The following is a 53308-nucleotide window of genomic DNA, read 5'->3' as shown; positions in this document are numbered from 1 at the left end:
ACCCACTCCGTTTTCAAAAGAGCCACTAAAGAGTCATGGGCGGGGTTTGTCGCTTGAAGTGACGGAATCCTTTACATATGGGCAAGCTTAACGAGGATGCAGAGTATCAAACGTAGCCGCGCCCTCTCTTAACGCGGCTACTCTTCGTTTACTGTCCTCCGCCTTGGCAGCACGAGAAAGCAAGCCTGTTGATCTCGGGTGCGCTGGATTGATGGGACTTGTCCGCCGATAAATTCCTATCGAACGTTGCGGATAATCCAGTTGCTCACCACATCCGCAATTTTCAGATTGTTTCGGTCCTGCATCAGCAGGTGAGAATTTTCACGCATCCCCAGCACCGGTCCGAAACGGTATTTCTCCCCAGGTCTCAATCGATGTCATCGATAGCCGACCCGATGCAGCACGGGAAATCCCATGAGTCGCGCGGCGCATCCAGAGAGGCGGAATAGTCGACGGGTTCTTCGACGGAGTCAGCTAGCGCGACAAGCCCGCAGAAGGCCAAGGGGATTGCGAGGGGTTGATGCGGTCCGCATCACGTTCCGTTCGCTGTGTCGCGCTACGCGGAGAACGCGCGTATCAGAAAGGGAACGACGTCAGCCAGGACCTCATGAGGCGATTCCTCGGGCTGTAGATGACCGCCGCGAATCGCCCGTCCGGTGACATCGGTGGCCCATCGCGACCAGATCTCGATCGGCGTGATGCGTTGCGCCTTGCGCTCTTCTTCGCTCCATAGCACCATCACAGGGCAGTCGAGCCTCCTGCCAGCCGCACGATCCGAGGCATCGTGCCCGGAGTCTTCATTAACAGCGGCGCGATAGTCCTCGCACATCGCGTGACGCACCGCCGGGTCCCTGAAAGCGAGCCGATACGCCTCCAGCGCCCGTGCATCAATGCGTTCCAGTCCGCCTGCCATTTTCGCAAGCGCGGCTTCGATGAAGGCGTCCGGGTCTGCCGCAAGCAGGCGTTCCGGAAGATCCGCAGGCTGGGCCAGAAAGAACCAGTGCCACGCCTTCAGGGCGAAGTCCTTGTCGACGGCCGCCAAAGCATCGATCGTGGGCACCACTGTCAACGATGCGTACGCCGCAACCCGCTCCGGATCGTCCAATGCAAGGCGATATCCGGCGCGCGCGCCCCGGTCATGACCGACCACCGCGAACCGCTCGTGCCCGAGGGAGGTCATCAGATCGACCAGCGCCTTTGCGACGCGCCGCTTCGTCCAGCGAGGATGCGTCTCCTGCATCTTGCTGCTGCCGTAGCCAGGCAAGTCGGGGACGACGACTGTGAACGATTGCGTGAGCACGGGCGCGATATGGCGCCACGTGACGTGCGTCTGAGGATAGCCGTGCAGCAAGAGAACGGGCGGCCCGGAACCTCCTGTTACGCCGCTGAATTGCACGCCGCCCGCACAGGCATCCAGGCTGGAAAAGCCTTTGAACCATTGATCGGCTTCTGTCGTGACAGACATTCAAATACTCCGTGCAGAACATTGCCCCTTCGGCAAACTATACCCGGCCCCCCGCAGACGGATCGAGTCGACGGACCAGTTTATATCACGATCGCTTGCTCTAACGCACAGCGTCGATATGACATGAGTCGCCCGTCCCTGCCATCGATTGCGGCATGGACAAGCAAGCGTCTACGACGTTCGCATGATCGATGTTCAGATACCGGACAGCCGAATCACCGGCCCTATTCGCATCGTCGTTCACGCGGATCACGGATGAACAGCGCGCTCAAGAACCGGCTCCGCACAGTCGAGGATGACGACTCTCAGAGTCAACTTTCTTCCGAGCCAATCGACCAGAGACCTGCGCGCGAAGGCACCTCATATCAGCCTCAAGATTCGCTTTCCGAGTTTCTCTGCGGTCCCCTGAGAGTCGACATTCGTGAAACCGAGAAGCAGGGCCGACGCTCCATCAGTACCCGTCGTCCAGTCCGTCAATGCTTCGCCGTACAGCCCGTCTTCTTGCATGCGTGCAACGAGGCGGCGATCCGAGCGTCGTCCTTGCAGCCGCAAGATCAGGTGCATGCCTCCTGGCTGTGTATCGATTCGCATGTGTTTCCCCAGCACGGTTTCCAGGCCTGCGACCGTCGCTTCCCGGCGCTCGCCATAAAGCTTGCGCATCCGCTGGATGTGGCGCGCGAAGTGCCCTTCCGTTATGAACGCCGTGACGATAGCCTGCGTAAGCTCGGGACTGCCTCCCGCAAAGGCTTGACTGATCTCCTCGAATCGCTCGACCTGTGTTTCCGGCACGACAAGGTACGCAAGCCGGATGCTCGGAAAAAGCACCTTGCTGAACGTGCCGGCATAGAGCACTCGTCCATCACGATCCAGACTCTTCAACGCAGGCAGAGGGCGGCTGACATACCGGTACTCGCCGTCGTAATCATCCTCGATGATCCACGCGCCGTTTCGCGCCGCCCAGTCGAGCAGCGCCACACGCCGGGGCAAGGATAAAGACACGCACAGCGGACTCTGGTGTGCAGGCGTGACCACAGCGGCGCGCGCTCGTGGCGCCAACCTGATTCCTTCGGAAACAACCACGCCCTCCCGATCTACCGGCACCGGGACGGCTGCGATGTGCATGAGTCTCAGCAGTTCTCGCGTGGGCGGGTATCCGGGGTCTTCGAGCCAGACGCGATCCCCCGCCTTCAACAATGCGTGACCGATCAACTCCATGGTGTGTCGATATCCCGACGTCACGAATATCTGCGATGCGGAGCAGTTGATCCCTCGCGACACCTGGAGGTAGGCGGCTATTTCGGCACGCAGAACCTGCAAGCCGTAGACAGAGGGATGAACCATGTCGGACGGTTGCATCGCACGTACGCAGCGCGCTCCGAGGCGCGCCCAGATCTTTCGGGGAAACGCATCGAGGGCAGGCAAACCCATCTGAAACGGCAGAATCGAATCCGGACGAAAACTGGTCGCGGCAATGCCACGATTGGATTGAGGCACCGTGATTGCGACAGGCGTTCGCGGCTTGAGGCCCGGCGTCACAATAGTTCCTGCCTGACCACGAGCCTGAATATATCCCTCGGCGGCCAACAGGGAATAAGCTGCGTCGATCGTGCCTCTCGCCAGCCCCAGTTCTTTGGTCAGCGCGCGTGCAGAGGGTATTCGGTCACCCGGTTTCAACACTCCGCTGGCAATGGCGCCGCGAAACCGGTCGTAAATCTGCCGGTAAAGAGGGTCGGTTGCCGTTGGGTTCAACGGCGAGATACTGCTGACCTTTGCGACTGTCATGGTCTGATCAACCTTGCAAGTACGTTGAGACAGTCACGCCATGGTGACTCACGGTGGCGGCGCGAGGCGAATCGATCTGCATACGCAGTGTAGCGAGCAAGCCCGCCGATAACAATCATGGTCCAGTTGCAATGTTCATTCATGGACCTTGGGTATAGGTCACGAGATTTGTAGACTGGCCTCTCTCGCGCTTCAATCTGCACCACGTGCGGACCGCCAATCGAATTCTCTCGTATGGGGATGCGATGACCCGGGCAGCATTGCCTGATTCGCACGTGAGGGACTACGAGCCCTGCGATGCCAGCGTTTTGGGCGTGAGCGACGAAACCCGGAAAGAACCTCCAAGTAGGTAGATGATGAAAATCCTGCGTGTCAGTTGCAGCCCTCGCGGGCAAGCCTCCGAAAGCTATAGACTCTCTCAACGGATTGTCGGCTTCCTGCTAAAGAGTGAGCCGACGGCAACCCTGATAGACAGGGTTGTCGGTGATGGCGCCATAGCGCATATTGACGCGCCTTACGCTGTATCCCAACATTCGTCCGTGGACATGTCTCAGGAGGGCTCCGCCTCCTGCTCCAACGAATTGATTCGGGAACTGGAGAGTTCGGACGTTGTGGTCATTGCAACTCCCATGCACAACTTCACCGTCCCCTCCACCCTGAAGGCGTGGATCGATCACGTCGTTCGCGTTCGCCGGACATTCAATGTGAGCCCGGAAGGAAAAATAGGCATGCTGCGCGACCGTCCGGTCTTTGTCGCCGTGTCCTCGGGAGGGAGATATTCCGGGGAACGTGCACGTCAGCCGGATTTTCTTACTCCGTATCTAAAAGCCGTGCTCGGCATCATCGGACTACATGATCTGACTTTCTTCTCGGTGCAGGGAGCCGCCTTTGGTCCGGATGCCGTAGCCGAGGCCAGGACCAGGACAGATCAGGCGCTGCAAAACTACTTCTCTTCGTTTCGCCTTTGATCTCATGCTGCCGGTCAGTCCGCCGCACGAGTGGCCGACGCCGACTTGCCGACGCAGCGCAATGACCCCGCACCGAGAAGCGTAACGCCGAAGGATTCACGATGATCAAGTCAGTCTGTGTGTATTGCGGCTCCACGACCGGAGCCCGAGCCGTCTATACCGAGGCCGCGAAGGCGTTGGGCCGTGCGATCGTCGCGGCGGACATGTCACTTGTCTATGGCGGCGGGCGTGCCGGTCTGATGGGACTTATCGCCGACGAGGTGCTCGCAAACGGCGGCCGCGCTGTCGGCGTGATTCCCGAACTGCTGCTCGGCAAGGAAGTCGGTCATACGAATCTCACCGAGTTGCACGTCGTTCCGGACATGCATGAGCGCAAGAGGAAGATGGCGGATATGTCGGATGCGTTCGTCGCGATGCCGGGCGGCATCGGCACGTTCGAGGAACTGTTCGAGACCTATACGTGGGCGAAGCTGGGCTATCACAGGAAGCCGGTCGCGCTGCTCAATGTCGACGGATACTATGAACCGCTGCTCGCGATGCTGCGGCATACCGTCGATGAAGGCTTCATGCGGCGCGTGTTTTTGGACATGCTGCAGGTGGCAGCCGAGCCCGTCATGATGATCGAGACGCTGAAGCGCAATGCTCCAGCCCTCCACGACCAATGGGCCGAGAGGCGCAACGCCGTCTGATTGACGCAGCTATGCCAATGCCCGCCCGACGCCGAGTGTCATTTCCAGCGAAGTCGCAAGCGCCAACTCGTCAGCGACCTGATCGGCTCCGGCTGACCCAACTCGCCCGCACGAGGCCACCGCTTCCCGCCACGGCGCCGCTACTCCACCTGCCAGCCGCCACCGGCCGCCGCGAAGATCCGTACGAGATCACGGCGCAGGTCGGCATCCGATGCCGACTGGCGTGATTCGGCGTCGAGGAGATCACGCTCGGCGACCAGCACGTCCAGCAGGCCAACATAGCCCTGGGTGAACTGCATCCGCGCGAGTTGTGCCGCCCGCCGGTTCTGGGCGACCCCTGCCGCAAGCGACGCGTTCCTCGCGTTTTCGTTGAGATAGCCCGACAGCGCGTTTTCCATATCCTCCAGCGCCTCCAGCACGGTTTGCTGATAGGCGAGGAACGCCTGCTGCTGCCGCGCGTCGGCAGCGTCGATCTGCGACCGGATGCGGCCAAAGTTCAGCAGCGGCTGCACCAGCCCCGCGCCGATGCCCCAGGGCGTCGACGAGAACGGCGTCGCGTCCTGCGCCCCGAACAACGCGGTGAGCGAGATATTGGGGAACAGCTCCGCCACGGCGGCCTTCCTGCCCGAGATGCTGGCGGCAAACTGGCGTTCCGCTACGCGCACATCGGGCCGCGTGGCCAGCACCTTCGCAGGAGCCGAAACCAGGATTCCATGGTCGAGCGGCGGCATGTCCTGGCGCGGGGCCAGCATCGTCCCCATCGTTCCGGGCGGCCTTCCGAGCAGGCTGGCGAGGCGATTCGTCGCCGCGTCACGGGCGGTTTGCAGGGCGGGAATCAACGCTTCGGTCGCCGATACCTGCGCGGCGGCACGTTGCACGTCGAAGTCGCTGGCGAACGCGCCCCGCACCTGCGCCTGCACCAGCTCCAGCGTCTTGCGCTGGGTTGCGAGGTTGCGCCGTGTCAGATCGAGTTGCTGCTCGTCGTTGCGCAGGTCGAAATAGGTGCGCGCCACCTCGGCCAGCAGCGCCACCCGCACCGCCTGCTGGCTGGCCTGCGCGGACTGCAGGATGGCACCGGCCTGTGCGGTGCGCGCCTGGTTGCGGCCGAAGAGGTCGAGCTCCCACGTCGCCGAGACCGCAACCTGATTGATCGTGACGGCCTGGTCGTTCGTCAAGAAGCCACGGTTGCCGCGCTCGCTGCTCGCGGTCGCGTTGACCTGCGGCGCGAGGCTCGAACGGGCCAGCAGCCGGTCCGCTCGCGCCTCCTCCACGCGCGCCCGGGCAATGGCCAGCATCTTGTTGCTGGCCAGCGCCTCGCTCACGAGCGCATCGAGCACGGGATCGCGAAAGCGCGCCCACCAGTGCTGGTCGACTTCGGCATCGGTGCTCGGCACGAGATAGTCGCCGGACTGGCCCGAACCCGACTGACCCGACTGCACGGACAACTGGTTCCATTGCGGCGCGCTGTCGATGCCGGACGACTGCTGGCCGACCGGAGTCGTGCAGGCGGCGAGCATTGCGGCGGCCGCCAGCCCCGTCATGAGGTTACGCTTCGACATGGTGATGCACCTTCTCCGTTCTGGTGATGCGCTTTTCCAGGGCGCGCGCCATCACATAGAAAATGGGCGTGAGGAAGAGCCCGAAGAACGTGACTCCGATCATGCCGAAGAACACCGCCACCCCCATCGCGTGACGCATCTCGGCGCCGGCGCCATGCGACAACACCAGCGGCAGCACCCCAGCGATAAAGGCAATCGAGGTCATCAGGATCGGACGCAGGCGCAGGTGCGCGGCTTCCACTGCGGCGGCGTAGGTGGACTTGCCCTGTATCTCCAGCTCCCGCGCAAACTCGCCGATCAGGATCGCGTTCTTGCATGCAAGCCCGATCAGCACGAAGAAGCCGATCTGCGTGAAGAGGTTGTTGTCGCCGCCGGTCAGCCAGACCCCCGCGATCGCCGAGAACAGGCACATCGGCACGATCAGGATGATGGCGAGCGGCAGGAACACGCTCTCGTACTGCGCGGTCAGCACCAGGAACACCAGCAGAATGCAGATCGGGAACACGATCAGCGCGGTGTTGCCGGCGAGTATCTGCTGGTACGTCAGTTCGGTCCATTCGAACGTCATGTCTCCTGTCAGCGACTCGTTGAGGATTTTCGTGATCGCCGCCTGCGCCTGGCCCGTGGAATAGCCGGGCGCGGGACCGCCATTGATGTCGGCCGACCGGTAACCGTTATAGCGCGCCGCGCTGTCCGGCCCGCTCGCATCGCGCAGGCTGACCACGGCGCCGAGCGGCACCATCTTGCCCTCGACATTGCGGATCTTGAGACCCAGGATGTCCTCGCGCTTCGATCTGAAGTCCTTGTCGCCCTGCGCGATCACCTGATACGTACGGCCGAACTTGTTGAAGTCGTTCACGTACAAAGACCCCAGGTAGATCTGCATGGTCTTGAAGATATCGTCCACGTCCACACCGAGTTGCGCGGCCTTGGTGCGGTCAACGTCGGCGAAGAGCTGCGGCGTCGTGACGTTGTAGGTGGAATAGACGCCGGCCAGCTCGGGCGCCTTGCGCGCCTTGTCGACCACCGTCTTGACGGTCTCGCTCAACGCCTCGTATCCGGCGTCGCCGCGGTCTTCGATCTGCAGCTTGAACCCGCCCGACTTGCCCAGCCCCTGCACCGGTGGCGGAGGGAACACGGCAATGAAGGCGTCCTTGATGGCAGCGTATTTCTGCTGAAGCGTCTTCGCCAGCTGCGGTCCCGATGTCCCGCTTTCACGCATCTCTTCGAACGTTTTCTCGCCGAGGAAGACGGTGGCGGACGCCGGGCTGTTGATAAAGCCGTTCAGCGACAGGCCGGGTTCCTGCACCGCGTTACGGAAGCCGGGCTCTCCGAGCGCGAGGTCGCGCATCTTTCGCACCACGGCTTCGGTCCGGTCGAGCGTGGCGCCCACGGGAAGCTGCACGAGACTCACCAGATAGCCCTTGTCCTGGATCGGCACGAATCCCGAAGGCACCTTGCTGAAGCCGAGCACGGTCGCACCGAGCAGCGCGACGTAGATCACCATCGACGCACGCTTGCGTCCGAGCGTCCGGGTCACGGCGCCGCTGTAGCGTTCCGAACCCCTCAGGAAGAAGCGGTTGAAGCGGCTGAAGAAGCCGCCAAGGAACCGGTCCAGAAAACGGGTGAGCCGGTCCTTGGGCGCGTCATGCGCGCGCAGCAGCAACGCTGAGAGTGCCGGCGACAGCGTCAGCGAATTGAACGCCGAAATCACGGTAGAGAATGCGATGGTCAGCGCGAACTGGCGGTAGAACTGCCCCGTCAGCCCGCTGATGAACGCGATCGGCACGAACACCGCGCACAGCACCAGCGCGATGGCGATGATCGGCCCCGTCACCTCCTTCATGGCCTTGATGGTCGCGTCGCGCGGGTTCAGGCCGCTCGCGATATTGCGCTCCACGTTCTCGACGACCACGATCGCATCGTCGACCACGATGCCGATCGCGAGCACGAGCCCGAACAGCGACAGCGCGTTGATCGAGAATCCGAACGCGTGCATCACGGCAAACGTGCCCACCACGGACACCGGCACGGCCAGCAGCGGGATGATGGCCGCGCGCCACGTCTGGAGGAACAGGATGACGACCAGCACCACCAGCACGATCGCTTCCAGCAGCGTATGCGTCACCGCCTTGATGGAGTCCCGCACGAAGGTCGTCGGGTCGTAGGCGATGCGGTATTCGAGCCCCTTCGGGAAGCGCTTGCTCAGTTCCTCCATCTTCGCCCGGACGTTGTTCGAGATCTCGATTGCATTGGCCCCGGGCGACTGGAAGATGATCAGCGCCAGCGCCTGCTTGTTGTCGAGCAGCGAGCGCAGTGCATAATCGCTCGCGCCGATTTCCACGCGGGCCACGTCCCTGAGGTACGTGACGACACCGCCCTCCCGCTTGATGATGATGTTCTCGAACTGATCCACGTCGGTGAGCCGCCCCTGCACGTTCACGGGCAACTGAATCTCGACGTTCTCCTTGTATGGCGCGCCGCCGATCACACCGGCCGCGACCTGGATGTTCTGCTTGCGGATGGCGACGACCACCTCCTCCGGATTCATGTTCCGTTCCGCGAGCTTCTGCGGATTGAGCCACACGCGCATCGCATAGTTGCCCGAGCCGAACATGTTGATCTGCCCGATGCCGCTGATCTTGGACAGCTCGTCCTTGACGTTCAGCAGCGCGTAGTTGCGCAGGTACAGCATGTCGTACTGGTCGTTGGATGAGACGAGGTGGACCACCATGGTCAGGTCCGGCGAGCTCTTTACCGTGCTGACGCCCAGCTGGCGCGTGACCTCGGGCAGCCGCGGCAGCGCCTCGTTGACGCGGTTCTGCACCAGCTGCGTCGCGAGATCCGGGTCGGTGCCGAGCTTGAACGTCACGGTGAGTGTCATTACGCCGTCGCTGGCCGCCTGCGAGGACATGTACAGCATGTTCTCGACGCCGTTGATCTGCTCTTCCAGCGGCGTAGCGACGGTCTCCGCGATGACCTTGGGATTGGCGCCGGGGAACTGCGCCCGCACCACCACTGAAGGCGGCACCACTTCCGGATACTCGGAAATCGGCAGCCGCGGAATCGAGATCACCCCGGCGAGGAAGATGATGATGGAGATGACGGCCGCGAAATTCGGCCGATCCACGAAGAACTTTGACAGGTTCATGAGCTCACTCCGCGCGCACGTGCGACGGCGTCGCTGACGCACCGATCGCGGAAGCCGTCTTCAGGTCCGCCTCCGTTGCGTCTTTCGGCGCCACGACAATGTCCGGCCGGACGAACTGCAGTCCCTTCGTGACAACGCGATCACCCGCGTTGAGCCCCGCCAGCACGATATGGCGGCCATCGATTCCCGCGCCGAGACTCACCTCGCGGTAGGCCACCTTGTTGTCGGGTCCGACCACGTAGACGAACTTCTTCGCCTGGTCGCTGCCGATCGCGACGTCCGGCACCAGGATCGCGCTGGTGTCGCCGCTGCTCGCGAGGCGTATCGAGACGAACATGCCGGGCAGCAGGGCGCCGTCCTTGTTGGCGAACTTCGCGCGCGCGCGGATCGTGCCCGTGGACACATCGAGGCTGTTGTCGAAGGTATAGATCGAGCCGTTGTAGACGTGGTCGGCGTCGCCCTGCACCTTCATGTCCACCGCGATCTTCTGCTCCTGCGACTGCGTGTCCGCGTGATTGCGGATCGTCTGGACGTAGCTCTGCTCGTCCACTTCGAAGTCGGCGTAGATGCCGTCGTTCGAAACGATCTTCGTGAGCACTGGCGCATTGGCGCCTGCCTGCACCAGATTGCCCAGCGTGATTTCCGCGCGGCTCACGCGGCCCGCGATCGGCGCCTTCACATAGGCGTAGTCGAGGTTGATGCTGGCCTGTCGCAGCGCCGCGTCCGCGGCCAGCACCGCCGCCTGCGCGACACGATGCGCGTTGGCGCGCTGGTCATGGAGACTCTGTGGAATGGCCTGCTCACCGATCATGTTACGGGCACGTTCATACTCGGTCGCCGCGAACTCGGCCTGCGTGCGCGCGGCGGCCACGTCCGCGCGGGCCTTGGCGAGCGCCGCGTCGTAGGGCCGCGGGTCGATCACTAACATGACATCGCCGGCCCGCACGGTTTGCCCGTCCCTGATCCGCACCTCCACGACACGGCCACTGACCTCCGGCCTGACGAGCGCCTCGTCCACGGCCTTCAGCCGCCCTGAAAAACTGGACCACACGCGAACGTGCTCGGGCGCGAGGGATTTGACCTGCACCTCGGTCGGCGGCGCTACCGGCGATGGCGTTGCGCGGGTTTCCCGCTGGACGAGAGCCGCACCGGCGGCGCCCAGCAATGCAACGACCGTGATGCCTGCCAGTAGCGGCTGGCGCCGGAATATCGATCTGGTTACGGACATTTTTTATTCCTGTACCGGGCATGTGAGCAAGGGATGGCATTGGCGTGCGCCGCCGCGCCCTCGCCCGAGCCGGGCCTCGAAGCGAATGGATCTTGCATATGCAGCATCGAGGGCGGAAAGGCGGATACCCCGCGACCCGTCGGCAACGGCCGTCACACGTTCTTCACCGAGGTGTGCCGCGGCCTGCGTTTGCGCCCCGCCGGGTGATCCATCTCCTCGACCACCTTCGGACAGGAAGGGATGGACGTTTCGCGCAAGGGTCCACTGGTCCCGGTGTTTCGGAGCGACTCGCATGGCCCATTCAGGTAATCCGCGCGAGCGGCAAAAACCGCCGGGACTTGAACCGTAAAGGATGGCGCGCCTCATCGCAGATACCGCTGACGACGCGCGCGATCCGCCGCGTGCGCGCAAGGAAGTCACCCCGAGACGCTGCACAACCGGGAGTATAGTGCATATGCACAGTAAGACCAACAGATTCTTGATCAGCCGCTTCGGAGCGCGTCCTCACTCGATGGAATATTGATCAGGTTTCGCGTTCGAACATCCGCGCCAGCCTCGCCGGATTAACCACGCGGGTCGCGTGAAGGAAGGACAGTTTGAGTCGGGCCGTGGCGGCCTGGTCCGTGAAAGCGTGGCCGCTTCTGTTCGTGGCCTGCCCACTCCCACCCGGCGAAGCGTTGGCCCGACGCCGACACTTCGCACTGCCCGCATCCCGCCCGATCCGCCGGAACGCCCGTCCGCCAAGGCTTCGAGTCACATGGCACGGCCGATGCACAGCAATCACGATCGAATGGCTTCTCACGCCGCGCAGGTTACGCCGGAAGCCCTCTTCGCGAGCCCGATGAACGATACCCGGATGCCATCACAGGCATCCTCATCCAGCGGGTTTCCCTTCACGCATCGATCAGACTGCCGGAGCCCGAAATGCTGGCTTACCTCTTGTCCCTGTTGCGCGCCCTGCTCGATCGCGCCGAACACAGCCGCCGCGATGCGTACCTCGCATCGTCGGCGGATATCTTCGAACTCGAACGCCGCATGCGCTTGCTCGAGTCGAACGACTAGCGGCCCACCCTGCATGCGTCGCGCGCCTTCTTCGCCGCCGACAGGCTCGCCGCCGCGTATTCCTCGGGAAACATGCGCTCACGGAAGCACGGCGCCAGTTCCGCGAGCATCGCGTCGATCTTCATCGCGTCCTTGTCGTGCACCCAGGGGCGGCGCGGCAGCTCGCGGTCGTTCAGCCAGTGGGGGCTCCAGTCCACGGTGGTCTCGATGATCTCGCGCGCGAATTCCGGACCGTACTCCAGACCGCCTTCGACGACGACATCGATATACGATTCGAGCAACGGGTATTTCGCGTCCGGGAGCGGCAGGCCTTCGCCCGGTGGCCGCCCCTCCGCCTTTGGCACATAGATCCAGACGGTCGCGCGCTGCGGCAGCGGATGCCACGAGACGGCCTCGATGTTCTCGCGCGGCACTTCGACGCGCACGTAGCCTTTTTCCCTGGCGTCGAAGGAGGACATGTCGTTGCCTTCGACCGGATACAGCACGCCGTTGATGGTCATCGCGCGCTCACCCCCGGCGGGACGGCGCACGCCCAGCGCGGTGAATCCCGATGGCGAGCGGTCGCTCCAGCTGCGCACGTAGCCGAACGCCGCCGATACGCGAACCGGAATCGCCGCAGTGGCCTTGCCCGCCGTCGAGTTTCTCGAGGCGGTATTGATCAGCGATCCGTAGCCGAAGATGAACTGCGTCGGCTGGTTGGGCAACTGCGTTCCCCAGTAGTCGGCGCCTTGCGCGTGCGCCGCGAACAGGACGAGCGCGAGTATCCCCATGAATCTGCGCAGGACTGACATTGCCGTTTCTCCCTAGATCAGGCCGGGCGCAAGGCATATCTGCCCGTGCGTCCGGCGTCATGTGCTCACCGGGTTCCTTCGCGCCGCCCGCCGCCAGGGACACCGGGGCCGTCGATTCCGCACGGCGCCCCGTATCGCTACCCATGATGAGATCCAGTCTTACAAGGCAACACCTGCTTTCATGGACGTAAGTCGACCGCAATTCCCCCGCGTTCGCTGCGTTATTGTGCTACGAACCGGCGACCCCTTCCCCTCCATCGCTTCATCAGCAACCAAACGTCCGCGCTGAAACGGTACGTAACATGCACCGACGTCTCATGCTCCGGCGTTCATGTCGTGGTCATACGTCGCTCCTAGTGTGCGCTAACTCTTCTTGGCGTCTCACCAATACAAAGGACGAATGTGATCTCACGCATCAAGCTAACCGCGTCTGTTGTAAGCGCAATCCTTACACTCGCCTCGTGCGGAGGCTCTGACTCGAACGGCACGCCTGCAGCCTCCGCGAGCCCGCCTGCATCGGCACCTCCCGCAGCGTCCGCTCCGGTTGCGGCATCGGGGCCCAGTGCGCAGGATACGCTTGCGACCACCACGCCCATCAAGCACGTCGTGGTCATCTTCCAGGAGAACGTTTCATTCGATCACTACTTCGGCACCTATCCGATCGCCGGAAATCCGAGTAGCCCCGCGGAGTTGCCGTTCATCCCGGCGGCGAATACGCCTGCCGTCAACAACCTGATCCTCCCGGGCACGACGGTCAAGACGAGCCCGCTGCTCACGAACAATCCCAACCTCAACGCGAACAATGGCGCGGGCGCGCACAACCCGTTCCGGCTCGACCGCACTCAGGCGCTGACCGCCGACCAGAGCCATGGCTACAAGAACGAGCAGTCCGCGTTCGATGCGGTAGCGAACCCTGCCGCGCCGTTGATGGACCTGTTCCCCGCATTCACCGGACGCGCCGTGACCTTGTCGGGCGGCTCGGGTCCGTTCTTCACGACCGGTCTCGTGCTCGGATTCTTCGACGGCAACACCGTGACCGCGCTCTGGAACTACGCGCAGAACTTTGCGATGAGCGACAGCTACTTCGCCACCACGTTCGGATCGTCGACGCAGGGCGCCATCAATCTGGTGTCGGGCCAGACCAACGGCGTCGTCACGACGGCGGCGTCCGGCAGCGCGATGGACGATGGCACGGGCACGGGGTCGAAGACGCTGATGAGCGATATCCCTCCCACCGGCGACGCATGCTCGGGCACCGGCACCACGGGCCTGATGACAAGCAAGAATATCGGCGATCTGCTGAATGCCGCGGGCGTCACGTGGGGCTCCTTCCAGGCAGGCTTCGATCTCACCAAGACCAACCCGAACGGCACGACCGGGTGCCAGCGTTCGAGCTTCTCGAACGTGGTGGGCGGCTATATCCCCGACTATGACCCGGAACATGCGTCGTTCCAGTACTACAAGTCGACGCAGAACACGGCTCATACTCGGCCCTCGTCGACCGCACTGATCGGCACCTCCGGCGACGGCGCCAATCACGACTACGATCTCGACGATTTCTTCACCGCGGTGAAGGCCGGCAACTTCCCGTCGGTCAGCTTCCTCAAGGCACCCAACGCGCGGACCGGTCATTCGGGAACCTCGGACCCGCTCAGCGAGCAGACCTTCCTGGTCAACACGGTCAACTTCCTGGAGAAGCAGCCCGACTGGGCCAACACCGCCGTCTTCATCACTTACGATGACTCCGACGGCTGGTACGACAATGTGGCCCATGTCGTGAATCCGTCGTTCTCCACGTCCGATTCGCTCAGCGGGACGAACAGTTGCCGCTCGACCGTCGCGGGCGGTCCGGCCACGCCGCTGCCCGGTGTGAACGGACTGCCGGCCAACGGCCGTTGCGGTTATGGGCCGCGCCTGCCGTTGATCGCCATCTCGCCGTTCGCTAAACGCAACTTCGTGGACAGCACGGTGACGGACCAGACATCGCTGATTCGCTTTGTCGAAGATAACTGGCTTGGCGGGCAGCGCATCGGTCAGGGCTCGTTCGATGCGATAGCCGGTCCGCTCACGAACATGTTCGACTTTTCCGCGAGCCAGCCCACGCCGCAGCTGATTCTCGATCCCAACTCCGGCGCCCTTCCCGGGGCTCAGGCAGCGCTGGCGGGTCAATAGGCATTTCACCATCATGAGTTCCGCCGCGGCGCATGAGATGGCCGCGGCAACGCGGCCGCATTCGAAAACGCACGATCAATGAAACTCATCGAATCAATCCGGACGAGCCATCGCGTGGCGCTCGCATGCGCGATCATCGCGGCAGCGGGCATCGTATTTCTGTGGCGCCCGGGCGCGCTCGATCATCGTTCGGCCGCTTCGAACGGGACAGCAATCCATAGCGCCATCGCTGCTCCGCTGCCCGCCGAGGCGGACGTGCCCAAAGAGGAGCCGCGCGTCACGCCATTGAGCGCGCGTCGCGTGAGGCTCAGTTCGATGGCGATGCTCGGCAAGCAGATGTTCTACGATCCGGCACTGTCCGGTTCCGGCCGCCTGTCCTGCGCGAGCTGCCACAGCCCCGACCATGCGTTCGGCCCGCCCGGCGGCCACGCGGTGCAACTGGGCGGCCTGCGCGGAACGGACGAAGGGATGCGTGCCGTCCCCTCGCTGCGCTATCTGGAACACAATCCGAGCTTCACCATCGGCGCGACAACCGCGATGCCCGACACGGATGCGCCTGCTGTCGCGCCGCAGGCATCGAGCGGCACCGTCGCGGGCGCTGCGAAGAGCGGCCCGCAGCAGGCGGCGGTGACCCCCGTCCCGCAAGGCGGCTTCGACTGGGACGGCCGCGCGAACACGATGCAGGAACAGGCCGGCGGCCCGCTTCTCGATCCGCACGAAATGGCCAACCCCAACGCGCGCGAGCTTGCGCGCAAACTCGCGCAGACGCCCTACGCCGAGCGTTTCAGGGAATTGTTCGGCGCCCGGATCTTTGACGATCCCGATCAGTTGCTGAGTGAAGCGCAGTTCGCCCTTGGCAGGTATCAGGCCGAAGACCCGGCCTTTCACCCTTATGACAGCAAGTACGACTGGTATCTCGCGGGTCAGGCCCGGCTGTCCGCGCAGGAGATGCGCGGACTCAAGCTGTTCGACGATCCGGCAAAGGGAAATTGCGCCGCGTGCCATATCGACAAGCCGTCGCGCGACGGCATCTTCCCGGCTGCGTTTACCGACTACCAGTTCGAGGCACTCGGCGTGCCGCGCAACCGGAAGCTGGCAATCAATCGCGATGCGCGCTATTTCGACCTCGGGCTATGTGGGCCGGCCCGTGCGGACTACCGCCGACAGGCGAACTACTGCGGGCTGTTCAAAACGCCCACGCTGCGCAACGTCGGCACACGCCATGCGTTCTTTCACAACGGCGTGTTCGGCTCGCTCGACCAGGTGCTGCACTGGTATGTCGAACGCGACACGCAGCCGGCGAAATGGTATCCCGCGGACACGAACGGAAGGATCGAAAAGTACGATGACCTGCCCGCGCGCTATCGCCGGAATGTCGATGTCGTCGATGCGCCCCTCGATCGCAGACCCGGTCAGGCGCCCGCCTTGAACGATGCCGAGATCGCGGACGTCATCGCGTTCCTGAAGACGCTTGATGATGGGTATCGTCCTTGACGAGCAGCGAAGTCTCAGCCCTTCATGATGCGCCAGAGCGTCGTGCGGCCGATGCCGAGGGCGCGGCTCGCCGCAGCGCGATTGCCTTCATGCGCCCTCAGTGCGCGCTCGACATCGGTACGCGTGACGCGCTGACCCGCTGCATTGCCCTCGCCGGCGGCCTCGTGCCGCAGATCCCGTCCCGCGAACGACGTGTGGATTTTCGCGTCGCGCAATCGTCCGAATTCGGGAAAGACGGGCAGCAATGTATCGAGCGGCTGGGCCGGAGAATCGCCGATGAAAATTGCCGCGCGGGTCAATACATTCTCAAGCTCGCGAACATTGCCGGGCCAGTCATAGCGTCTGAACAGCGGCTCGATGAATTCGAGCACCGCCTGAATCTGCGCCGTCGATAGCCGGCTGCCCGAACTGGCGCGGCGCAGAAGCACTTTCGCGAGTTCGGGCAGATCCGCCGGCCGCTCCCGCAGCGGAGGCAAGCGAATCTCGAGCAGGTTGAGCCGGAAGAACAGGTCCGCACGAAAAGCCCCCTGTTCGACGAGCGCCCGCAGATCCCGGTGTGTCGCCGCGATCACGCGAACGTCGACGGGCGTGGACGTGACCGCGCCGAGCTTCATCACCTCGCGCTCCTGCAAGACACGCAGCAGCCGGTTCTGCAGCGCCGCCGGCATTTCGCCGATCTCGTCGAGGAAGATCGTCCCCGTGTGCGCAATTTCGAACAGCCCGCGCTTGCCGCCGCGCCGCGCGCCGGTGAACGCGCCCTCCTCATGGCCGAACAGTTCGCTCTCGATCAAGCCTTCGGGCAGCGCCGCACAATTGAACGCGACGAACGGATTGCCGCTGCGCCCGCTTGCGTTGTGGATGCCCTGCGCCACCAGCTCCTTGCCGGTACCGCTCTCGCCGGTCAGAAGAATCGTGACGTCGTGCGCGGCGCCCCTGCGGGCAAGCGATCTGACGCGCTCGATCGCAGCCGAGCTGCCGATGACGTCCCGCAGACGATGCCGCGCGACGAGCTGCCGAGGCCGGTGGCGTGTGCGCAGCGACTGTTCGATCCGCTGCGCGACGAGCACGTCCTGCACGGTCACGACGGTTCCTGACGGCTGTCCGTGCTCGACGATCGGCACGCAGCTCACTATCACCGAGCGCTCGCCGATCTGCTTGATCTGCTCGAAGGGCTCGATGTCCCGATCGCCAGCTTCGCTCATCAGCGGCGCGACCGCACGCGACACCTCCGCGGCCGTGTCGTGTGCACGGTCGACACCGAGCAGGTCGAGCATGGCCGGATTGACGGCTTCGAGCTGCCCGTCGGCGTCGAACGCGGCGACGCCGTCACGCAGATGCGCGACGATCGTATTGAGCCGCACGCGCTTCGCCTCCTTCTGCCTGCTGACGAGCCCGAGTTCGACCGAGCGGTCGAACGCCTCTTCCACCGCGCCGAGCGAATAGAGCAGGACGCTTTCGAGCCCCGCACGCTGCGCGACGTCGCACGCCATGCCCGGTCCGACGATGACGTTGCAGCCGTCGGCGGCAAGGCTTTCCACCGCCGTGCGCACCTCGTCGATCGAGCGATAGGCGCGGCAGCGCACGCGCACGTTCAGCAGGTCGCTCAGCTCGGCGAGTTCGCGCGGCACCTTCTCGTGCAGCACGAGGCCGATGCCGGCCACCGGCAAGGTCGCGATGGCGTGCGTGATCGCATTGAGCACGTCGAAGCCGTTCACCTTCACCGTGACGACCGGCACGCTCAGATGATCGCGCAGGTACGCGCCGTTCGAGCCGGCCGCCAGGACGACGTCGACGCTGCCTGCGTCGATCAGCGCTTCGAGCGCATTGACCGCCGCCCCGTAACCCTGATTCACCGACAGAAAGCGCGCACGGTCGGCATAGCGGGGCGCCACGGTCTCACAGAGCGTGCGCAGCCGGCTGATGCTGACGAGCGCTATGCCGGGCCGGTGTGTCGCGGGCGCCGCGAGCGGCGCAAGCGGCGTGCTGGAAGAAGCGAGCAGGCTCATGAGTGTTTCCAGGGCGATCGATGGAACGTTTCATCGAAACGATGAAACGTTCCGATATGAAACCACACTTTCAGCCGGGCTGCTTCATCTGCCTGATTCACATCGGTTTTTCCGTTCCGGCATGGCGCGCCTTGCAACTGGCACGTTTCACGCTTACACGGAGCATCCACTTTCAAACAGGAGCACGCCATGTCTTCCGCTTCCCGCCGCGCCGCCTTCCGAGATGCAGTCGCCCAGCGCCACGCGCTGCTCATGCCCGGCGCATTCAATGCGATGAGCGCACGCGTCATCGAGGATCTTGGCTTCAAGGCCGTCTATCTCACGGGTGCCGGCGTCACCAACATGTCATTCGGGCTTCCCGATCTCGGCTTTGTCGGCCTGAGCGACATGGCCGAACATGCCGCGCGCGTGCGCGACGCCGTCGAGCTTCCGCTCGTGGTCGACTCCGACACGGGCTTTGGCAACGCGCTGAACGTGCGTCAGGCGGTGCGCGTACTCGAACGCGCGGGCGCCGACGCGATCCAGCTCGAAGATCAGGTCATGCCGAAAAAGTGCGGCCACTTCGCGGGCAAGGAAGTCATCCCGGCGAGCGAAATGGCGGGCAAGATACGCGCCGCCGCCGATGCGCGCGAGGACGCGAATTTCCAGATCATCGCGCGCACGGACGCGGCCGCCGTGCACGGAATCGAGGACGCGATCGAACGCGGCCATCGCTTCATCGAGGCGGGCGCGGACATTCTCTTCATCGAGGCGATGGAATCGCAGTCGGATATTCAGCGCCTGCCCGGCCTGTTCAGCAAGCCGCTGCTCATCAATATCGTGGTGGGCGGCAAGACGCCGGTCCAGGACCACGCCGAACTGGCGAAGCTCGACTACGGCATCGTGCTGTATGCCAACGTCGCGCTCCAGGGCGCGGTTCGCGGCATGCAGCAGGCGCTCGGCCTGCTGTCCGCACAAGGCCGGCTCGATGAGGACCCCGCGATCGTCGCGCCCTTCAACGAACGCCAGCGACTCGTCAACAAGCCTTTCTACGACCGCCTCGAACAGCAATACAAGGACGTCGAATAAGCACCTCGCCGGGGCGATCCCCGGCAGATCGAAACCATCGAACGGAGACAACACGATGACCAAAGCCTTCACGCCTGCGGAACGCCCGGCGGCCTCGCCGGCCGCCGGCGAGGCCCAACGCGCGAAGCCTGTACGAATCCAGTCGATTATCGGCGGCCTTGCCGGCAACCTGATCGAGTGGTACGACTTTCTCGCCTACAGCATCTTCTCGATCTACTTCGCCGGCGCTTTCTTCCCGAGCGACAACCCGACGGTTCAGTTGATGAATACGGCCGCCATCGCCGCGGTCGGCTACATCGCACGGCCACTCGGCAGCTGGATGGTCGGCCTTTACGCGGATCGCCGGGGACGCAAGTCGGCGCTCACCGGCTCGGTCCTCACCATGTGCATCGGCTCGCTGATCATCGCCGTCACGCCCGGCTACGGCACGATCGGCATCTTCGCGCCGATCCTGCTGATCGTCGCGCGGCTGTTGCAAGGCCTCAGCATGGGCGGCGAATACGGCACCAGCGCGACGTATCTCAGTGAAGTCGCGCCTGCGCACCGCCGCGGCTTTTATCTGGGCTTCCTGCAGGTGAGCGTCGTCGCCGGTCAGTTGCTGGCGCTCGGGCTGATGCTGCTCATGCAGCACGTGCTGCTGACGAGCGCGCAACTGCACAGCTGGGGCTGGCGCGTTCCGTTCGTGCTCGGCGGACTGCTCGCGCTGTTCGCGCTCTATATGCGCCGCAACGTGACGGAGACGGCAGCGTTCGAATCGAGCGTGAAGGAGCGCGGGCCGGGCGTCGCGCAGCAGATGCTCGATCACTGGCGGCAAATCGTGCTGGCAATCGGCATCACGGTCGGCGGCACGGTTGCGTTCTACACCTACACCATCTATATGCAGAAGTTCCTGGTCAATTCGGTCGGGCTGGACAAGGAAGCGTCGACGCTTGTCTCCGCTGCCGCGTTGCTGCTCTACATGCCCTTGCAGCCGCTGTTCGGCTTCATCTCGGATCTCGTCGGACGACGCCCCGTGCTGATCTTCTTCGGCCTGTGCTGCACGTTCTTTTCCGTCCCGCTGTTCAATGCGATGAGCCACACGAAGGACCCGCTGGTGGCCTTTGCGCTGTCGCTCGCCGGCCTCGTGATGCTGAGCGGGTTCACGTCCGTGCACATGCTCGCGAAGACGGAGCTGTTTCCCGCACGCATCCGCGCGCTGGCGGTCGGACTGCCCTACGCGCTCACGACCGCGATCCTCGGCGGCACGACCGAATTCGTCGCGTTGAACTTCAAGGCGAGCGGTCACGAACCCTGGTTCTACTGGTACGTCACGGCGTGGGCGGCGGCATCGCTGATCGTCTACATCCGCATGCCTGAGACGCGCCACCGCACGCTCAGCGGGGCGGCAGCCTAGAGCGGTCCAGCGGGTGGCGCGTCTTGCGCGCCCCGGGATCACGCGACCGGCCGGCGGGGGCGCTCGATGTCGAGCGTCCTCCGTCATAAAACGCGCGTGCCGTGAACCCGCGTGTGCCGGGTTCAAATAAAGCGGAACAGATTTCGCGAATCCTTCATAACCCCATCGTTCACAGTACAAAGAGCTGTCACATTCCTTTCGTATCCTGCGTGCCGCTGCAACATCCATCGATGTTGCCAACACGAATAGTCGAGACACGAGGAAGGCGATGACACGCGCAGTTCAGAATCAGTTCTCTGCAGCACCGTACAGGGTTCGCTTGTTGCTCGGAACGATGGCCGCGGCCGCCCTCGTCTCCGGATGCGGAAGCAGCGACGAGACGCCCGCCCCGGCGATCGCGGACGGCACGAAAGCCACGCTGGCCATGCTGGAAACCACGGACATCCACACGAACGTGCTGAGCTACGACTACTTCAAGCTCGCCGAAGACAAGTCCATCGGTCTCGAACGCACTGCCACCCTGATTGCCGCGGGCCGAAAGGAATTCCAGAATACGATGCTGCTGGATGACGGCGACACGATTCAGGGCACGGCCCTCGCCGATTATCAGGCGCAGGTCGCACCGATCGACTGCAACACCACCCTTGGCGTCTACAAGGTGATGAATTCGCTGAAGTACGACGCCGGCACCATCGGCAATCACGAATTCAACTACGGCCTGTCGTTTCTCGGTCAGGTCACCGGCTCGAAGCTCGACGTCCCGAACCTGCCGCCTGTCGCCCAGCAACAGACCTGCGCCGGTCCGGCCTTCCCGCTGGTACTCGCCAATGTGCTCGGCGCCAGGTCGACCCAGCCGATCTTCAAGCCCTACACCATCATCACGCGCAATCTGACCGCGACGACCGCCGACGGCAAGACGGTCACGGCGCCGGTTAAGGTGGGCGTCATCGGCTTCACCCCGCCGACCATCATGGCATGGGACAAGCGCAATCTCGACGGCAACGTGTTCACTCAGGGGCTCAAGGAGACCGCCGAGAAATATGTGCCGCAAATGCGCGCAGAAGGCGCCCAGATCGTCGTGGCGATGTCGCACGGCGGTCTCGATGCGTCGCCCTATTCGCCTTCGATGGAGAACGGCAGCTACTATCTCTCGACCGTGCCCGGCATCGACGTCCTGATGATCGGCCATTCCCATCAGGTCTTTCCCGACCCGGCCAGCACCGTTGCGCAGTTCAACCTGCCGGGCGTCGACAAGGTGAAGGGAACGGTCAACGGCGTGCCGACCGTGATGGCCAACTTCTGGGGCAAGCACCTCGGTGTGGTGGCGCTGTCGCTCACTTACAGCAAGGGCGCCTGGAACATCGACAAGAACGCCACGAAGGTCGAAGCCCGCCCCATCCAGAACGCGGACAAGACGTTCGTCGCAGCCGACCCGGGCATCTCCGCTGCGATCGCGTCGGAGCACCAGGCGACCATCAACTATGTGAAGACGCCCGTCGGCACAACGGACTTCCGCATGACGAGCTACTTCGCCGACGTGGGGGACGTATCCGCGATTGAGATCGTCAACCAGGCGCAGGCGCAGTACGTGACGGACTATGTCGCGGCCAACCTGCCGGAATACGCGGGCATTCCGGTGCTCTCGGTAAGCGCGCCATTCAAGAGCGGCTTCGGTGGCGCAAGCGACTTCACGGATGTCGCCGCAGGCAATGTCGCCATCAACAACGCAGCTGACCTGTATCTCTATCCGAATACGGTCTACGCGGTGAAGGTCACTGGCGCGGATCTGAAAGCGTGGCTCGAGACCGCAGCCCAGCGCTTCAACCAGGTCGACCCGGCGAAGACCAGTTCGCAGCCCCTCGTGAGCAGCTATCCGGGCTACAACTTCGACATGATCACGTCGAAGGACTTCAGCTACGAAATCGACGTCACCCAGCCTGTGGGAAGCCGGATCAGGAACCTCTCGTACAAGGGCGTGACCGTTGCCGGCGACCAGGCATTCATCGTCGCGACGAACAACTATCGCGCAAGCGGAGGCGGCAATTTCCCGGGTCTCGACGGCAGCAAGACGATCTACGCATCGCCGGATGCCAACCGTGACGTGCTGATCGCATACATCAAGCGCATCAAGTCGATGACGAGCGCAGGCAACGGGGCCGACCGGAGCTGGCATTTCACGAAGGCGGCCACTCAGGGACCGGTCACCTTCACGTCGGCACCGAACCTCGTCGCGCTCGCGCAGTCGCAAGGCATTATGAATGTCTCGCAGGTGCAGGCAGACGATGGAACCGGAAAGGGGCTCGCGCTGTACTCCATCGATCTGGGCAAATGAGCGCGCGTAACGGATGGCTCGGCGCTTCGGTCGCGGTCGCGATCGTGGCCGCGTCTGCCCTCGTGCTCTTCGGCGTGGCAATGCGCGAGGCGAGCAGTGAGCACGTCGACGAGTGGCGGATGCAGGCGATGTCGACACGGCAGGCGCAAGCCCTGTGGCGCCTGCGGATCGCGGAGACATTCGGCAACGATGCCGCCCGGCTCGCGCTCGCGCAGGTTCTCGTATCCGATGCCGATCCGCAACGCGTGCGCCGGGGCGTAGCGCTTTTGCGCCGCGTTGCTGACGGCGGCGACGCGCGTGCACAATTGCAACTCGGCAAGATATTGCTCAAGGGACTGCCCGGCGTGGGCGTGGATCATACGGAAAGCCGCGAGTGGCTCCTGAAGGCTGCGGCGGCAGCGACGCGTCATGCGGCGAACACCGGTGAAGAATCTCCGGATCCCGACAACGCGCCCGCGGGCTACGCGGCCTTTTACCTTGCGTCCATCTATCGAAACGGATATGGCGTCGCGCCGGACCCGCGCGCCGCCTTTGAATGGCTCGAACGGGCCGCGAATGCGGGCGTACCGCAAGCGCAGTTCCAGCTCGCCAACGTCTACCGGCAGGACGGCGTCGTGCGGCGCGACGACACGCGCGCGCTTCACTGGCTCGTTCTCGCCGGAAAGGCCGAACTGGCGGAAGCCAACCTGGCGCTCGCCATCGCCTATCGAAATGGAGAACTCGGCCTGAAACCGGACGAAGACGAATACTGGTCTTACGTGAAGGAAACCGCGCACGACTACAAGCATACGATCGTCCCGTAAGCGCCGCGCGCAACCTGCGAGGCAAGAACCGGAGAATATCGCCCTTGATGACCATCTCCTGCGTCGCTAAAGCGCGCAGGACTTCATCCGAAGCTCACTTGATGTTCTCGCTCCAGTAAGCCTCGATCTGCTTGACGAGAGCGGCGGGCAACGCAACGTAGTGTTCCGCTGCCGCATCCGCCTGCCCTTCGTTGAGCGCCCACTTGAAGAACGCAAGCGCGGCCTTTGCACTGGCCGCATCCCTGGCGGCACGCGGCAGGATCACGAATACGACGCCGGCGATGGGCCACGCATTTGCGCCGGGAGCGTCTGTCACGATCTGGTAGAAATCCGGACGCTGGGACCAGTCCGCCGCACTCGCCGCCGCGCTGAAGCTTTCGCGGGAGGGCTGGACATAGGTACCGCTTCTGTTCTGCACCGCCGCGTACGACAGATTGCGCTGCAACGCATAGGTCAGCTCGACATAGCCGATCGCCCCTTCGACATTCCTGATGTAGGTCGCGATACCGTCGTTGCCGGTCGCGCCGACGCCCGTCGGCCACTTGACGGTGGTCCCCGTGCCGACGCTTTCGTTCCATGCACTGCTCGTCTTCGACAGGTAGCTGACCCAGTTGAAGGTCGTACCGGAGCTGTCGCCGCGATGAACGACGACGATCTTTCGATCGGGAAAGCGGATGCCCGGATTGATGGCCGCGATTGCCGGGTCATTCCAGTTGACGACCTTGCCCAGAAAGATATCGGCGAGCAGCGGCCCGCTCAGGCGGATCTGCCCGGGTGTGATGCCCGGAAGATTGACGACGGGTACGACGCCGCCGATCACCAGCGGAAATTGCACGAGTCCCGCCGCGCGAAGCTCGTCCGGCTTGAGAGGCATGTCGGACGCGCCGAACGTGACCCTCGCGGCCTTGATCTGCCTTACTCCATTACCTGAGCCGGTGGGCTGGTAGCTCACCTGCTGCCCTGTTTTCACATAGTAGGTCGCGGCCCACTTCAACAGCAGCGGATAAACGAACGTCGAGCCGGCGCCGGAGACCTCGGCCGCATGTGCCGCCACGGCATGGAACATCACCATGCCCAAGACGGCAACACGAAGCGAGTTCCTGAACCTGATCAGCGTTCCGTTCATCGTCGCGATCTCCTGAAGGGCGCGGCAGGCACGCGTTCGCGAACCGACCCGGCCTGTCACCGGCGAAGTCACTGTCTCTGATCTTAGATCGTGCTACGCATTTCCCCAATATCCATTTGCTCGCAAGTCGTTGCGTCACGCAACAGGATGGCGGGCGCTCGCCGCTGTCCGCTGAATCGATGAAGAGACGAGACAGGCCGCACGACCGGACGCGAACGCTTGAGCCCGGACCGATCATGCGTCGTTCGCGCAGGAGGAATATTCGAAGGAGTCCGTTGCCGTCGATGCTGTGCAAAAGTGCCGGTTCGTCGGGCGCCGCCGGCGTCACCGAAAATGGTGCGAGGAATGCAACGTGCCGCAAACGGGCGGCCGAGTGCGCGACGAAACGCCCGGCCACCACGGAGGTGTTGAAGCTGGGATCGCCTGACTGAAAGCAAAAGTGCCTGGAAAAGCCTGTCCGCGTGAAAAAGGCGCGCTGCTGCGCGCCGGCCTGCGGATGCCAGAGGCAGCGCATATCAAGCACGTTTTCGGCGCAATCGATTCGGCTCACGCAGCGAAACGCGCACGGCCCGCGAGAGACCAGAGCTTGAACGCGGGCAACTCCATCAAAAGCCGCTCGCCGCCTCATGGGTAAAAGCCAGGCCCGCCTCATGACAAATCGATGAAGGATTTGTGGCGCGCCATGAAAATGCGCATGAGCCGGCGGCACCGCAAGCCGGCAACAATCCACTGCGCTATTTCACATTATCCGGATTAATCGTCCGGACAACGCAGCGTGTCGTGCTTACTTGTCCGCTGTCATCGGGTTGTCATCAAGCACGCCTATGTTCCCCTCGGAACGCGGTTTACACATCGATAGTGACGAAGTTATTAAGCGCTGAAAAGCGCCTTGCGCGACCGCCCGACCGATGACACAGAACGTCTCTACATGAATGCCCAAATCAGTCCAGTTACCCTGTCAACGGTCGAATCCCGAAAGCAGACACTCATGATCGGGGATGACGACCTGGCCGTCCTGGCCCAGCAGCCCGTCGCTGACGCCTTCGTCATTCTGACTGCGCCCGCCGCAAGCGAAGCGTTGCGCCGCACCGAGCAGATGACGGCCACCGTAGACGCGGAAGCGCTTCATCAGCTTCACCTCGCCTTGCAGCGTCTGCGCATACTTTGGTGGGCCTTCGAGCCGCTGCTCGACATGAAGGCTGCCAAAGCCGCGAGCAAGCGGTTCAAGCAGTTCGCCGACATCGCCGGCAAGCCGCGCAACCTCGAGGTGGTGTGCGATGTCCTCGCGCGTGCGAAGAAGCCGAACGCATCGCTCGGTTCGCTGTTGCGAACCATCGACGGGCGACGCGGCTACGCATCTGCCGAAAGCTGGGCCACGATACGCAAAGCCGAACTGGACGTCACGCTGCGGCGCGCACTGGCGGACGCGCGGCGCCGCCTCGAATCCCGCGCGGAAAATCCTTCGCTCAAGGAGTTCGCGCAGTTGCGCGTCGCGCTCGCCAACGCCGACCTGAAAAAGAAAGAGAGGCGAGCCGGACGCACGAAGCATATCGGCTACAAGGCGCTCCACGGCGTCGAGGAAGCGGCCAGCAAGCTGAAGTACTTGCTGGAGTTCTTTGCGCCGGTGCTCGAAGCCGATCATCGGGCCGCGATCGAGCATCTGGCCGCGACCCAGGAAAAGCTCGGAAAGCTTAGCGAAGTCGTCGCGAGCGAGGAAGTGGTACGCGACGTCGCGACGGACCTTCACGACAAGGCGGCGGTCCATCATGCCGTTCGCTGGCTGACCAAGCAAAAGCGATGCGAAACGCGCGCGGCAGCGGAACTGCTGCGTTACGCGACCGCGCACCATTGAAGCGGACACCGGTGATGAGCCGGTAACATTCGGCCCGATGTATGGGCCGGGTTTGCGGCCTGAACCCGCCGCTTCGACTGCAGCGTGCGCAGCCGATCAACAGGCGTTCAGCCCCGGATGACGAGCGGCGAAAAAACGTCCGACGCCCGATTGCGCCGCTCCAGATCCCAGAGTACGCCGAGCGCTTCGCCGGCAGATGCCGAGCCGATCAACGGCTCGACGTTCTTCCTGAACTTCTTCTCGAAGTCCGCGCGCTGCATGGGCCGGGTGGCGGACCCGGGAATATCGTCGACCTGTTTGCTGAATACCTGTCCATCGTCCCGCGTCACGCTCACCACGGTCGCGTAATACTTCGGATACAGCTTCGTCATCTCCGGATCGTCGATCACGCGGATTCTCTTCATGAACGAGCGCAGCTTCGGATCATGCAGCGCTGCGTTGCTGTAACTTGCAACGCCGATATCGCGGTCGAACATCGCTTTGGCCGTCACGTAGGGCAGGCTGTGATCGGCGGTTCCGCTCGTTTCCGGCGCCCATTTTTCCGCGTCCATGCCGGCGGAAAAGTACCCCTCGTGCGATGTCCTGATCTCCACCGCCGTGATCCGGCTGATGTCGCCCGCCTGCTGCGCGACGTCGATGCCCGCTGCAATCGCCGTCTGCGTGAGCGCCTGCGCTGGGTAGAACTTCACCGAGCAATCGCGGATCCGGAACGGTCGGCCGCGTCCGCCGAAGGTGTTCGTGTCGAGCGTGAACGGTCCGGAAACCTGCTTGAAGAAGCCTGCATCGCCTTCGAATATGGGCGACGGCCCCGTCAGCCCTTCGCGGGCCAGAGCCGCAGCGAACACGCCGTTGCGCGCCGCGTCGGCATCGGCGAGTCCCTTCCAGTTCGAGATCGTCTGCACGCGTGTCTGGTTCAGTGCCAGATGTCCGTTGATGGCGAGATTGACCGACTCCGTGAGTCTCGCCTCGTCGAGCTTCATCAGCTTTCCAGCCGCGAGCGCCGCGGCAGGCAGACTGAAATTCGGATGATCCCAGCCATGCTGGCTGATCGAGGCGGCATCCATGAGCCGGCAATCGATCTCGTACGCCAGCACGACCGCAACGATCAGGTCGCGCCCGCTCGCGCCCATTGCTTCGGCCTGCGCGAGACACGCGGACATGTTGTCGCTCGGATGCCCGATCTCCTTTCCCGCGTACACGTCGTTCAGGTCGTAGTAGCGCATCGCCGCGCCGTTCGCAAACGTCGCCAGATCGGGCGACGTGCGCAGGCGGGTGCCCAGCACGGTAGCGGTGCCGTTGCCTCCCTGTGCCAGCGCGACCGTGCGGGCGATCTTGACCGGCTTCTCAGCGAAAGCGGCCACGCCGCAGCCGAGCGCGTCTGCCAGATGAGTCTTCGCCAGTTCGACGGTCGTGTCGTCGAGATCCTCGTAGCGCAGGGCCGCTGCGTAGGCGGCGAGGCGTTGCGCGAGATTGCGCTGGCCGGCGCCTGGCAGGCTCTGCGCAAGCGCGGGCGCCACCCCCGCCGCAGCCGCACTCGCTGCGAGCGCGCCGAGCGACGCGATGAAATGACGGCGATGCATGAATTCAGTCTCCTCGTTCGGATTATCGTGACCGGCAGTCGCGTTCAGATGAGCAGCAGCAACGCGGCGCCGAACACCACGCTGCCGAGCAGGAATGTCATGACCGTGTAGCCGAGCACGCGCTGCACGCCGATCCCGGCCATCGCGACGACGGGCGCGGCCCAGAACGGTTGCATCATGTTGGACACCTGCTCTCCCATCGCGACGGCCATCGTCGTGCCCGGCACCGACGCATGCAGCGCGACCGCGGCCGGCACGACGAACGGACCCTGCACGGCCCAGTGACCGCCGCCGCTCGGCACGAGGAACGTGACGATGAGCGAGCAGACGTAGCTCCAGAACGGCAGCGTATGCGCGTTCGATATCGCAATGAAGAAATGCGCGAGCACATCGGGCAGGCCGGTCGCCTCCATGATGCCCATGATGCCGCCGTAGAGCGGGTACTGCAGCATCATCGAGCCGGTCTGGCGCGCGGCATTCTTCACCGCATCGGCGTAGGCCAGCGGATAGCCGTGCAGCACGACACCGGCGCAGAACATCACGAAGATCACGGCGTTGACGCCGGAAAAGCCTGCGACGTGCTCGACCCGCGCCATGACGATGAAAGAAAGGCCAGCCAGTCCGATGAATGCACTTCCCAGCCGCGAATGCTCGATCCATTGCGCCGGCGTGAGCTTGCCGCGCGGGCGCACGCGCACGGGCGGGTCGGGATTCTTGTCCAGATCGAGCACCACCGCGTTTTCGTCGCGCGGCTTGAGCAATGCGAGCACGATCGGCACGCAGACCAGCATCACGATCACCGGCACCAGATTGAACGTGGTGAACACGGTAGCGTTGAACGGCAGCACCTGACCTGTCAGCTTCTCGACGACGTTCATCGCGCTGCCATGCGTGGATTGCGCGAGCGCGATCGAACTCGAAATGCCGCTTGCCCAGACGACCCAGCCCGAGAACCCCGCGGCGACGATCCATGCAAAGTCGACGCGCATGCGCTTCGCCACTTCGCGCGCAAGCAGCGCCGCAACGACGAGGCCGAAGCCCCAGTTGAAGAACGACGCGACCGCGACCGAAAGGAACGTGAGCGTCGACGCCTGCACCGGCGTGCGCGCAATCGACACCACTGCGCGAAAGAGCCGCTGCACCGGCGGCGCATGCGCGAACGCGTGGCCCGTGACGAGCACGAGCGTGATCTGGAACGCGAACGTCAGAATGTCGAAGAAACCCTTGTACCAGCCGCCCACGATGCGCACGAACGAAGCATGCGGCGCGAACAGCGCCGACGCCACTGCGACGATCACCGTAATCAGGATCGCGAGCACAAACGGGTCGGGGATGACGCGTTCGAAAAGGCGAATGGTGGCGTCGGTAAAGCGGGTGTTGGCGGTGGGCGAATGCGAGGCGCTAGCGGGCTTCATCGCGTGCCTCGCGTCGAGCAGGCGGTCATCAGGTGTCTCCGTGTGGTTGTCGGTGTAGTGTGTTCAGGGGCGATGCTCAGAATCCGTAAAGCTCCGCGGGATTGTCGACGAGTATCCTTTCGCGCAGCTTGTCGTTCTGCGCCCAGTCGGCGAGCAGGTCGAACAACAGCTTGTCGTCGGCGTTGCCCCCTTCCGTGACGTGCGGCCAGTCGCTGCCCCACACCAGCCGGTCGGGCGCGGTTCGCACCCATGCCTTTGCGATCGGCGCCATGTCCCCGTAGCCACCCGCTTCCCCGATGAGCGAATCCAGATAGGGGCCCGACAGTTTCAGCCACGCGCGGCCGCGCTCCATCAGGCGGCTGATGATCGCGAAGGCTGGGTGCGCCGTGCCCGCGGGCAAGGGCAGGCGGCCGAGATGATCGAACACGATGCGCGACGGCAAGCGATCGAGCAGCGCCTCGTGCTCGGCGATCTGCTCTGCGGTCCAGTGCAACTGGACATGCCAGCCGAGTTCGTCGATGCGCCGCGACAACGGCTCGACCATGCTAAAGTCGACGACGGCCTGCGCCGGCGTGTAGAGGGTAAAGCGGATGCCGCGGATACCTCCCTCGTGGAGCGTCTCGAGTTCGGCGTCAGTCACGTCGGGGCGCAGCACGCCGACGCCGCGCGTGTGCGCAGCGCCCAGGCGGGCGATCGCATCGAGCGTCACGCTGTTGTCCACATCGTATAGGCGCGGTGTGACGACCACCGTGCGGCGCGTGCCGATGCGTGCCTGGAAGCGCTCGCGGTAATCGTCCGCGGTGGCGTTCGGAACGAGCTTGCCCAAAGCCCCCTCGCGCAAAAAGCGGGCGTCATACACATGCATGTGCGAATCGCATGCAAGCGCGGGCGTGATTGATTCGGCTGCCATTCGTCGTCTCCGTGTTCTTATGCGAGCGCCCGACGCGGCGTCGGGCACTCGGGCGCTCATTGCCCGCCGATTGCTTGCGTTGCCCGCAACCCGGCGATCTCATCATCGGTGCAGCCGCTTTGCGCCAGCACGTCGTCCGAATCCTGGCCGAACACCGGCGCCGCGAACGGGTCGGGGCCCGGCGTGCGCCCGAAGCGGATGGAGCGCTTCAGGCCGCGATATCCCCCCACCGCGGGGTGATCGAAGTGCGCGATCATGTCCTCGGCGAGCACCTGCTGATCGTCGAACATGTCTTCGACCGTGCGCGCCGCTGCGCACGGCACTTCCTCGCCGAACAGCGCCTCCCATTCCAGCGCGCTTTTTGCCTGCAACGCGGCATGCAGCCTCGGCACGATTTCATCGACGCGCTCGGCGCGCTTCCTGACCGAATCGAAGCGCCTGTCGGCGGCAAGTTCGTCGAGTCCCGTCTTGCGGCACAAAGCCTGCCAGAAATGCGGCGTATTCGCAGAGATATAGAGAAATCCCTCGCGCGTGGGATGCAGGCCGGTGATGCCGCCCGAGCGCATGTCGCGTCCCACGTCCCGTGGTTCTTCGTCGGCCCAGATCATGCGCGCCGACTGCATCGCGAGCGCGCTGCGCAGCAGCGAGACGCCGACATACTGGCCCCGCCCGCTGCGTTCGCGTTCATACAGCGCGGAAGCGACGCCGCCCGCCACGAGCGCGGCGGCGTAGTAGTCGACGATCGATCCGTACAGGATCTCGGGTGGCCCGCCGCGCTTCGCCTGCATCGCGCACATGCCCGTCATGGTCTGCAGCACCTGGTCGTAGCCGGCCTTGTCCTTGAGCGGCCCGCTTTCACCATAACCCGTGACCGCGCAATAGACGAGGCGCGGGTTGATCGCGCTCAGCGCTTCGTAGCCGATGCCAAGGCGGTCCGGCACGCTGGGGCGAAAGTTGTGCACGAGCACGTCCGCCTGCCCGGCCAGCTTCTTCAGCACGGCGAGTCCGTCGGGCTGCTTCAGATCGAGCGCAAGCCCGAGCTTGCTGCGGTTGACGCCGAGAAACGCGCGGCTTTCGCTTTCGAGCGTCGACGGATACTTGCGCAGATTGTCGCCTGAAGGCGGCTCGATCTTGATGACCTCGGCGCCCTGGTCCGCAAGCAGGCTGCACCCATAGGGGCCTGCAATATACGCACTCAGGTCGAGCACGCGAATGCCGGTCAGCGGCCCGCGCGTTGCGTCGGTCGCGGCCGGGCGGCGCGAAGGGCGTGTCATGGCCGTTCCTCCCGGTTCGCTTGCGCAAGGACGGCCCGCGCTCTCGCGACGAAGGGCGCATCCACCATCTTGCCGTCCACGACGTAGGCGCCCAGCCCTTTTGCATCTGCCTCGGCCGCCGCATCGACCACGCGCTGCGCGTGCGCCAGTTCGTCGTCGCTCGGGCGGAAGACCGCGTTGGCCAGCACGATCTGGCTCGGGTGAATGCAGCTCTTGCCGATGAACCCCAGATTGCGCGCAAGCGCGGCTTCGCGTCTGAAGCCGTCCTGATCCTTGATGTCGGCGAATGCCGCGTCGTAGGCAAAGACGCCCGCCTCGCCCGCAGCGAGCGACAGCTGGAACATGGCCTGCTGAATGGCCGCCGGTTCGCGGCGCGCGATGCCGAGCGGCTCGAACAGGTCGGCGAGGCCAAGCTGCAAACCACGCACCCGTTCGTGCGCGCTCGCGAGCTCATGCGCGCGGCGCAACGCAGACGGCGTTTCGATGTTCAGCAAAACGCCGATCGGTTGCGCGACGCCGTTTGCGCGTTCCGCCGCCGACAGCGCGTCGACAGCTTCACGCACGTCGTCCGGATCGCGTGGCTTCGGCAGGTTCACGAGCGCGACACCGTCATGCGCGATCGCTTCGACGTCGGCCTTGAAATGGGGCGAATCGACCGCGTTCACGCGCACGATGATCGTCTTGCGCGGCGAACGGCTCGCCTGCGCCATCAGAAAGTGACGCAGGGCAGCGCGGGCCTCGGCCTTGCGCGCTTGCGCGACCGCGTCTTCCAGGTCGAAGGAAATGGCATCGGCGGCGCTCGCCAATGCCTTCTCGAACAGCTCGGGGCGAGAGGCGGGAACGAAGAGTTTGCTTTTCATGCAGGGCAGTCTAGACACGCTGACAGCAAAGATAAAGCGGTAGAATCTGCGTTCACAATTAAGCAAAACTTTCTTTATGGAAACCGCGTTCCTGCAGAGCTTTCTTCTGGTGGTCGAGACCGGATCGATGGCGGAAGCCGCACGGCGCATGGACGTGTCGCCGGCTGCGGTCGCGCAGCAACTGCGTGCGCTCGAACGAGAACTGGGTGCAACGCTCATCGCGCGCTCGGGCCGCACCGTCGCGCCGACTGCGGCAGGCATGCGCATCGTCGCCCAGTCTCGCGGGCTGTTGAGGGAACTGGCCGACCTGAGAATACTCGTCAACCATGAACATGCCACCGGTGAGTTGCGCCTTGGCACGATCAACACCGCGCTGCACAGCCTGCTGCCCGAAATCCTCGCGCGTTTCGTGAAGACGCATCCGCAGGTGAAGATGTTCATTCAATCGGGCACGTCGATGGAGTTGTACGAGGCGCTCAAGCGCGGAGACATCGACGCGGCTGTCTGCACGCATCCAAGCTTCACGGTGCCGAAGAACTTCGTGTGGGCGCTGCTCAGGGAAGAGCCGCTTGTCGTGCTCGCACCGCAGCGGCTCAGCAAACGCGCGCCGCACGATCTGTTGCGCAGCGAGCCGCTGATTCGCTACGACCGCACGCTGGCCGGCGGCAAGGAAGCGGATCGCTACCTGCGCCGCGAGGGCATCGTGCCGACCGAGCGCTTCGAACTGAGTTCGCTTGCCGCGATTGCCTTGATGGTGGACCGGGGTCTCGGGGTGTCGCTCGCGCCGGATATCGCGTCGCCGATCACGCGCGGATTGCGCATCGTTCATTTGCCCCTGCCGATGCCGTCGGCGCCACGGCGCTTCGGTGTGCTGTGGCCTCGCGGGTCCGTGCGCGCACGGCTGATCCAGGCGCTCGTCGATTGTGCGCACGGCGTGGTTGAGGGAGACGCGCGGCGGTAGCCCGCGCTTTGCCGATCCGGGCGCTCATCGCGGACGCGGCGATGCTGACGATTCCCGTGCGCCGTCTACTTACCCTCCGGCATGCTGCTTCAGCGGAGCCGCCATCGCGCGACCCGCCTGCCCGATCCCGCCGCATGCACGGCGCGCGATGCAACTCAATCGGCCATGCGGGCGTGCTCGGGCTGAAACACGATCCGCTTGATGGCGTATCGGATCAGCGCGCCACTCGGCGCGCGGCAGTCGACCGTCTGCCCGCACCGTGCGCCGAGCAATGCGATCCCTGTCGGTGACAGAACGGACAGACGGCCCGACTCGTAGTCCGCCTCATCGGGATAGACCAGCGTCCACTGATGAATATCCGTAGCCCCGACGCTCACGCATTCGATGACCGTGTTCATCGTGATGACGTCCGGGGGCATGTCGGCGGATTCGACGAACACGGCTGTCGCCTCGAGTTCCTCCAGCAACGAACGCTGTATCGGGGACGTGCCCCGCCGATGTGCGTACTGTTCGAGTCGGAGCCTGTCGGATTCCGAGAGGATCTTCGAGCCTTCCGAGCGCCGGCTTGCATCCGGGTAAGAATCGACTTTGGCCAACGGCATACGTGCCTCCGGGACGAGTACAGGTTACAGAGTCAACACATGAGGAATTCGAAGGCGACAACGGTCACACCGCGAGCGGCGCGACACGACTTGCTTTGGATTGAATCCCGCGCTTGAGCGAACTCGAACGAGCCGGCCATGCCGACACGGGCGCTCGATTCAAGCGCCGCTTCGTTAAAGTCGTTGTTTTCTGGAGAGGAGGCCCGGCTTGCGTCTGACCTTCGAATGTCAGGCGCAGAACCGGGCGGAAGGAATTGCCGACTTGTCCGCGGGACAAGCGCGGCTCCGAATGCGTTTCGCGGTCTCCGATACTTCACGCGCGCAGCCCACCCTTGCGGCAATAGCCGAAAGATGGCGTGATGCGGGAGAAGGATTCAAAGCGATACGCACGACAGGGTCCTTGGATGAGAGCAGACGAAATCACGCCCGGGCTACCGAGACCTCATTAAAGCGCGTTCGTAATGATATTGCAAGCTTTCGGTGCTGATGCGCAAACGAGATTCCGGAGCGTTCTCCCGCTGTCAGCGATCTGGCCTCATGCTTTCAGCAAGCGCTCGTGACCCGCGACGCGGCCGGACTGATGCAGGCTCAGCTTTGGCAGAAGAACGGGTCGCCACGGATCACGGCACCGAAGGCAACTCGCGTGGCTAGCGAGTTGCCTTCGATCAGACGAGCACGTGGCCGCCGTCGACCACGATCACCTGACCCGTACTGAAGCCCTGCTGCATCAGATAGAGGTACGTGCGCGCAACGTCGCTCGCCTCTCCGACCCGGCGTACCGGCATCTTGCCCGCGATATGGTCATAGAGACCCTCGCGGTCCGCTTCGCTCATGTTGTCCCACAGGGCAGTGCGCAGGACGCCGGGTGCGACGGCGTTCACACGCAGCGGCGCAAGTTCGACGGCAAGCGTGCGTGTGAGCGATTCGATTGCGCCCAGGATGCTGGACGGGATTGTCCACGTAGGCAGCGGGCGCGACGAGGCCACGCCGCTCGTGAGCGTGATGGAGCCGCCCGGACGAATGTGCGGAGTCGCATGCTTGACCGCCTTGAGCGCACCCCAGTAACGCACTTCGAAGGCGCGCTGCGCGGCTTCGATGCTGAGATCGGCAAGGGTCTGCAGAAGCAGCGACTCCCCGGCGGTATAGACGAGATGGTCGAATGCACCGACGCGCGCGAAGAACGCTCGCACCTGCTCCTCGTCGGTGAAGTTGAGGGTCTCGCCGCGCGTGCCCCGAGGCAGTCTCTCGAGTGCGTCCGCGACGCGCGCCGGGTTGCTCGAAGCGATGATGACTTCCGCTCCGGCACGCGCCGCAGCGTCGGCTACGGCGAAGCCGATTCCCGACGTCCCACCGGCCACGACGACCCGGCTTTGTTCAAGCGTAATGCTGGTAATTTGGCTGTTTCCCATGTTTTACAGTTCGTAAGAGAGCGGTCTGCGCGATGGCGCCCGGCGTCACGCAGCACGTGCTGACGAACGATGGATCGGTGCGCTACAGCGGCCGCGCTGAGTGTACGTTGTTTGCCGGAATCGCGCCGAATGCGTCGCGTGGAACGTAGTTGTCTTGAGAGATTACATTTCGTTGACCCGAGCGGCGGGCGCTTTGTCGCCGCTACTGCGGCACGTCTGCGCTGCTCCCGGAAGGGATTCGTCTATGAAGACCGGCGGCAGGTGCGATCACGTCACGTGCGTTATGAGGAAACTGCACTTGCTTTCCCCTTCGTTACGCCGGCATTACGTCTCGTCGAAAGAACAAGGCCCGGCGATCCGAATGGTGCGAGTGCATGCTGTGCGCTCGACGGTCCGCAAGCCGTTCGCCACAAGTGCGAGGCCACGCCCTTGCAAACGGTTGAACAACAACGCTGCCCTGCCCTTGCCCACCCGCACCCCCTTGCTTACGGCATATTCAACCGGCGATGTCCGCAGCACTTGTCCTCGGGGCCAGCTAAGTCTGCCGTATTACCGTCAGGGATCGTCCCCCCCAGCCGCGTCATGGAAACCCTGAACCAGTCCCTCTTCCTGCTGATCGACGCATCGGCCAATCCGAACCCCGCCGTCGTCATGATCGCCCTGCTCTTTGCCAACTACGCGATCTGGCTCGTGCCGCTGACGCTGGTCGCCGGCTGGCTGCGAGGCGATGACGCAACGCGACCCTCGCTGATCGAAGCGAGCGCATCGGCCCTTGTAGCGCTCTTCGCGGCGCAGGTGATCGGCACGCTGTGGCCGCATCCGCGGCCCTTCATGATCGGTCTTGGAAGAACGCTCCTCTCCCATGCCGCCGACGCTTCGTTTCCCAGCGATCATCTGACCCTCCTGTGGGCCGTCGCCTTCAGCCTGTCGATGCATTGCGCAACGCGCGCGACGGGAGCCCGGCTCGCGCTGCTCGGCGTGCCGGTTGCATGGGCCCGTGTCTACCTCGGTGTGCACTTCCCGTTCGACATCGCCGGTGCAGCGCTCGTGGCCGTGGTCAGCGCATTCCTCTCGGCGCGCTGCGGGACGTGGTTCGCCATGCCGGTCGTGCGCGCGGCCATGGCCGTCTATCGCCCGCTGTTTGCGCCGCTCATCCGCCGTGGCTGGGTATCACGATGAATCTCACATTGCCTTTGCCGGCGCACAGTGCGGCAATTCCCTCCTGCACCGCAAATTTCGGCACAATTGACCGTTGTGCAATGATGCCGGTTAACTCAGGGCAAGCGTTGCGATCATGAAAATGCGGAGCGGCGTGATGAGGGTATTGCTGGTCGAAGACGACCGAATGATCGGCGAAGAGGTTGAAGTCGCGCTCAAGGATGCGAGCTACGCCGTCGACTGGGCCCGCGACGGCCAGATGGCGCTCGCGAGCATCGAGACGCAGCTTTACGACGTCGTGCTGCTCGATCTGGGCTTGCCGAAGAAGGACGGCTTCGATGTGCTGCTCAACGTTCGCGCGGCGGGACACGCGGTGCCGGTGGTCGTGATCACGGCGCGCGACGCCGTGGAGGAGCGGATTCGCGGCCTCGACGGCGGCGCCGACGACTACGTGCTCAAACCCTTCGAGATGTCGGAGCTCCTCGCGCGAATGCGTGCGGTGATGCGGCGGCGTGGCGGGCAGGCGTCGCCGGTGCTGACCAACGGCATCGTGTCGCTCGATCCGGCCACGCGGGAAGCGAGTATCGACGGCCATGCGATACGGCTTTCCAGTCGCGAATTCTCGCTGCTCCACGCGCTGATGATCCGTCCCGGCGCCATCCTGTCGCGCACGGAACTCGAAGACCGCATCTATGGATGGAACGAGGAAGTGGAAAGCAATGCGGTGGAGTTCATCATCTATTCGCTGCGCAAGAAGCTCGGCAGCGAAGCGATCAGGAACGTGCGCGGCGTGGGCTGGATGGTGTCCAAGCAAAGATGACGCACTCGCTTCAGCTCAAGCTCTCCGCCTGGTTCGCGGTGCTCGTGGCCGGCATTGCGATGATTGCCGGAATCGTCGCGTTCGAGACCGCCTTGCACGAGGCGAACGAACTGCAGGACGGACAGTTGAAACAGGTCGCCGCGCTCGTCACGCACCGCAGCCTGCCCGTCATGGAACTCGCGGCACTGGAAAACGTGCCGGGCGCCGACCGCGAATCGAAGCTCATCGTGCAGTCGCTGAGCGAGCGAACTCCGCTCGCGCTTGCCATCAATCTCCCGGACGGCATCCAGAACGCGACCGTCGAAGGCATGTCGTGGCGCATATTCGTGAAGACGCTGGATGGGGACACGCGCGTGGTCGTCGGCCAGCCCACCCTCGGGCGCGACGAGATTGCGCGCAACAGCGCGCTTGCAACGACCATGCCACTCGTGATCCTCGTGCCGGTGCTGCTCCTCGTGCTCGGCTTCGTGGTGCGGCGCATGTTCAGACCGCTTACGACGCTGGCACGCGATCTCGACACACGCACCGACAACGATTTTTCCGAGCTTTCCGGCGCGGCACTTCCAACTGAAATCGTGCCGTTCGTCGTGGCGATCAACCGGCTGCTCGCGCGTGTCGCACAGTCGGTCGCGTTGCAGCGCCGCTTTGTCGCAGATGCTGCGCATGAACTGCGCTCGCCGGTCACCGCGCTTTCGTTGCAGGCCGAGCGCCTTGCGGCTTCGGAAATGTCGTCGCAGGCGCGCGACCGGCTCGGTTCCCTGCGGCGCGGGCTCGCGCGAACGCGGGCGCTGCTGGACCAGCTGCTCACGCTTGCGCGGGTACAGGATCAAGGCAACGCACAGTGGATGGACGTTTCGATGCAGCGTGTCTTTCGCCAGGTCCTGGAAGAACTGATGCCGCTCGCCGAGGCGAAGCGGATCGATCTCGGCGTGGTGAGCGAGGTCGATGCCCTCGTTCGCGTGCCGGAGATGGATCTGCGAATCCTGATCAGGAACCTCGTCGATAACGCCGTTCGCTACACGCCTGCCGGAGGGCGCATCGACCTGGCGGTACGCGAGACCGGCGAACGCGTGCAGGTTCAACTGGACGACACGGGTCCCGGCATACCCTGGGACGAGCGCGAGCGCGTTTTCGACCCGTTTTATCGCGTGCTCGGCAGCGACGAGGAGGGCTCCGGTCTCGGGCTGTCGATTGTCGGGACGATTGCCGCGCGCATCGGCGCCACGGTCGAACTCGGAGATGCGCTGCCGCACGGCTTGCGGGTAAGCGTCACGTTTGCGGCTGCAAGCCAGCGGTGACGCGCAACGCGTGCTGGCGTGAGCGTTGCGCCCATCTGCGAAAGCGCGCTTCCATGCGCTCGTGATGCAACGGGGTCTCGGCCCGCTGACCGCACGACTGGCGCGTCATGACTCGCATTGCTCAGTGACCAAAATAGATCGAGTGCCCCTCGACACCGGCCTGTACACGCGGCGAGCTGGCGGTCGTGCCCTCTGCTGCTCCGCCGTAGGACTCGCGCGCAGAAGGCAGTTGGTCAACCTTTGCTTCCGCCGCCTGAATGTCGCGCGGATAGTGCAGGTCGTTCGTGTTCGGCTGATAGCCGACACTTTCCAGCTGGACCAGCTCAGCCTTCACCTGCGCACGAGTGACCTGCTGATTCGTGCCTTGCGCGAACGTCGTAAGGGGCGATGCGAGAGCAAGCACAGCGGCAATGCAAACGATCGATTTCATGATGGTTTACCTCTCTGTCAGTTTCAGTTGGCCTCACTCGCTGGAATGAAGCCTCGATCCATCTCGTCTGTCGGATGACGATCAGGTAGCCTCATTGTGTGCCAGCGCGTCTGGCGCAATGCTGACGCTTCAATTACGAATTTGAAATCTATCGTCGCCGCCAGACAGCGACGACGCGGCGCATAGGACGGGCACGCCAGGCGCGAGCGAAGCTGGTGCCGCTCGGGACGTGCGCCTAGACTTGAAACCGGCGACCACGACTCATCAGGAGACACATGCCATGGAACGCACCGAATTCCATGCGGCCATTCGACAACTGCGTGCAGCCGCCGAGATTCTGGCCAACACCGGCCCAGAGGACTGCCGGTTCGACGCGTTCCAGTTGCTGGCGCTCTTTCGCCGATACGACCATGGTGGACCGGGCTCGAACGCTGTCGCAACGTCCAACGACGAACTGTTCGTGCTGACCGCACAGGCCGCACTCGACCTGGCGGGGCGCAACCAGTTCGCCGCGTCGTTCGCGCTGCTCGGGCAGGCCCGGTCGCTTTTACCCGGTGCGTGATGTGGCAAGCTTTGCTGCTGCCACGAGCTGCGAACGTTACCGATCTTCCGGGTCGGTCATGCCCGTGCGTACTGTCCGTCAATCTGTCGATCTGACCGCATGGTAGTGGCGTTGCGCCTTGACACGATTTCCGCACGTAGCCATCGAGCACCATCGACGCGACTTGCTTCGCGATTGATCGAGGAACAGCCACGAGCATGCGCCACACTCCCGGACATTCGAAAGCATCGGTTGAGCAAGCAGTTCGCTCGCAGCGATAGCAAGCCTGTCCCTAATGAGCGCGGTGCCGGCCTTCTCGGGGCGTACCGTCCAGCGCACCGGTGCTTGCCCGTCAACGTGCAGGTGAGCGTGCCTCATCGCCTTGAGAATATGGCCTTCCAGCCGCCGCAGAGGTGCCTCCGAAGGCGGCGCACCCCCTGCGATCGCAGAAAACACCGCATGCATGGCCTCTCGCATTGCCCTCAGGTCGCTCAGGATGTCGGACGTGCCATGCCCGGCATGTAACCGTGCCTTCTCGATGTGCCGGCGATCAGACGCGCCAAGAAGACCGTTCGCGCCAGCCCAGCCCAAAGCGTCCCGCCAATCGACCAGTTGCTCGCTGTCCCGCTCCTTGCCAGCCCCGCCGCATGTATTCACGAAGTCAAGAACAACGTGCCCGCCGACGCCTGCGTCCGCCCGTACATCTGCCTTCATCCCCTCGGTCAACATAACCTCCTTGAAGCAAATTGAAGGTTAGTATAGATTCGTTGAAACCCAATGCGCAAGGTGAGTCATGACAAATACTTCTTTGCAATCACAGCCGGCATGTCAGGGCGCGTTATCCCTCGCGCACTCGTTTGAATTCGAGGGTCAGTCAGTACGCTACGGTGCAATCGGCTCGGGCAAGCCGATGGTGCTGATACACGGAACGCCGTTTTCCTCACAGGTCTGGCGACGCATTGCGCCGGTTGCCGCTCGCTTCCGCCGGGTCTTTTACTTCGATCTTCTGGGCTATGGAATGTCCGAGCAGCGTGCGGACCAGGATGTTTCACTGGGCGTTCAGAATCGCGTGCTTGCAGCGTTGCTCGAGCACTGGCAGATCGATAAGCCTGACGTGGTTGCCCATGATTTCGGCGGCGCCACGGCGCTCAGGGCAGCCCTGCTGGACCAATGCGAGTATCGATCGTTGCTGCTGATCGACCCGGTGGCGATCGCCCCCTGGGGTTCCCCGTTCGTGCGCCATGTGCGCGCCCATGAGGCCGCGTTCGCAGGCGTGCCCGCCTACATTCACGAGGCGATGATCCACGCATATCTGCAGGGCGCCGCGCACCGGACACTCGCGGAAGATGTACTGCGCATTTACGCGTCGCCGTGGACGGGAGAGCCTGGGCAGGCGGCGTTCTATCGGCAGATTGCCCAGATGGACCAGCGCTACACCGACGAAGTCCAGCCGCATTACGGCAAGCTTCGCTGTCCGGTTTCCATCCTGTGGGGCGACGAAGATCAGTGGATTCCCGTCGATCGGGGCCCGGAACTGGCGGCGATGATTCCCGGGGCGCGTTTCGCGCGGGTTTCCGGCTCGGGGCATCTGATGCAGGAAGACGCTCCCGAAGCGATTGTCGGCGAGCTGATGCATTTTTTGAAGCTGGGAAGCGCGACGCCCGATTAGCGCACCTCCCGCTTGCAACTCCTTTACGAACGATGCGGCAGCCCAGCCACTCCAACTCGCCACTTGCGTTGCCCTGATGGCAACGATATGTGCACTTAGTTGCTCTTGCTCGCAGGGTTCCGCGCTGCCACCATGAAGTATCCGCGGCGACGCGTGCAGTCCCGACACCCATCTCGTCAAGAGCATACTGAACCCGCATTGCTCTTGTTTGGCTCATATCAAAGGAGAAACAGCCATGCCGGATCAAATCAACGCTCGACGTCGTCGCCTGCTTGGGACGACGCTTGCTGGCATCAGCATGATGGAGCTGGGACTGAGCGGACTCGCCCACGCGCAGTCGGGCGAGACTTCGAACAAGCCCAATGCGGCAACGCGTGTTGCATCGTTCGACAACATTCGCCAGGTCAACGCGGGATCACTCAGCATCGGTTATGCGGAAGCGGGGCCTCGAAATGGACCGGTCGTGATCCTGCTGCACGGCTGGCCCTACGATATCTACAGCTTCGCTGAAGTGACCCCGTTGCTTGCCTCCGCCGGATACCGGGTCATCGTGCCGTACCTGCGGGGCTATGGCTCGACGCGGTTCCTGTCCGCGGATACGCCCCGCAATGGGCAGCAAGCTGTCGTCGCCGTCGACATCATTGCGTTGATGGACGCGTTGAAAATCGACAAGGCCGTGCTGGGCGGCTTCGACTGGGGTGCGCGAACCGTCAATATCATGGCTGCGCTCTGGCCGGAACGATGCAAGGCCATGGTTTCGGTCAGTGGCTATCTGATCGGAAGCCAGGAAGCCAACAAGACACCGCTTCCCCCGAAGGCCGAGCTGGCATGGTGGTACCAGTTCTACTTCGCCACGGAGCGTGGCCGTGCGGGCTATGAAGCCAACCGCAACGCCTTCAACAAGCTGATCTGGCAGCTCGCGTCTCCGAAATGGAACTTCGACGATGCGACTTATGACCGCTCCGCCGAGTCGTTCAACAATCCGGACCACGTCGCTGTCGTCATCCACAACTACCGCTGGCGCCTCGGACTGGCCCAGGGCGAGCCGCAGTATGACGAACTCGAAAAGCGTCTGGCGACGGCACCGACCATCTCTGTCCCGACCATCACGCTCGAAGGCGATGCCAATGGCGCGCCTCATCCCGATCCGGCCGCGTACGCGAAGAAGTTCACGGGCAAGTATCAGCATCGAAACATCGGCACCGGTATCGGACACAACCTTCCGCAAGAGGCGCCTAAAGCATTCGCCGACGCGGTCATCGCGGTGACTCGCCTTTGATGACGCACGAGCGGCCGAGGCGCCCGAAGTTGCGCCCCGGCCTACGCACACGGGTTCGCGACCTGTGGAGCGCTCCGTGTTAAGTTGCAATCACGTGTCGGGAGCAACGACACCTGTCGACACGACCCTAAAGGGGTGGCAAATGCAAGGAATTCGGACTGCGCGCGCGATCGTCGAAGTGGCTCTTCTAATGTCGGTGCTGCCCGCCCACGCTCTGGCGGATGCGGGGAAATCCCCGGCATCGCCGATCTATGGCGTCACCGTGCCAGAGGGCTATCGGAAGTGGGAGATGATCGCGCCCGCGGAAGAAGGCCCGCCCCTCGACGAGCTTCGCGCCGTGCTCGGGAACCCCGTGGCAATGAAGGCAATCGAGCGCTCGACGCTGCCGTTTCCCGACGGAACGATACTGGTCAAGCTCGCCTATCAGCGCAAGCAGTCCACGGAGTTCGAATCCGCGACCGTTCCCGGACAGGCCACCACCGTGCAGGTCATGGTGAAGGACTCGCGCAAATATGCATCGACGGGTGGCTGGGGCTTTGGCCGTTTCATCAATGGGCAACCCGTTGATCGGGCGCAGCATGAGACGTGCTTCGCGTGTCATCAGGCACGTGTGAAGAACCACGACTACGTCTTCACCCGTTTCGCACCGTAGTCTCGCGCTTCTCCTTACCCCAACGGGCAAACATGCCCGCTGGCGGCTTTCCACGATTGTTGTCGTCTGGCCCCCCGAAAAACGCGCCATCTTCTGCACGCGTCCCTGACGTACGTCACCGCCGGCCGCGGCGATGTGGCTCATCTGTGGATCGCCCGCTACCCCGCTAAGCCCGCCCGCACGCGTCCCGCACGCTCTGACGCCCGGTCATGACTTTTGTACAGAAATGTATCTATGGCGCGCTCAGACAAACACGCTTGCATTTAAGGGGGTTCGAGGAAACAAGCCAGATACGTCGGCGGGTTCAAATATCTCTAACGCAAGGTTGATCAAAACAGTGCGCTTGATTCGGTCGAGACGTGAAGGCTTTCATGCTTCGAGAACCTCGCGGCCCGCCCGAATCCCTGACCTTATGAAAACCCCGGCTCCCAGGAGAAAACTCATGAAACTCGTTCAATCCCTTTTCGTCGCAGCACTCGTTGCCGTTCCCGCCCTCTCGTTCGCGCAGTCGAGCGAACCGCTGACCCGCGCCGACGTGCGCGCGGAACTGGTCCAGCTCGAGAAGGCCGGCTACAACCCGTCAAGCGACCACACGCAGTACCCGAAGAACATCGAGGCCGCGCTGAGCCGCATCAATGCGCAGAACGGTTCGGCCGCATCGTATGGCGGCGCCGCGACGAACGACTCGGCATCGGGTTCGCGCTCGGACGCGACTCGCGCGACGGAGTCGGACGTCATCGGACTTGGCCCGATCTACGCGCATTCGTAATGCAGTGACGACAGGGCACGCGATTTCATCCACGCGGACCCTGGCATTCAACTGTCCCGGCTCGGGAACATCAGGGTAAAGCGCGTCAGCCCTTCGCGGCTGGACGCATGCCAGGTTCCGCCGTGCAGCATCATGATGCTGCGTACGATCGAAAGCCCAAGTCCGCTCGACTCGGAGGACCGCTGCCGCGACGCATCCGCCCGATAGAATCGATCGAAGAGCCGCTCGAGCTGATGCGGCTCGATCGTCGGTCCGCGATTCTCGACATGGATACTCGTGCCGTCACTCGTTTGCTCGGCCACGGTCGAAATCACGGTGTCCTTCTCGGCATAGCGCACGGCATTCGCAAGAAGATTGGCGAGCGCCCGGCGAAGCAGCAGCGGGTCGGCCCAGACGCGGCCCTCACCGTGCCATTCGATGCAAATGCCGCGCTCGTCGGCAAGCCCTTCGAAATACTCGGCCATGCGCTCGAACTCGTCCGCAAGCGGCACTTCCTTGCGCTCGATGGCGTTGTCCGCATGCTCGGCCCGCGCGAGGAACAGCATGTTGTCGATCATCTTCGACATGCGTTGCAGTTCCTCGTAATTGGAACCGAGAAGCCGCTGGTAATACGCGATGTCGCGCGGCTGATTCAGTCCGACCTCGGTCAGCCCGAGCAAGTTGCCGATCGGCGTGCGCAGATCGTGCGCCATGTCGGCGGAGACCTGCTTCAACTGCGTGAAGCCTCGTTCGAGCCTGTCTAGCATGCCGTTGAGCGCGGCGATCAGCGCGTCCAGCTCGGGCGGCGCATTGCGTCCCTCGATGCGCGTGGATAGACTGCCCATGCCGATCGATGCGGTCTGCGCCGCGAGCCGCTTCAGCGGACCCATGCCGCGTCGCGCGAGGCCGTAGGCGAGCAGCGCGGCAAGGAGCGCCGCGGTCGTCGCAAAGAGCAGTATCTGATTGCGATAGTCGTTCAGCATGCGCGTACGCTCGGTCATCAGACGGCCGGAGATGATCTGCACGCCGCTCTGCCCGGCCACGCTGTGCGCGTCGGCGGCAACGTAGATGAACGGCGTGCCGTCGCTCGTTACCGTGTGATGAACGGCATCGAGCGAAAGCGCAGCGTCCGCCGGAACGGGCTTCACGTCGGGCACGGCCCTGCCACCCGGATTCACCACGATGAGCGGCGCTTCGCCCGCCACGCGCAACACCAGCAGCGACTCGGCATTGCCGAGCATGTTGCCGAACAGATGCGGCTTCTCGCGAATCAGATCGCGCACGTCCATGTCCTGCATCAGCGTGCGGATCTGGTCGACCCGCGTGACGAGCGCCCCGTCGTCGCGCACGACCAGTTGCGCTTCGAGCTTGCGATACAGCGCGAAGCCGACAATCGCCATCGCGCTGAACGCGAGCAGCGCGAACAGCAGCGCGAGGCGCGTGGTGAGCGAGACTCGCTTCATGCTTCGTGCTCGCAGCGGTAGCCGACGCCGTGCACCGTATGGATCAGGCGCACAGCGAATGGATCGTCGATCTTCTGCCGCAACCGGCGCACCGCGACATCCACGACGTTGCTGTCGCTGTCGAAATTCATGTCCCACACACGCGACGCAATGAGCGCGCGGGACAGCACCTGCCCCTGATGCTGCACGAAGAACAGCAGGAGATTGAACTCCTTGTTGGTGAGCGTGATGCGCGTGCCGCCGCGTTCGACGCGCCGCTTGGGGACGTCGATGCGCAGATCGCCTGCTTCCAGCACCTCGTCCTGTGTCTGCGGCTGCCCCCGGCGCAGAATGATGCGGATGCGCGCGAGCAGTTCGGCGAACGAAAACGGCTTGACGAGGTAGTCGTCGGCGCCCAGGTCGAGACCCTTCAGCCTGTCTTCGAGCGTGCCGCGCGCGCTGAGAAACAACACCGGCGTCTTGCTGCGCGCGCCCAGCTTCTGCATGACGGTCCAGCCATTCATCTCCGGCATCATCACATCGAGCAGAATCAGGTCATATTGCATTTCATTCGCCAGATGCAAACCGTCGATGCCGTTGGCGGCCACGTCGACGACATAACCCGCTTCCGTCAAGCCGTTGTGCAGGTATTCACCTGTCTTTGCTTCGTCTTCGATGACCAGGATTCTCATATCGCCGTATCGTCACAGTTTCGCCTGGACACCTCGTGTCCGGGAAGTTGCCCGGCAAGGGCCGACTCCCGGTCACGAGCCGATGCATCGCGGCGCAGGACCCGCCGTTATTGGCCCGACTGTTGTGCCGCCTGTTCGATCAGCGCGGCCACTTCCTGCGGATGTGATTCATACACCGAGTGACTCGCGCCGTCAATTTCCACCGTATGCGAGTGTGCGCGCGCCGCGTACATGCGCTCGAGGTCCGGATTGATGATCTTGTCCGCCTTCGCGACCATATACCAGCTCGGCTTGGTCTTCCATGCCGGATCGGGGATCTGCGCGGTGAACACGGACGCGGAGGTCGGCATCTGCGCGTGGGCCTCGAATTCCGCCTGTGCGCGCGGCAGGTCGGCGGCAAAGTCGGACGGATAGTCGGCGGGATTCAGATACAGGAAGTTGTCCGGCGTCTTCACGACGGCCTTCGTCGAGTTCGGATACTTCTTGCCATTGCTCGCTTCGGTTTCGCCGACGTCGAGTGCATGCGCGGCGATGTAGACGAGCGACTTCACGTGATCGTCGTTGCCCGCTTCCGTGATGATCGCGCCACCATAGCTGTGGCCCACCAGAACGCACGGGCCGTCGAGGGTAGCCAGCACCCGCTTCGTGGCGGTGACGTCTTCGCCGAACGACGTCAGCGGCTCCTGCACGAGCGTGACCTTGTAGCCGTCCTTCGTGAGAATGTCATAGACGGGGCGCCACCCTCCTCCATCCACAAAGGCGCCGTGGACCAGCACGATGTTCTTCACCGGTGCTGCGAAGGCAGGCGCCGCGGCGGCGGTGAAAAGGCACAGGGCGGCGGCGGCGTGTGCTGCGGCGGCGCGAAGCTTGGGAAAACGCATGGCAACTCCTTGAAAGGACATCACGTGAACGGTTTTGGGTACAACGTGATGCCAGTCTACGGAGCGGGCTGCAACGAGGCGGTTACTCAGTCATTACGAAAAAATGACAGGAAAGTGCCCGCGTTCGGCTACGCATTGCGTCCAATCGCAAGCTCGATCAGGCAGAGCAGCTTGTCTTCCGCAAACGGCTTGCGCACGAAACCAATCGCGCCATGCTGGAGCGCACGCTCGACGGTGTTGTCGTCGGCGTGCGCCGAGATGAATACCACCGGGATGCGCCTGTGCTCCGCGTTCAGCTGCCGCTGCACTTCGAGGCCCTGCATGCCCCGCATTCTCAGATCGAGCAACACGCACAACGCATCGTCGACGTGCGGAGAGGCGAGGAACTCCTCTCCTGATGCAAACGACATGGTCGCGTACCCCACGGCCTTCAGCAGATTCTCGATACCGCTTCGCACTGAGGCGTCATCGTCCACGATCGATATAAGGCTCATAGCTGCCAAAACTCCAGTTGCGCCGCAGTGCCATCAGGAACCATCGGGCGCGATATAAGCGAGGCCGTTCGTGCGCGTCACCTCGATGCAGCAGATGTCATTGTCATCACATGCCCGCACGCAGGCGTATCCGGTCGCAGGCCGTGCGCACAGGGCTGCCCGCGCATCCTTCCTTTTGCGCGTTTCAGCCGCTCACGGGCACCACCAGCATCGTCAGAGCCATCGTAGACAGGGCGGCGATGCGAAACCAGTATCCGAAGATATGGTGTCGGCCGCCTTGCGCAGGCGCCCCGCGGCGCGGATGCCTCGAAGAAGGCGTGCTCGGGCGGCGCATCGGACGAGCCCCGGAAAACGGCGTCCGGGCGCGGCATCACACTTTCGTATAGCGCCGTCATGCGCGCCGGTAGCGCCCCGATTCGTTCGTAGAATAGTCCGGCGCCGCCGACTCTTCTATGCTGAGGTCATTGTGGCCCATATGGCCGCGAAACCGACCCGCCGCTCACGTTGCGCGGCCCTGGCCATAGACCCGGAGAGCACATCATGCATGCGATGAAATCACGATGGTTTCGAACCGGGACTCTGGCGGTGTCCGCATGCGTTGCGGTTGTCGCGTGGAGCGCGATGAGCGGGCCGGGATATCAGCAGACGTTCAGTGACCTCGGCCGCGACACGCAGTTGCCGCTCGAACGGTTTGCACTGGACAGCACCGACTCGCCTGAGCCCGCAACAGCAGAGCCGCCGGGAAACCGGCGCATCTCCATGTCGGGATATGTCCGACGCGACGGAAGACGCGATGAGCCGGCAAGGCACCGTTCGCCGGCTTGCGTGAGCGGCTTCTGCCGGACGGTCGACGACGCGAAATACTGGACGTGATGCCCCTTTCCGGCTTCCCGGATCACGCAAAAGAACCGAGGTCTCCGATGATCGATATCACACGACGCCACGACATGCCCACGCGCCATGCGCAGGCGAGCGCTCTCGCAAAGACGAGGGTCGAGCGCTGGTATGCGGATTTGATGGGCGACCGGCGTCTCGCCTGCGAGTACGACGGCGGACGCTGGCGCATCGCGCTCGACGGCAGGTGCCTCGCCGACGACGACTCATTCGAATGTGCGATCCACGCTGCTTATGCGATGGCGCGTGCACTGTCCGCGTTGAACAGGACTCACGCAACGTAGCGGGCCGCGGCGCGCCGCGTTCAAGCGTTCAGAGGACGCCCGGCACGCCGGGGTGGGCGATGGGCAGCGTGAACAGGAGCATGGCGCCGCCTTCTTCTGGCGATTCGGCCCAGATGCGCCCGCCATGCGCCTCGACGATCGACCGGCAGATCGACAACCCGATTCCCATGCCTTCGGCTTTCGTCGTAAAGAACGCGGCGAACAGCCGGCTCGCGTTTTCCTCGCTGATCCCCGTGCCCGAGTCCTGCACGACGATCTGCGCATGCAGTTCGTCGAAGCGGCGCGTGGCGATCCGGACCCTGCGCGGTCCGCCCGAATCGCCCATGGCCTGCGCGCCGTTCATGATCAGGTTGATCAGCACCTGCTGCAACTGCACCCGGTCGCAACACACGGCAAGCGAAGGCGTCATGAAGTCGATCTCCACATGAACCCGGTGACGGTCCAGTTCGCGCCGCACCAGTTCGATCGATTGCTCGACGATCTCGTTGAGATCGAGCGTCGCGGGCAAGGGGTCGCGCTTCTTCGCCATCGAACGAATCTGCTGGATGACATCGCTCGCGCGCTTCGCATCGCGGATCATCTGCGTGATCGACTGCTGCACTTCCATCAGGTCCGGGCTTGGGCGATTCAGCCAGCGCAATGACGCGTCGCCGTTGGTGACGATGGCCGCGATCGGCTGCGTGACCTCGTGCGCAATCGAAGCGGCCAGTTCGCCGAGCATGGTGATCCGCGTCACGTGCGCGAGTTCGGCGGTGGACCGCGCGAGCGCCTCCTGAGCGACCTTCGTTTCCGTGATGTCCATCAGCGCGCCGACGTACTCGGTGCCCCCCGTTTGCGACCTCACGAGATGCGTGACGAAATGCACGTACTTCACGCGGCCATCGGGCATCGCGAGCCGGTGTTCGAGGTCGATCAGCGGCGCGCCCGCGAGCGCCTGTTCACGCACGCCGCGCACGCTCGCGAGATCGTCGCGATGCGTACGTGCGAGGACCGCTTCGAGCGACGGCTCGACATCGCGCGGGTATTCGAAGATGCGATACGCCTCGTCGGACCACCACATCGTTCCTTCGGGCAGGCTCGTCGCAATGCTGGCGGTGCGGCTCAGGCGCTGCGCATCCAGCAGGAACGCCTCGCTGCGCTCCAGCGCCTGCTCGGCCTGCATGCGCTCCTGAATATGCTCGTGCAAGGAGGCCGTGGCGGCCTGGTTTCTCAGCGAGAGGACCGAAGTCGTCGCGATCGCGAGCAGGCTCACCACGCACCGCGCGATCGCGCCGCCGGAATACTGCTCGGTGTGCGACATCAGGAACGCGAACAGCGTCAGGATCACGCAGCCCCACGCGGTGGCGATCGTCGCAGGGCGATTGCCGGTCGAGGAGACCAGCAGCACCACGACGACATAGAGCACGGCGATCGCGATATCGAGCGGCGTCAGCGAGTCGATCAGGAACACCGCGAGCGCAATGAGCGCGGCAAGCACCGATACGACGCGCGCGTCGCGGCCCACGGCGCGCGAGATGCGCCGGCTATGGCGATCCTTCAGCACGGCCGGGTCAGACGGCATGAGCATGGCAAATGAGGGAAACGAATCGGCGCAGCTTGGACATAGGCGTTCGAAGATGGCATTCGTTGACCCGAACCGGAGCGCATCCGTCAACACTTCGCCCGGACACATGACATTCGGGCATACCGGCAGCCGGTGCTTTCGATCGGAACGTGTTCATGCGCGAGCCCGGGGGACGGGGAAGTCATTTTATCTTAATACTTCCAAAATCCTTGCCCGGGCGGGCCCGAGGTTCCCGAAGTGCAGGCACGGCATCCCCCGCACCCGCACGAGTGGTTCGCACCTTTGTGGTGCACGCCGGCTTCTTGCGGGCGCCGCTCGACGCGCCGCGCAAGTGCGGCGAGCGCCCGGCAGGCAGAGTGGGCCCGCCGGGGCCGCTGCGCGCCTAACGCAGATTCGTCCGGGCGAGTTCGACGATCTCGTCGCCCCGGCCGTTGAGGATCGCGCGCATCATGTAGAGGCTGAAGCCCTTGACCTGCGCGGCTTCGAGCGTCGGCGGCATGGCGAGCTCGTGCTTCGACGTCACGACATCGACGAGCGCCGGGCCGTCGTGGGCGAACGCCTGCTGCAGCGCCCCCGCCACGTCCTCCGATGCCTCGACGCGGATGCCGAAGATGCCCGCGCCCTGCGCGATGGCGGCGAAATCGGTCTTGGCGAGATCCACGTTGGTGTCGAGATAGCCGCCCGCCTTCAGCTCCATCGAGACGAAGCCGAGCAGGCTGTTGTTGAACACCACCACCTTGATCGGCAATTCGAGCTGCCGGGCGGTGAGCAGATCGCCGAGCAGCATCGACAAGCCGCCGTCGCCGGACATCGACACGACCTGCCGCCCCGGATGAGCGCCTTGCGCGCCGAGAGCCTGTGGCATCGCGTTCGCCATCGAGCCGTGATTGAACGAGCCGTGCAGCTGCCGCTTGCCGTTCATCGTCAGGTAGCGCGCCGCCCACAGCGTCGGCGTGCCGACGTCCACCGTGAAGATCGCATCGTCGCTCGCGGCTTCATCGATGAGCTTCGCCAGATATTGCGGGTGAATCGGGCGGCCCGGCCCTGACGGCGTCGCGAGGTCGTCCAGTCCCTTGCGCGCCGAAACGTAGTGCCGCCGCGCGTTGTCGAGAAAACCCCGGTCGGTCTTGCGCTGGAGCCTGGGCAGCGTCGCGGCGACCGTCTCCCGGACCGTGCCGACCAGTCCGAGCGCAAGCGGCGCGCGATGGCCGAGCTGCGAGCCCTTCCAGTCGATCTGGATGATCTTCGCGTCGGCCGGATAGAACGCCCGATACGGGAAGTCACAGCCGAGCAGCAGCAGCGTGTCGCACGACATCATCGCGTGGTAGCCCGAACTGAAGCCGATCAGCCCGGTCATGCCGACGTCGAACGGATTGTCGTATTCGATGTACGGCTTGCCGCGCAGCGCGTGGACCACGGGCGCGGCGAGCGTATCGGCGAGCGCGACCACTTCGTCATGCGCGCCCTGCACGCCGCTGCCGCACATGATCGTGACCGCATCCGATTCGTTCAGAAGCGCCGCGAGCCGGTCGAGATCGACGTCCGCCGGCAGGATTGCCGACGGCGCGCTTTCCGTCCACGACGGCTTTTCAGCGGGACCTTCGCTCAATGCCACGTCGCCCGGCAGGACGATCACCGCGACGCCGCGCTCCTCGATCGCGGTGCGCATGGCGCGCGCGAGCACGCGCGGAAACTGCGCCGCCGACGACACCAGCTCGACGAAGTGGCTGCACTCCTTGAAGAGCTCCTGCGGGTGCGTTTCCTGAAAGTAGCCGAGCCCGACTTCGGTCGACGGAATATGCGCGGCGATCGCGAGCACCGGCTGATGATTGCGATGACAGTCGAACAGGCCATTGATCAGATGCAGGTTGCCGGGTCCGCAACTGCCCGCGCACACCGCGAGGCGCCCTGTCGAAGCGGCATCGGCGCCGGCCGCGAAAGCGGCGGCTTCCTCGTGGCGCGTGTGCATCCAGCGGATCGAGCCGACCTGATCGAGGCTGTATGCGAGCCCGTTCAGGCTGTCGCCCGTCACGCCCCAGATGCGCTCGACGCCTGCCGCTGCAAGCGTGTCCGCGAGATATGCCGCAATGGTGTTCCTGGCCATGCTCTGCTCCTTTTCGCAAAGAGATGAGTACCGGCCGGGCGCCGACTCATCCGGACGCATGCGGCCTGATCGAAGAAGCCGCCCGGGCCGGTTCCGGCACGGGTGGCCGCGACCACACAATGCTAGGCGAGTGTCGGCAAAATGTCCTGAAACACGTCTGAAAACATTTGCACCGATCCGGGTCGATATGAGCGCCGTTGCGGGCAACAGGCTAAAGTGAGCAAGACGTTGTGCGCAATGCAGGGTCGCCGTGCCGCTCATTCGCCAATCAGCGGCTGTTCCGGAAGAAAATGCTTGAGAGAAGGTTCATGAACAGGAAAGTGCTCACCATCATGGTTTGCTGCGCATTGGCGCCGGCCCTGGGATCGGCCGAAACGATCAGGCCCGTGAAGGATTCGAAGGGCGA

44 protein-coding genes (1 of these 44 only partly in view) are annotated in these 53308 nt (G+C 63.8%); 21 read left to right on the top strand and 23 right to left on the bottom strand.

The annotated features are described in order from the left end of the window. Nucleotides 1-556: 556 nt before the first annotated feature. A complete protein-coding gene (locus BG61_RS14445; protein WP_035934596.1) occupies nucleotides 557-1465 on the bottom strand; it encodes an alpha/beta fold hydrolase in 909 nt (302 codons plus the stop codon). Nucleotides 1466-1825: 360 nt separating this feature from the next. Then, a complete protein-coding gene (gene pdxR / locus BG61_RS14440; protein WP_035934595.1) occupies nucleotides 1826-3247 on the bottom strand; it encodes a MocR-like pyridoxine biosynthesis transcription factor PdxR in 1422 nt (473 codons plus the stop codon). Nucleotides 3248-3600: 353 nt separating this feature from the next. Here pdxR and BG61_RS14435 point away from each other — a divergent pair, with 353 nt between their 5' ends. Continuing rightward, nucleotides 3601-4215 (top strand): FMN-dependent NADH-azoreductase, encoded by a 615-nt coding sequence (locus BG61_RS14435; protein WP_306434203.1) that lies wholly within the window; start codon nucleotides 3601-3603, stop codon nucleotides 4213-4215. A 104-nt stretch (nucleotides 4216-4319) separates the two neighbouring features. Then, nucleotides 4320-4904: an LOG family protein gene (locus BG61_RS14430; protein ID WP_035934659.1), complete on the top strand. Its 585-nt coding sequence runs from the start codon at nucleotides 4320-4322 to the stop codon at nucleotides 4902-4904. A 140-nt stretch (nucleotides 4905-5044) separates the two neighbouring features. Here the strand turns inward: BG61_RS14430 and BG61_RS14425 are convergent, their stop codons facing one another. Genes BG61_RS14425 through BG61_RS14415 form a run of 3 tightly spaced genes read right to left on the bottom strand, consistent with a single transcriptional unit; the run spans nucleotide 5045 to nucleotide 10842 of the window. After that, the gene (locus tag BG61_RS14425) at nucleotides 5045-6463 is read right to left on the bottom strand and encodes an efflux transporter outer membrane subunit (protein ID WP_232256303.1); all 1419 of its coding nucleotides are present in this window, start codon (nucleotides 6461-6463) and stop codon (nucleotides 5045-5047) included. Beyond that, nucleotides 6450-9614 (bottom strand): efflux RND transporter permease subunit, encoded by a 3165-nt coding sequence (locus BG61_RS14420; RefSeq protein WP_035934593.1) that lies wholly within the window; start codon nucleotides 9612-9614, stop codon nucleotides 6450-6452. Before BG61_RS14420 ends, BG61_RS14425 begins: the two co-directional genes overlap by 14 nt. Before the next feature lie 4 nt (nucleotides 9615-9618). Then, nucleotides 9619-10842, bottom strand: a complete 1224-nt coding sequence (locus BG61_RS14415; protein WP_035934592.1) for an efflux RND transporter periplasmic adaptor subunit — start codon at nucleotides 10840-10842, stop codon at nucleotides 9619-9621. A gap of 924 nt (nucleotides 10843-11766) precedes the next feature. Here BG61_RS14415 and BG61_RS41895 point away from each other — a divergent pair. Beyond that, nucleotides 11767-11904: a DUF3563 family protein gene (locus tag BG61_RS41895; protein WP_075584162.1), complete on the top strand. Its 138-nt coding sequence runs from the start codon at nucleotides 11767-11769 to the stop codon at nucleotides 11902-11904. Here BG61_RS41895 and BG61_RS14410 read toward each other — a convergent pair. Then, a complete protein-coding gene (locus BG61_RS14410; RefSeq protein ID WP_035934591.1) occupies nucleotides 11901-12695 on the bottom strand; it encodes a gamma-glutamylcyclotransferase family protein in 795 nt (264 codons plus the stop codon). The two genes, BG61_RS41895 and BG61_RS14410, sit on opposite strands and share 4 nt — an antisense overlap. A 402-nt stretch (nucleotides 12696-13097) precedes the next feature. Here BG61_RS14410 and BG61_RS14405 point away from each other — a divergent pair, with 402 nt between their 5' ends. After that, nucleotides 13098-14867, top strand: a complete 1770-nt coding sequence (locus BG61_RS14405) for a phospholipase C (protein ID WP_075584161.1) — start codon at nucleotides 13098-13100, stop codon at nucleotides 14865-14867. Nucleotides 14868-14945: 78 nt separating this feature from the next. Then, on the top strand, nucleotides 14946-16361 hold the full coding sequence (locus tag BG61_RS14400) for a cytochrome-c peroxidase (RefSeq protein WP_063741018.1): 1416 nt from the start codon (nucleotides 14946-14948) through the stop codon (nucleotides 16359-16361). 14 nt (nucleotides 16362-16375) lie between these two features. Here the strand turns inward: BG61_RS14400 and prpR are convergent, their stop codons facing one another. Then, nucleotides 16376-18367 (bottom strand): propionate catabolism operon regulatory protein PrpR, encoded by a 1992-nt coding sequence (gene prpR, locus BG61_RS14395; RefSeq protein WP_035934590.1) that lies wholly within the window; start codon nucleotides 18365-18367, stop codon nucleotides 16376-16378. A 189-nt stretch (nucleotides 18368-18556) separates the two neighbouring features. Between prpR and BG61_RS14390 the strand changes: the two genes are divergently transcribed. The 4 genes from BG61_RS14390 to BG61_RS14375 all read left to right on the top strand — a co-directional run bounded on the left by BG61_RS14390 (nucleotide 18557) and on the right by BG61_RS14375 (nucleotide 23963). After that, the gene (locus BG61_RS14390; protein WP_035934588.1) at nucleotides 18557-19435 is read left to right on the top strand and encodes an isocitrate lyase/PEP mutase family protein; all 879 of its coding nucleotides are present in this window, start codon (nucleotides 18557-18559) and stop codon (nucleotides 19433-19435) included. A 55-nt stretch (nucleotides 19436-19490) separates the two neighbouring features. Then, nucleotides 19491-20828: an MFS transporter gene (locus BG61_RS14385; RefSeq protein ID WP_035934587.1), complete on the top strand. Its 1338-nt coding sequence runs from the start codon at nucleotides 19491-19493 to the stop codon at nucleotides 20826-20828. A 268-nt stretch (nucleotides 20829-21096) separates the two neighbouring features. Next, nucleotides 21097-23160, top strand: coding sequence for a bifunctional 2',3'-cyclic-nucleotide 2'-phosphodiesterase/3'-nucleotidase (locus BG61_RS14380; protein WP_129572185.1), 2064 nt, complete (start codon nucleotides 21097-21099; stop codon nucleotides 23158-23160). After that, nucleotides 23157-23963, top strand: coding sequence for a tetratricopeptide repeat protein (locus BG61_RS14375; protein WP_051672516.1), 807 nt, complete (start codon nucleotides 23157-23159; stop codon nucleotides 23961-23963). The genes BG61_RS14380 and BG61_RS14375 overlap by 4 nt, the downstream gene beginning before the upstream one ends. Nucleotides 23964-24057: 94 nt before the next feature. On the opposite strand, the gene pstS is transcribed toward BG61_RS14375, so the two are convergent. Then, entirely contained in the window at nucleotides 24058-25089 is a 1032-nt protein-coding gene (gene pstS, locus BG61_RS14370) for a phosphate ABC transporter substrate-binding protein PstS (protein WP_035934585.1), read from the bottom strand. A 988-nt stretch (nucleotides 25090-26077) separates the two neighbouring features. Between pstS and BG61_RS14365 the strand changes: the two genes are divergently transcribed. Next, entirely contained in the window at nucleotides 26078-26941 is an 864-nt protein-coding gene (locus BG61_RS14365; protein ID WP_232256302.1) for a CHAD domain-containing protein, read from the top strand. Between the two features lie 107 nt (nucleotides 26942-27048). Here BG61_RS14365 and BG61_RS14360 read toward each other — a convergent pair whose 3' ends face one another. The 5 genes from BG61_RS14360 to BG61_RS14340 form a co-directional block, all read right to left on the bottom strand. Next, nucleotides 27049-28521, bottom strand: coding sequence for an MmgE/PrpD family protein (locus tag BG61_RS14360; RefSeq protein WP_035934584.1), 1473 nt, complete (start codon nucleotides 28519-28521; stop codon nucleotides 27049-27051). 44 nt (nucleotides 28522-28565) lie between these two features. After that, nucleotides 28566-29936, bottom strand: coding sequence for a short-chain fatty acid transporter (locus BG61_RS14355; protein WP_035934583.1), 1371 nt, complete (start codon nucleotides 29934-29936; stop codon nucleotides 28566-28568). A 76-nt stretch (nucleotides 29937-30012) separates the two neighbouring features. After that, nucleotides 30013-30846: an amidohydrolase family protein gene (locus BG61_RS14350; RefSeq protein WP_035934582.1), complete on the bottom strand. Its 834-nt coding sequence runs from the start codon at nucleotides 30844-30846 to the stop codon at nucleotides 30013-30015. A gap of 56 nt (nucleotides 30847-30902) precedes the next feature. Further along, nucleotides 30903-32120, bottom strand: a complete 1218-nt coding sequence (locus BG61_RS14345) for a CaiB/BaiF CoA transferase family protein (RefSeq protein ID WP_035934580.1) — start codon at nucleotides 32118-32120, stop codon at nucleotides 30903-30905. Continuing rightward, nucleotides 32117-32980 (bottom strand): HpcH/HpaI aldolase/citrate lyase family protein, encoded by an 864-nt coding sequence (locus BG61_RS14340; protein WP_035934579.1) that lies wholly within the window; start codon nucleotides 32978-32980, stop codon nucleotides 32117-32119. The genes BG61_RS14345 and BG61_RS14340 overlap by 4 nt, the downstream gene beginning before the upstream one ends. A 76-nt stretch (nucleotides 32981-33056) precedes the next feature. Here BG61_RS14340 and BG61_RS14335 point away from each other — a divergent pair, with 76 nt between their 5' ends. Continuing rightward, nucleotides 33057-33941, top strand: coding sequence for a LysR family transcriptional regulator (locus tag BG61_RS14335; protein ID WP_035934578.1), 885 nt, complete (start codon nucleotides 33057-33059; stop codon nucleotides 33939-33941). A 155-nt stretch (nucleotides 33942-34096) separates the two neighbouring features. Here the strand turns inward: BG61_RS14335 and BG61_RS43985 are convergent, their stop codons facing one another. Next, nucleotides 34097-34381, bottom strand: coding sequence for a GreA/GreB family elongation factor (locus BG61_RS43985; protein ID WP_232256301.1), 285 nt, complete (start codon nucleotides 34379-34381; stop codon nucleotides 34097-34099). 827 nt (nucleotides 34382-35208) lie between these two features. Continuing rightward, nucleotides 35209-35952: an SDR family oxidoreductase gene (locus BG61_RS14325; RefSeq protein WP_035934576.1), complete on the bottom strand. Its 744-nt coding sequence runs from the start codon at nucleotides 35950-35952 to the stop codon at nucleotides 35209-35211. A 582-nt stretch (nucleotides 35953-36534) separates the two neighbouring features. Here BG61_RS14325 and BG61_RS14320 point away from each other — a divergent pair. The 3 genes from BG61_RS14320 (at nucleotide 36535) to BG61_RS14310 (ending at nucleotide 39228) form a co-directional block, all read left to right on the top strand. Continuing rightward, nucleotides 36535-37131 carry an undecaprenyl-diphosphatase gene (locus tag BG61_RS14320; RefSeq protein ID WP_035934574.1) on the top strand — a complete coding sequence of 199 codons (597 nt, stop codon included), beginning with the start codon at nucleotides 36535-36537 and terminating at the stop codon, nucleotides 37129-37131. Between the two features lie 136 nt (nucleotides 37132-37267). Beyond that, nucleotides 37268-37930: a response regulator transcription factor gene (locus BG61_RS14315; protein WP_035934654.1), complete on the top strand. Its 663-nt coding sequence runs from the start codon at nucleotides 37268-37270 to the stop codon at nucleotides 37928-37930. After that, nucleotides 37927-39228: an ATP-binding protein gene (locus BG61_RS14310; protein ID WP_035934573.1), complete on the top strand. Its 1302-nt coding sequence runs from the start codon at nucleotides 37927-37929 to the stop codon at nucleotides 39226-39228. Before BG61_RS14315 ends, BG61_RS14310 begins: the two co-directional genes overlap by 4 nt. 121 nt (nucleotides 39229-39349) lie before the next feature. Here BG61_RS14310 and BG61_RS14305 read toward each other — a convergent pair whose 3' ends face one another. Then, entirely contained in the window at nucleotides 39350-39658 is a 309-nt protein-coding gene (locus tag BG61_RS14305) for a DUF4148 domain-containing protein (protein ID WP_035934572.1), read from the bottom strand. 280 nt (nucleotides 39659-39938) lie between these two features. Between BG61_RS14305 and BG61_RS14300 the strand changes: the two genes are divergently transcribed. Then, nucleotides 39939-40220: a hypothetical protein gene (locus BG61_RS14300; RefSeq protein WP_035934571.1), complete on the top strand. Its 282-nt coding sequence runs from the start codon at nucleotides 39939-39941 to the stop codon at nucleotides 40218-40220. A gap of 78 nt (nucleotides 40221-40298) precedes the next feature. On the opposite strand, the gene BG61_RS14295 is transcribed toward BG61_RS14300, so the two are convergent. Continuing rightward, the gene (locus tag BG61_RS14295; RefSeq protein ID WP_035934570.1) at nucleotides 40299-40928 is read right to left on the bottom strand and encodes a CGNR zinc finger domain-containing protein; all 630 of its coding nucleotides are present in this window, start codon (nucleotides 40926-40928) and stop codon (nucleotides 40299-40301) included. A 64-nt stretch (nucleotides 40929-40992) separates the two neighbouring features. Between BG61_RS14295 and BG61_RS14290 the strand changes: the two genes are divergently transcribed. The 4 genes from BG61_RS14290 (at nucleotide 40993) to BG61_RS14275 (ending at nucleotide 44568) form a co-directional block, all read left to right on the top strand. Next, nucleotides 40993-41868 (top strand): alpha/beta fold hydrolase, encoded by an 876-nt coding sequence (locus BG61_RS14290; RefSeq protein WP_051672514.1) that lies wholly within the window; start codon nucleotides 40993-40995, stop codon nucleotides 41866-41868. 235 nt (nucleotides 41869-42103) lie between these two features. After that, nucleotides 42104-43147 (top strand): alpha/beta fold hydrolase, encoded by a 1044-nt coding sequence (locus BG61_RS14285; RefSeq protein WP_035934567.1) that lies wholly within the window; start codon nucleotides 42104-42106, stop codon nucleotides 43145-43147. Between the two features lie 142 nt (nucleotides 43148-43289). Then, a complete protein-coding gene (locus BG61_RS14280; RefSeq protein ID WP_035934566.1) occupies nucleotides 43290-43799 on the top strand; it encodes a cytochrome P460 family protein in 510 nt (169 codons plus the stop codon). A gap of 442 nt (nucleotides 43800-44241) precedes the next feature. Continuing rightward, a complete protein-coding gene (locus BG61_RS14275) occupies nucleotides 44242-44568 on the top strand; it encodes a DUF4148 domain-containing protein (protein WP_035934565.1) in 327 nt (108 codons plus the stop codon). 47 nt (nucleotides 44569-44615) lie between these two features. Here BG61_RS14275 and BG61_RS14270 read toward each other — a convergent pair whose 3' ends face one another. The 4 genes from BG61_RS14270 to BG61_RS14255 form a co-directional block, all read right to left on the bottom strand. Then, entirely contained in the window at nucleotides 44616-46010 is a 1395-nt protein-coding gene (locus BG61_RS14270) for a heavy metal sensor histidine kinase (protein ID WP_035934564.1), read from the bottom strand. Further along, on the bottom strand, nucleotides 46007-46681 hold the full coding sequence (locus BG61_RS14265; protein WP_035934563.1) for a heavy metal response regulator transcription factor: 675 nt from the start codon (nucleotides 46679-46681) through the stop codon (nucleotides 46007-46009). The genes BG61_RS14270 and BG61_RS14265 overlap by 4 nt, the downstream gene beginning before the upstream one ends. A gap of 107 nt (nucleotides 46682-46788) precedes the next feature. Further along, nucleotides 46789-47562 (bottom strand): alpha/beta hydrolase, encoded by a 774-nt coding sequence (locus BG61_RS14260; RefSeq protein ID WP_035934561.1) that lies wholly within the window; start codon nucleotides 47560-47562, stop codon nucleotides 46789-46791. A gap of 128 nt (nucleotides 47563-47690) precedes the next feature. Further along, nucleotides 47691-48056 carry a response regulator transcription factor gene (locus tag BG61_RS14255; protein WP_035934560.1) on the bottom strand — a complete coding sequence of 122 codons (366 nt, stop codon included), beginning with the start codon at nucleotides 48054-48056 and terminating at the stop codon, nucleotides 47691-47693. 920 nt (nucleotides 48057-48976) lie between these two features. Between BG61_RS14255 and BG61_RS14250 the strand changes: the two genes are divergently transcribed. Continuing rightward, nucleotides 48977-49234 (top strand): hypothetical protein, encoded by a 258-nt coding sequence (locus tag BG61_RS14250; RefSeq protein ID WP_035934559.1) that lies wholly within the window; start codon nucleotides 48977-48979, stop codon nucleotides 49232-49234. A 28-nt stretch (nucleotides 49235-49262) separates the two neighbouring features. Here the strand turns inward: BG61_RS14250 and BG61_RS14245 are convergent, their stop codons facing one another. Both BG61_RS14245 and poxB read right to left on the bottom strand, forming a co-directional pair. Then, complete coding sequence (locus tag BG61_RS14245; protein WP_051672520.1) at nucleotides 49263-50801, bottom strand: sensor histidine kinase; 1539 nt, start codon at nucleotides 50799-50801, stop codon at nucleotides 49263-49265. 379 nt (nucleotides 50802-51180) lie between these two features. After that, a complete protein-coding gene (poxB, locus tag BG61_RS14240; protein ID WP_035934558.1) occupies nucleotides 51181-52902 on the bottom strand; it encodes a ubiquinone-dependent pyruvate dehydrogenase in 1722 nt (573 codons plus the stop codon). A gap of 320 nt (nucleotides 52903-53222) precedes the next feature. Between poxB and BG61_RS14235 the strand changes: the two genes are divergently transcribed. Then, nucleotides 53223-53308, top strand: partial view of a cupin domain-containing protein gene (locus tag BG61_RS14235; RefSeq protein ID WP_232256299.1) — the start only. 346 nt of this gene lie beyond the right edge of the window; only the first 86 of its 432 coding nucleotides appear in the window; it begins with the start codon at nucleotides 53223-53225; its stop codon lies off the right edge, out of view.

The organism is Caballeronia glathei (assembly GCF_000698595.1).
In the GTDB taxonomy this organism is placed as follows: domain Bacteria; phylum Pseudomonadota; class Gammaproteobacteria; order Burkholderiales; family Burkholderiaceae; genus Caballeronia; species Caballeronia glathei.
Note: the sequence above shows the minus strand (reverse complement) of the source record. Positions and strands in the feature narration are given on the sequence as shown.

Coding starts and splice junctions, on each gene's coding strand:
- BG61_RS14375 (WP_051672516.1), top strand. CDS start 23,157: ATGAGCGCGCGTAACGGATGGCTCGGCGCTTCGGTCGCGGTCGCGATC.
- prpR (WP_035934590.1), bottom strand. CDS start 18,367: ATGAGCCTGCTCGCTTCTTCCAGCACGCCGCTTGCGCCGCTCGCGGCG.
- BG61_RS14255 (WP_035934560.1), bottom strand. CDS start 48,056: ATGAGCCTTATATCGATCGTGGACGATGACGCCTCAGTGCGAAGCGGT.
- BG61_RS14275 (WP_035934565.1), top strand. CDS start 44,242: ATGAAACTCGTTCAATCCCTTTTCGTCGCAGCACTCGTTGCCGTTCCC.
- BG61_RS14245 (WP_051672520.1), bottom strand. CDS start 50,801: ATGCTCATGCCGTCTGACCCGGCCGTGCTGAAGGATCGCCATAGCCGG.
- BG61_RS14350 (WP_035934582.1), bottom strand. CDS start 30,846: ATGGCAGCCGAATCAATCACGCCCGCGCTTGCATGCGATTCGCACATG.
- pdxR (WP_035934595.1), bottom strand. CDS start 3,247: ATGACAGTCGCAAAGGTCAGCAGTATCTCGCCGTTGAACCCAACGGCA.
- BG61_RS14260 (WP_035934561.1), bottom strand. CDS start 47,562: ATGCGTTTTCCCAAGCTTCGCGCCGCCGCAGCACACGCCGCCGCCGCC.
- BG61_RS14345 (WP_035934580.1), bottom strand. CDS start 32,120: ATGACACGCCCTTCGCGCCGCCCGGCCGCGACCGACGCAACGCGCGGG.
- BG61_RS14250 (WP_035934559.1), top strand. CDS start 48,977: ATGATCGATATCACACGACGCCACGACATGCCCACGCGCCATGCGCAG.
- poxB (WP_035934558.1), bottom strand. CDS start 52,902: ATGGCCAGGAACACCATTGCGGCATATCTCGCGGACACGCTTGCAGCG.
- BG61_RS14325 (WP_035934576.1), bottom strand. CDS start 35,952: ATGGGAAACAGCCAAATTACCAGCATTACGCTTGAACAAAGCCGGGTC.
- BG61_RS14420 (WP_035934593.1), bottom strand. CDS start 9,614: ATGAACCTGTCAAAGTTCTTCGTGGATCGGCCGAATTTCGCGGCCGTC.
- BG61_RS14435 (WP_306434203.1), top strand. CDS start 3,601: ATGATGAAAATCCTGCGTGTCAGTTGCAGCCCTCGCGGGCAAGCCTCC.
- BG61_RS14305 (WP_035934572.1), bottom strand. CDS start 39,658: ATGAAATCGATCGTTTGCATTGCCGCTGTGCTTGCTCTCGCATCGCCC.
- BG61_RS14295 (WP_035934570.1), bottom strand. CDS start 40,928: ATGTTGACCGAGGGGATGAAGGCAGATGTACGGGCGGACGCAGGCGTC.
- BG61_RS14415 (WP_035934592.1), bottom strand. CDS start 10,842: ATGTCCGTAACCAGATCGATATTCCGGCGCCAGCCGCTACTGGCAGGC.
- BG61_RS14280 (WP_035934566.1), top strand. CDS start 43,290: ATGCAAGGAATTCGGACTGCGCGCGCGATCGTCGAAGTGGCTCTTCTA.
- BG61_RS14400 (WP_063741018.1), top strand. CDS start 14,946: ATGAAACTCATCGAATCAATCCGGACGAGCCATCGCGTGGCGCTCGCA.
- BG61_RS14300 (WP_035934571.1), top strand. CDS start 39,939: ATGGAACGCACCGAATTCCATGCGGCCATTCGACAACTGCGTGCAGCC.
- BG61_RS14445 (WP_035934596.1), bottom strand. CDS start 1,465: ATGTCTGTCACGACAGAAGCCGATCAATGGTTCAAAGGCTTTTCCAGC.
- BG61_RS14320 (WP_035934574.1), top strand. CDS start 36,535: ATGGAAACCCTGAACCAGTCCCTCTTCCTGCTGATCGACGCATCGGCC.
- BG61_RS14380 (WP_129572185.1), top strand. CDS start 21,097: ATGACACGCGCAGTTCAGAATCAGTTCTCTGCAGCACCGTACAGGGTT.
- BG61_RS14335 (WP_035934578.1), top strand. CDS start 33,057: ATGGAAACCGCGTTCCTGCAGAGCTTTCTTCTGGTGGTCGAGACCGGA.
- BG61_RS14270 (WP_035934564.1), bottom strand. CDS start 46,010: ATGAAGCGAGTCTCGCTCACCACGCGCCTCGCGCTGCTGTTCGCGCTG.
- BG61_RS14340 (WP_035934579.1), bottom strand. CDS start 32,980: ATGAAAAGCAAACTCTTCGTTCCCGCCTCTCGCCCCGAGCTGTTCGAG.
- BG61_RS14290 (WP_051672514.1), top strand. CDS start 40,993: ATGACAAATACTTCTTTGCAATCACAGCCGGCATGTCAGGGCGCGTTA.
- BG61_RS14285 (WP_035934567.1), top strand. CDS start 42,104: ATGCCGGATCAAATCAACGCTCGACGTCGTCGCCTGCTTGGGACGACG.
- BG61_RS14425 (WP_232256303.1), bottom strand. CDS start 6,463: ATGTCGAAGCGTAACCTCATGACGGGGCTGGCGGCCGCCGCAATGCTC.
- pstS (WP_035934585.1), bottom strand. CDS start 25,089: ATGAACGGAACGCTGATCAGGTTCAGGAACTCGCTTCGTGTTGCCGTC.
- BG61_RS14310 (WP_035934573.1), top strand. CDS start 37,927: ATGACGCACTCGCTTCAGCTCAAGCTCTCCGCCTGGTTCGCGGTGCTC.
- BG61_RS41895 (WP_075584162.1), top strand. CDS start 11,767: ATGCTGGCTTACCTCTTGTCCCTGTTGCGCGCCCTGCTCGATCGCGCC.
- BG61_RS14365 (WP_232256302.1), top strand. CDS start 26,078: ATGATCGGGGATGACGACCTGGCCGTCCTGGCCCAGCAGCCCGTCGCT.
- BG61_RS14315 (WP_035934654.1), top strand. CDS start 37,268: ATGAGGGTATTGCTGGTCGAAGACGACCGAATGATCGGCGAAGAGGTT.
- BG61_RS14390 (WP_035934588.1), top strand. CDS start 18,557: ATGTCTTCCGCTTCCCGCCGCGCCGCCTTCCGAGATGCAGTCGCCCAG.
- BG61_RS14360 (WP_035934584.1), bottom strand. CDS start 28,521: ATGCATCGCCGTCATTTCATCGCGTCGCTCGGCGCGCTCGCAGCGAGT.
- BG61_RS14385 (WP_035934587.1), top strand. CDS start 19,491: ATGACCAAAGCCTTCACGCCTGCGGAACGCCCGGCGGCCTCGCCGGCC.
- BG61_RS14265 (WP_035934563.1), bottom strand. CDS start 46,681: ATGAGAATCCTGGTCATCGAAGACGAAGCAAAGACAGGTGAATACCTG.
- BG61_RS14355 (WP_035934583.1), bottom strand. CDS start 29,936: ATGAAGCCCGCTAGCGCCTCGCATTCGCCCACCGCCAACACCCGCTTT.
- BG61_RS14410 (WP_035934591.1), bottom strand. CDS start 12,695: ATGTCAGTCCTGCGCAGATTCATGGGGATACTCGCGCTCGTCCTGTTC.